The organism is Burkholderia sp. WP42 (assembly GCF_000745665.1).
Classification (GTDB): domain Bacteria; phylum Pseudomonadota; class Gammaproteobacteria; order Burkholderiales; family Burkholderiaceae; genus Burkholderia; species Burkholderia vietnamiensis.
Window position 1 is genome coordinate 109,652 of record NZ_JQJT01000011.1, and the last position, 57,671, is coordinate 167,322.

Annotated in this window: 35 protein-coding genes and 2 riboswitches (2 of these 37 running past the window's edge); of the genes, 25 read left to right on the forward strand and 10 right to left on the reverse strand. The window is 71.8% G+C overall.

What is annotated here, in order from left to right; genetic code table 11:
• Together EX20_RS07320 and EX20_RS07325 are read right to left on the reverse strand one after the other, a co-directional pair.
• A protein-coding gene (locus EX20_RS07320; RefSeq protein WP_011884775.1) for a M23 family metallopeptidase crosses the window boundary here: on the reverse strand, positions 1-1,109 show its 5' portion. The gene continues 160 nt to the left of window position 1, outside the view; the window shows 1,109 of its 1,269 coding nt (coding positions 1-1,109); it begins with the start codon at positions 1,107-1,109; its stop codon lies off the left edge, out of view.
• Positions 1,110-1,417: 308 nt separating this feature from the next.
• A complete protein-coding gene (locus EX20_RS07325; protein WP_011884784.1) occupies positions 1,418-2,083 on the reverse strand; it encodes a TetR family transcriptional regulator in 666 nt (221 codons plus the stop codon).
• 151 nt (positions 2,084-2,234) lie between these two features.
• Between EX20_RS07325 and EX20_RS07330 the strand changes: the two genes are divergently transcribed.
• The 10 genes from EX20_RS07330 to EX20_RS07375 all read left to right on the forward strand — a co-directional run bounded on the left by EX20_RS07330 (position 2,235) and on the right by EX20_RS07375 (position 15,074).
• A complete protein-coding gene (locus tag EX20_RS07330; protein WP_014723004.1) occupies positions 2,235-3,422 on the forward strand; it encodes a MexX/AxyX family multidrug efflux RND transporter periplasmic adaptor subunit in 1,188 nt (395 codons plus the stop codon).
• 14 nt (positions 3,423-3,436) lie between these two features.
• A complete protein-coding gene (locus EX20_RS07335; protein ID WP_034193110.1) occupies positions 3,437-6,574 on the forward strand; it encodes a multidrug efflux RND transporter permease subunit in 3,138 nt (1,045 codons plus the stop codon).
• The gene (locus tag EX20_RS07340) at positions 6,574-8,046 is read left to right on the forward strand and encodes an efflux transporter outer membrane subunit (protein ID WP_034193111.1); all 1,473 of its coding nucleotides are present in this window, start codon (positions 6,574-6,576) and stop codon (positions 8,044-8,046) included. The genes EX20_RS07335 and EX20_RS07340 overlap by 1 nt, the downstream gene beginning before the upstream one ends.
• A gap of 158 nt (positions 8,047-8,204) precedes the next feature.
• Positions 8,205-8,870: an RNA polymerase factor sigma-70 gene (locus EX20_RS07345; RefSeq protein WP_034193112.1), complete on the forward strand. Its 666-nt coding sequence runs from the start codon at positions 8,205-8,207 to the stop codon at positions 8,868-8,870.
• A gap of 94 nt (positions 8,871-8,964) precedes the next feature.
• Complete coding sequence (locus tag EX20_RS07350) at positions 8,965-9,207, forward strand: MbtH family protein (RefSeq protein WP_011884790.1); 243 nt, start codon at positions 8,965-8,967, stop codon at positions 9,205-9,207.
• Between the two features lie 43 nt (positions 9,208-9,250).
• Positions 9,251-10,270, forward strand: coding sequence for a TauD/TfdA family dioxygenase (locus tag EX20_RS07355; RefSeq protein ID WP_034193113.1), 1,020 nt, complete (start codon positions 9,251-9,253; stop codon positions 10,268-10,270).
• Positions 10,260-11,111, forward strand: coding sequence for an ABC transporter ATP-binding protein (locus EX20_RS07360; protein WP_014723008.1), 852 nt, complete (start codon positions 10,260-10,262; stop codon positions 11,109-11,111). Before EX20_RS07355 ends, EX20_RS07360 begins: the two co-directional genes overlap by 11 nt.
• Positions 11,108-13,219, forward strand: a complete 2,112-nt coding sequence (gene fhuB / locus EX20_RS07365; protein ID WP_034193114.1) for a Fe(3+)-hydroxamate ABC transporter permease FhuB — start codon at positions 11,108-11,110, stop codon at positions 13,217-13,219. Before EX20_RS07360 ends, fhuB begins: the two co-directional genes overlap by 4 nt.
• Entirely contained in the window at positions 13,216-14,025 is an 810-nt protein-coding gene (gene fhuF / locus EX20_RS07370; protein ID WP_011884798.1) for a siderophore-iron reductase FhuF, read from the forward strand. The genes fhuB and fhuF overlap by 4 nt, the downstream gene beginning before the upstream one ends.
• Entirely contained in the window at positions 14,025-15,074 is a 1,050-nt protein-coding gene (locus EX20_RS07375; protein ID WP_034193115.1) for an ABC transporter substrate-binding protein, read from the forward strand. Before fhuF ends, EX20_RS07375 begins: the two co-directional genes overlap by 1 nt.
• Positions 15,075-15,592: 518 nt before the next feature.
• Here EX20_RS07375 and EX20_RS07380 read toward each other — a convergent pair.
• Positions 15,593-17,332: a cyclic peptide export ABC transporter gene (locus EX20_RS07380; protein ID WP_034193116.1), complete on the reverse strand. Its 1,740-nt coding sequence runs from the start codon at positions 17,330-17,332 to the stop codon at positions 15,593-15,595.
• 312 nt (positions 17,333-17,644) lie between these two features.
• Between EX20_RS07380 and EX20_RS07385 the strand changes: the two genes are divergently transcribed.
• From EX20_RS07385 to EX20_RS07420, 8 genes are all read left to right on the forward strand, one after another.
• Positions 17,645-27,388 (forward strand): non-ribosomal peptide synthetase, encoded by a 9,744-nt coding sequence (locus EX20_RS07385; protein WP_034193192.1) that lies wholly within the window; start codon positions 17,645-17,647, stop codon positions 27,386-27,388.
• Between the two features lie 9 nt (positions 27,389-27,397).
• Positions 27,398-32,401: a non-ribosomal peptide synthetase gene (locus EX20_RS07390; protein WP_034193117.1), complete on the forward strand. Its 5,004-nt coding sequence runs from the start codon at positions 27,398-27,400 to the stop codon at positions 32,399-32,401.
• A 189-nt stretch (positions 32,402-32,590) separates the two neighbouring features.
• Positions 32,591-33,970, forward strand: a complete 1,380-nt coding sequence (locus EX20_RS07395; protein ID WP_034193118.1) for a lysine N(6)-hydroxylase/L-ornithine N(5)-oxygenase family protein — start codon at positions 32,591-32,593, stop codon at positions 33,968-33,970.
• Positions 33,971-34,016: 46 nt separating this feature from the next.
• On the forward strand, positions 34,017-36,290 hold the full coding sequence (locus EX20_RS07400) for a TonB-dependent siderophore receptor (protein WP_034193119.1): 2,274 nt from the start codon (positions 34,017-34,019) through the stop codon (positions 36,288-36,290).
• An 83-nt stretch (positions 36,291-36,373) separates the two neighbouring features.
• Positions 36,374-37,213, forward strand: coding sequence for a formyltransferase family protein (locus EX20_RS07405; RefSeq protein ID WP_034193193.1), 840 nt, complete (start codon positions 36,374-36,376; stop codon positions 37,211-37,213).
• Positions 37,213-38,223, forward strand: coding sequence for a GNAT family N-acetyltransferase (locus EX20_RS07410; RefSeq protein ID WP_034193120.1), 1,011 nt, complete (start codon positions 37,213-37,215; stop codon positions 38,221-38,223). Before EX20_RS07405 ends, EX20_RS07410 begins: the two co-directional genes overlap by 1 nt.
• 483 nt (positions 38,224-38,706) lie before the next feature.
• A complete protein-coding gene (locus EX20_RS33155) occupies positions 38,707-40,143 on the forward strand; it encodes a trypsin-like serine protease (RefSeq protein ID WP_080484216.1) in 1,437 nt (478 codons plus the stop codon).
• A gap of 505 nt (positions 40,144-40,648) precedes the next feature.
• Positions 40,649-41,812, forward strand: coding sequence for a M20 aminoacylase family protein (locus EX20_RS07420; RefSeq protein ID WP_034193121.1), 1,164 nt, complete (start codon positions 40,649-40,651; stop codon positions 41,810-41,812).
• A 240-nt stretch (positions 41,813-42,052) separates the two neighbouring features.
• Here the strand turns inward: EX20_RS07420 and EX20_RS07425 are convergent, their stop codons facing one another.
• The 4 genes from EX20_RS07425 to cobA are packed head-to-tail and all read right to left on the reverse strand — an operon-like array spanning position 42,053 to position 45,175.
• On the reverse strand, positions 42,053-43,411 hold the full coding sequence (locus EX20_RS07425; RefSeq protein WP_034193122.1) for a cobyrinate a,c-diamide synthase: 1,359 nt from the start codon (positions 43,409-43,411) through the stop codon (positions 42,053-42,055).
• Between the two features lie 3 nt (positions 43,412-43,414).
• Positions 43,415-44,017 (reverse strand): cob(I)yrinic acid a,c-diamide adenosyltransferase, encoded by a 603-nt coding sequence (gene cobO / locus EX20_RS07430; protein WP_011884821.1) that lies wholly within the window; start codon positions 44,015-44,017, stop codon positions 43,415-43,417.
• Between the two features lie 34 nt (positions 44,018-44,051).
• On the reverse strand, positions 44,052-44,429 hold the full coding sequence (locus EX20_RS07435; RefSeq protein WP_011884823.1) for a cobalamin biosynthesis protein: 378 nt from the start codon (positions 44,427-44,429) through the stop codon (positions 44,052-44,054).
• The gene (gene cobA / locus EX20_RS07440; RefSeq protein WP_011884825.1) at positions 44,426-45,175 is read right to left on the reverse strand and encodes a uroporphyrinogen-III C-methyltransferase; all 750 of its coding nucleotides are present in this window, start codon (positions 45,173-45,175) and stop codon (positions 44,426-44,428) included. The genes EX20_RS07435 and cobA overlap by 4 nt, the downstream gene beginning before the upstream one ends.
• A 165-nt stretch (positions 45,176-45,340) precedes the next feature.
• Positions 45,341-45,574, reverse strand: a riboswitch (cobalamin riboswitch).
• A gap of 136 nt (positions 45,575-45,710) precedes the next feature.
• Positions 45,711-45,972, forward strand: a riboswitch (cobalamin riboswitch).
• 188 nt (positions 45,973-46,160) lie between these two features.
• Here cobA and EX20_RS07450 point away from each other — a divergent pair.
• From EX20_RS07450 to EX20_RS07480, 7 genes are all read left to right on the forward strand, one after another.
• Positions 46,161-47,219 carry a HoxN/HupN/NixA family nickel/cobalt transporter gene (locus EX20_RS07450; RefSeq protein ID WP_011884826.1) on the forward strand — a complete coding sequence of 353 codons (1,059 nt, stop codon included), beginning with the start codon at positions 46,161-46,163 and terminating at the stop codon, positions 47,217-47,219.
• 25 nt (positions 47,220-47,244) lie between these two features.
• Positions 47,245-48,333: a cobalamin biosynthesis protein CobW gene (cobW, locus tag EX20_RS07455; RefSeq protein WP_034193124.1), complete on the forward strand. Its 1,089-nt coding sequence runs from the start codon at positions 47,245-47,247 to the stop codon at positions 48,331-48,333.
• A 4-nt stretch (positions 48,334-48,337) separates the two neighbouring features.
• Positions 48,338-52,168: a cobaltochelatase subunit CobN gene (cobN, locus tag EX20_RS07460; protein ID WP_034193125.1), complete on the forward strand. Its 3,831-nt coding sequence runs from the start codon at positions 48,338-48,340 to the stop codon at positions 52,166-52,168.
• Positions 52,165-53,253: an ATP-binding protein gene (locus EX20_RS07465; RefSeq protein ID WP_034193126.1), complete on the forward strand. Its 1,089-nt coding sequence runs from the start codon at positions 52,165-52,167 to the stop codon at positions 53,251-53,253. Before cobN ends, EX20_RS07465 begins: the two co-directional genes overlap by 4 nt.
• A gap of 68 nt (positions 53,254-53,321) precedes the next feature.
• The gene (locus EX20_RS07470) at positions 53,322-53,930 is read left to right on the forward strand and encodes a vWA domain-containing protein (RefSeq protein ID WP_034193127.1); all 609 of its coding nucleotides are present in this window, start codon (positions 53,322-53,324) and stop codon (positions 53,928-53,930) included.
• An 85-nt stretch (positions 53,931-54,015) separates the two neighbouring features.
• Complete coding sequence (locus EX20_RS07475; RefSeq protein ID WP_011884836.1) at positions 54,016-54,468, forward strand: YaiI/YqxD family protein; 453 nt, start codon at positions 54,016-54,018, stop codon at positions 54,466-54,468.
• Positions 54,469-54,558: 90 nt separating this feature from the next.
• Entirely contained in the window at positions 54,559-55,131 is a 573-nt protein-coding gene (locus tag EX20_RS07480) for a DUF1993 domain-containing protein (RefSeq protein ID WP_034193128.1), read from the forward strand.
• Between the two features lie 63 nt (positions 55,132-55,194).
• Here EX20_RS07480 and cobJ read toward each other — a convergent pair whose 3' ends face one another.
• The 3 genes in view from cobJ to EX20_RS07495 are tightly spaced (each overlapping or abutting the next) and all read right to left on the reverse strand, a layout consistent with a single transcriptional unit that may run on beyond the window.
• Positions 55,195-56,928, reverse strand: coding sequence for a precorrin-3B C(17)-methyltransferase (gene cobJ, locus EX20_RS07485; RefSeq protein WP_034193129.1), 1,734 nt, complete (start codon positions 56,926-56,928; stop codon positions 55,195-55,197).
• Positions 56,925-57,659 (reverse strand): precorrin-2 C(20)-methyltransferase, encoded by a 735-nt coding sequence (locus tag EX20_RS07490; protein ID WP_011884842.1) that lies wholly within the window; start codon positions 57,657-57,659, stop codon positions 56,925-56,927. The genes cobJ and EX20_RS07490 overlap by 4 nt, the downstream gene beginning before the upstream one ends.
• Positions 57,656-57,671, reverse strand: the end of a protein-coding gene (locus EX20_RS07495) for a precorrin-8X methylmutase (protein ID WP_014723034.1). The gene runs 611 nt beyond the window's last position; the window shows 16 of its 627 coding nt (coding positions 612-627); the start codon falls outside the window, past its right edge; its stop codon occupies positions 57,656-57,658. The genes EX20_RS07490 and EX20_RS07495 overlap by 4 nt, the downstream gene beginning before the upstream one ends.

Genomic DNA, 57,671 nt, shown 5'->3' on the forward strand with positions numbered 1-57,671 from the left:
GTGCGTTGCATGTCGGACAGCTCGGTTTGCGCGCTGGCGAGCGTGACGAGCGGATCGACCGGGTCGTTCGCGATGCGCACCTCGAAGTGCAGGTGCGGGCCGGTCGCCGCGCCGGTCATCCCGACCGAGCCGATGCGCTGACCCTGCTTCACCGTCTCGCCGACCTTCAGCCCGCGCGCGTACGCAGACAAATGCGCGTAGTAGGTCGAATAGCCGTCGGCGTGATCGACGATCACGTAATGGCCGTAGCCGCCCGGATCGGTGCCCACGAACGACACGACGCCATCGGCCGCCGCATCGACCGGCGTGCCGGTCGGCGCCGCGAGATCGACGCCGGTGTGGAACGCCATCGCCTGCGACAGCGGATGCACGCGTTCGCCGAAGAACGAACTGATGCGCGTCCACTTGACCGGCATCGTGAACGCGGCGGCTTCGAGCGGCGCGCCGTCGAGCGTGTAGTACGCGCCATGCTCGGCGCCCGGCGCGTGGAACCAGATCGCGCCGAACTTGCGGCCCGCGACGCGCAGCTCGACTGCGGTGAGGTGCGGCGTGCCGTTGTTGGTGTCGTACGCGATCCGGTAGTAGTCGCCGCGCTGCGCACTCGCACGCATCGCCACCTTGCCGGTGACGAGATCGCCGAGCTGGATGCGAACCTCGGGCGGCACGTCGAGCCGATCGAGCGTGTCGGACAGCGTGAGCTCGATGTCGCCCGCGCGCATCCCGTGGCTCCGGTCGGGCTCGGCGTACTGGAACAGGTTCGGATAGCCGAGCATGTCGTTGCGGTGCGCGCTGAGCGACGCGAACAGGCCGGGCTGCGCGCTGCGCTCGGCGAACGCGTGGCGCTCGCCGATCGTGTGTGCCAGCTCGCTCGTCACGAAATGCTGGGCGGTGGGAAACGGCGTGTCGGACAGCACGCGCTGCGGCAGCACGGCCGTGCCCGAATCGACGGCGCCGGGCAGTTGCGAAACCGCCGGCAATGCGGCGGCGAGACCGAACGCGGCGAGGGCGCCGAGCACGGCGGCCGGCACCAGCGCGCGCACGAGGCGCTGCGCACGGCCGGGCGCGAAGGCATCAGGGGTTGCAGCAGGCTTGACCAAAGGTGTCCACATCCAGGAAAGCGGTTCAAAGAGGTGTGGGCAGGAGCCGTCGCGCGAAAGGCGCCGCGCAGGCGCGGGGCGGGCGACGGGCGTGCAACAAAACAGGCCCCGCGTGGGGCCCGTGTCGTTGCCGTTCGACCCAACTTGCGGGCGCGCCCGCTTCGAACGGCGGCGTGAACTGCCGGGTCGAACCCGATTATCACGAAGACGCTAAGCAATGATGACCGCGTCAGTCTACCGATGTTCCGCGAAACGTTGAAAATTTTAAAGAGGGTCGGCCCATTCGTTTCGCAGTGCGGAAATTGGGGTTAATTCAGCATTTATTGCGCGGCTTTCCGCGCGGCAGGCAATTTTTGCGTGCGCACGCGCAGCGCCCCGGATGACTCGACGGCGTCGAAACCGGCGTCGAGCATGGCTTCGGCGTCGTTCCAGCGGGTGCCGCGCAGGCGGTCGGTCCAGATCATCGACGCGAACACGCCTTCGAGCAACGACACCAGATAGACGGCCGCCAGATGCACGTCGAGATCGGCGGCCAGCTCGCCGCCGGCGATCGCGCGGCGCAGCAGCGCTTTCGTGATCCGCAGGATCTGCAGCTCGAGCAGCGTGCGCCGGCGCAGCAGTGCGCCGTTTTCTTCGCTCTGTTCGCACTTCGTATAGAGAATCACCAGCACGCGCTGCATCGAGCCCGGCTCGCCGCATTGCCGCAGATAGTGCGACGCGGCGCGCCGCAGCGTCGCGAACGCGGGCAGGCCGTCCGCGGCCTCGAAGCCTTCCGACGTGCGCGCGAACGCGCGGTCGCACAGCGCCAGACAGACTTCCATCTTGTTGCGGTAATGCCCGTATACGGCGCCGCGCGACATCCCGGCCGCTTCGGCGAGGTCGGCCATCGCGGTCTGCGCGACGCCCTGTTCGAGCAGCACGAGCTCGGCGGCGTCGAGAATCCGGTGCTTGATGGCGAGCGATTCTTCCCGGGTCTTGCGGGCCATGGCGTGAATTTCCTTACAGTTCGCTGTCGTTTTATTGAGACAGTAGGCCAATCGTTCGACAACGTGCATATTTAATCAGTCGTGACTGATTATAATCGGCCACCCTGAGCTGCCGCATTTTCTATCGGCGGCGAACGATCCGAGGTCACAGATGAACAACACGGGTTTCGGCACGCGGCGCGGCGCGCTCGCGATGCTCGCGCTTGCGGCCATGCTGGTCGCGGGCGGATGTGGCAAGGGCGGGCCGGATACCGCGCCGCCGGCCGTGCGAAGCGCGACCGTCGTGACGGTGCGCCCGACCGCGGTGCCGATGACGGTCGAATTGCCCGGGCGGCTCGACGCGTATCGGCAGGCGGAAGTGCGCGCGCGGGTCGCGGGGATCGTGACCGCGCGCACGTACGACGAAGGGCAGGAAGTGAAGCAGGGCGCGGTGCTGTTCCGCATCGATTCCGCGCCGCTGATGGCGGCGCGCGATGCCGCGCAGGGCGCGCTCGCGAAGGCGCAGGCCGCCGCGCTCGCCGCCACCGACAAACGCCGCCGCTACGACGACCTGGTGCGCGACCGCGCGGTCAGCGAGCGCGACCTCACCGAGGCCGTCGCCGCCGATACGCAGGCGAGGGCCGAGGTCGTGTCCGCGAAGGCCGAGCTCGCCCGCGCACAGCTTCAGCTCGACTACGCGACGGTCACTGCGCCGATCGCCGGCCGCGCGCGGCGCGCGCTCGTGACCGAAGGCGCGCTCGTCGGCCAGGATCAGGCGACGCCGCTCACGACCGTCGAGCAGCTCGACCCGATCTACGTGAATTTCTCGCAGCCGGCGGCCGACGTCGAGGCGCTGCGCCGCGCGGTGAAGAGCGGGCGGGCGACCGGCATCGCGCAGCACGACGTCACGGTCACGCTGGTGCGCGCCGACGGCAGCGCGTATCCGCTCAAGGGCAGGCTGCTGTTCAGCGATCTCGCGGTCGATCCGACCACCGACACGGTCGCGATGCGCGCGCTGTTTCCGAACCCGGAGCGCGAGCTGCTGCCGGGCGCGTACGTGCGGATCTCGCTCGACGCGGCCGTCGATCAGCGCGCGATCCTGGTGCCGCGCGATGCGTTGCTGCGCACGGCCGAGCGCACGTCGGTGCGCGTGGTCGGGCCGAACGGCAAGGTGCGCGACGTCGAAGTCGTCGCCGACCGGATGAGCGGCCGCGACTGGCGCATCACGCGCGGCCTCGCGGGCGGCGAGCGCGTGATCGTCGACGACGCCGCGCAGTTCGCGCCCGACACCGTCGTGAAGCCCGTCGAGCAGGCACCGCCGGCGAAGGCCGCAGCGGCCGGGCCCGCCCGCCAAACCTGACCGGTTCATACACCATGGCACGTTTCTTCATCGATCGCCCCGTGTTCGCATGGGTGATCGCGCTGTTCATCCTGCTCGGCGGCGGCTTCGCGATTCGTGCGCTGCCGGTCGCGCAGTATCCCGACATCGCGCCGCCCGTCGTCAGCATCTATGCGTCTTACCCGGGCGCGTCCGCGCAGGTCGTCGAGGAATCGGTGACCGCGCTGATCGAGCGCGAGATGAACGGCGCGCCGGGGCTGTTGTACACGTCGGCGAGCAGCAGCGCCGGGAGCGCATCGCTCTATCTGACCTTCAAGCAGGGCGTGAACGCCGATCTCGCGGCCGTCGAAGTGCAGAACCGGCTGAAGACGGTCGACGCGCGGCTGCCCGAACCGGTGCGGCGCGCCGGCATCCAGGTCGAGAAGGCAGCGGACAACATCCAGCTGGTCGTGTCGCTGACGTCGGACGACGGCCGCATGACCGACGTGCAGCTCGGCGAATACGCGTCGGCGAACGTCGTGCAGGCGCTGCGCCGCGTCGACGGCGTCGGCCGCGTGCAGTTCTGGGGCGCCGAATACGCGATGCGGATCTGGCCGGACCCGGACAAGCTGGCCGGACATGGCGTCACCGCGTCGGACATCGCGTCGGCCGTGCGTGCGCACAACGCGCGCGTGACGATCGGCGACATCGGCCGCAGCGCGGTGCCGGACAGCGCGCCGATCGCCGCGACGGTGTTCGCCGACGCGCCGCTGAAGACGCCGGCCGATTTCGGCGCGATCGCGCTGCGCACGCAGCCGGACGGCTCCGCGCTCTATCTGCGCGACGTCGCGCGCGTCGAGTTCGGCGGCAACGACTACAACTATCCGTCGTACGTGAACGGCAAGGTCGCGACCGGCATGGGGATCAAGCTCGCGCCCGGCTCGAACGCGGTCGCGACCGAGCGGCGCGTGCGCGCGGCGATGGACGAGCTGTCCGCGTACTTCCCGCCGGGCGTGAAGTACCAGATCCCGTACGAGACGTCGTCGTTCGTGCGCGTGTCGATGAACAAGGTCGTCACGACGCTGATCGAGGCCGGCGTGCTGGTGTTCCTCGTGATGTTCCTGTTCATGCAGAACCTGCGCGCGACGCTGATCCCGACGCTCGTCGTGCCGGTCGCGCTCGCGGGCACGTTCGGCGTGATGCAGGCGCTCGGCTTCTCGATCAACGTGCTGACGATGTTCGGCATGGTGCTCGCGATCGGCATCCTCGTCGACGATGCGATCGTCGTCGTCGAGAACGTCGAGCGGCTGATGGTCGAGGAGCGGCTCGAGCCGTACGAAGCGACCGTCAAGGCGATGCAGCAGATCAGCGGCGCGATCGTCGGCATCACGGTGGTGCTGACCTCGGTGTTCGTGCCGATGGCGTTCTTCGGCGGCGCGGTGGGCAACATCTACAGGCAGTTCGCGCTCGCGCTCGCGGTGTCGATCGCCTTCTCGGCGTTTCTCGCGCTGTCGCTGACGCCCGCGCTGTGCGCGACGCTGCTCAAGCCGGTGGACGGCGGCCATCACGACAAGCGCGGCTTCTTCGGCGCGTTCAACCGCTTCGTCGCGCGCGCGACGCAGCGCTATGCGACGCGCGTCGGCACGATGCTCGCCAGGCCGCTGCGCTGGCTCGTCGTGTACGGCGCGCTGACCGCGGCCGCGGTGCTGATGCTCACGCAACTGCCGAGCGCGTTCCTGCCCGACGAGGATCAGGGCAACTTCATGGTGATGGTGATCCGGCCGCAGGGCACGCCGCTCGCCGAGACGATGCGCAGCGTGCGCGAGGTCGACGCGTACCTGCGCCGCGAGGAGCCGGCCGCGTACACGTTCGCGCTCGGCGGCTTCAACCTGTACGGCGAAGGGCCGAACGGCGGGATGATCTTCGTCTCGCTGAAGGACTGGCGCGCGCGCAAGGCCGCGCGCGATCACGTGCAGGCGATCGTCGCGCGCATCAACGCGCGCTTCGCGGGCACGCCGAACACGACGGTGTTCGCGATGAACGCGCCGGCCTTGCCCGATCTCGGCTCGACGAGCGGCTTCGACTTCCGCCTGCAGAACCGCGGCGGGCTCGACTACGCGGCGTTCAGCGCCGCGCGCGAGCAGTTGCTCGCGGTGGCCGGCCGCGACCCTGCGCTGACCGACGTGATGTTCGCCGGCATGCAGGACGCGCCGCAACTGAAGCTCGACATCGACCGCGCGAAGGCGTCGGCGCTCGGCGTGTCGATGGACGAGATCAACACGACGCTCGCGGTGATGTTCGGCTCCGACTACATCGGCGACTTCATGCACGGCACGCAGGTGCGCCGCGTGATCGTGCAGGCCGACGGCCGGCATCGCGTCGATCCCGACGACGTGAAGAAGCTGCGCGTGCGCAACGCGCGCGGCGAGATGGTGCCGCTCGCGGCGTTCACGACGCTGCACTGGACGCTCGGGCCGCCCCAGCTCACGCGCTACAACGGCTTCCCGTCGTTCACGATCAACGGCTCGGCCGCGCCGGGACACAGCAGCGGCGAAGCGATGGCCGCGCTCGAGCGGCTTGCCGCGACGCTGCCGGCGGGAATCGGCCACGCGTGGTCGGGACAGTCGTTCGAGGAGCGGCTGTCGGGCGCGCAGGCGCCGATGCTGTTCGCGCTGTCGGTGCTGGTGGTGTTCCTCGCGCTCGCGGCGCTGTACGAGAGCTGGTCGATTCCGTTCGCGGTGATGCTGGTCGTTCCGCTCGGCGTGATCGGCGCGGTGCTCGGCGTCACGTTGCGCGCGATGCCGAACGACATCTACTTCAAGGTCGGGCTGATCGCGACGATCGGCTTGTCGGCGAAGAACGCGATCCTGATCGTCGAAGTCGCGAAGGATCTGGTCGCGCAGCGCATGCCGCTGATCGACGCCGCGCGCGAGGCCGCCCGCCTGCGGCTGCGGCCGATCGTGATGACGTCGCTCGCGTTCGGCGTCGGCGTGCTGCCGCTCGCGTTCGCATCGGGCGCGGCGTCCGGCGCGCAGATGGCGATCGGCACCGGCGTGCTCGGCGGCGTGATCACGGCGACGGTGCTCGCGGTGTTTCTCGTGCCGCTGTTTTTCGTGATGGTCGGCCGCGTGTTCGACGTCGGCCCGCGCCGGCGCGGCGCGTCGCAGCCGACGACGATGGAGGGTTCGCATTGATGGTCGCGCTCAATCGCCGCATGGCGGGCCGCGTTCCGCTCGCGCTGGCCGCGGCGCTCGCGCTCGCGGGCTGCTCGCTCGCGCCGCACTACGAACGGCCGGCCGCGCCCGTGCCGGCCAGCTACGCAGCGCCGGACGGCGGGCAGGGCGGGGAGGGTGGCGCGCCCGCTGCATCGGCATCGGCATCGGTCGATGCCGCGCTGCTCGACGACTGGCGCGCGTACTTCACCGACCCCACGCTGCAGGCGTGGATCGACGCCGCGCTCGCGAACAATCGCGACTTGCGGATCGCGGCCGGCCGGCTCGACGAAGCGCGCGCGCTGTACGGTGTGCAGCGCGCGGACCAGCTGCCGTCGCTCGATGCGAACCTCGCCTACGACCGCACCCGCCAGTACGACCCGGTGGTGCGCCAGAGCGCGGTGAGCGGGCTGTATCGGGCGGGCGTCGGCATCAGCGCCTACGAGCTGGACCTGTTCGGCCGCGTGCGCAGCCTGTCGGATGCCGCACTCGCCGACTATTTCGCGACGGCGTATGCGCAGCGCACGGTGCGCATCGGCGTGATCGCCGAAGTCGCCGGCGCGTATGTCGCGCAACGATCGTTGCAGGAGCAACTGGCGCTGGCGCAGCGCACGCTCGACGCGCGCGAACGCATCGCCGCGCTCACGCGGCGCCGCTACGCGGCCGGCACGAGCGATGCGATCGAGCTGCGCTCGGCCGAGATGCTGGTGGCGTCCGCGCGTGCGTCGCAGGCCGCGCTGCAGCGCGAGCATGCGCAAGCGGTGCGCGCGCTGCAGCTGCTCGCCGGCGATTTCGCGCGCGAGGCGCCGGCCGACGGCGCGACGCTCGACGCGCTCACCATCGCGCCGGTCGCGCCCGGCGCGCCGAGCGCGTTGCTCGAGCGGCGGCCCGACGTCCGTCAGGCCGAGTCGCGTCTGCAGGCCGCGAACGCGCAGATCGGCGCGGCGCGCGCGGCATTCTTCCCGCGCATTGCGCTGACGACCGACTACGGCTCGGTCAGCGACGCGTTCTCGAGCCTGTTCGCGGCGGGCACCAGCGTCTGGTCGTTTGCGCCGCGCATCACGCTGCCGATCTTCGCGGGCGGACGCAATCGCGCCAATCTCGACGTGGCCGACGCGCGCAAGCACATCGCCGTCGCCGAATACGAGAAGACCGTGCAGACGGCGTTCCGCGAAGTGGCCGACGCGTTCGCCGCACGCGGCTGGATCGATCGCCAGCTCGCGGCGCAGCAGGACGTCTACGCGGCCGACGGCGCCCGGCTGAAACTCGCCGAGCGTCGCTATGCGGCCGGCGTCGCGACCTACCTCGAGCTGCTCGACGCGCAGCGCAGCACCTACGAGTCGGGCCAGGCGCTGATCCGGCTCAAGGAGCTGCGCCTCGCGAACGCGATCGCGCTGTATCGCGCGCTCGGCGGCGGCTGGACGCCCGCCGAAGGCGCGGACGCCGCCGCGTGATCCGCCCGCCGGCCGGCGGCACGACGCAGCGCCGGCCGGCCCCGCCGCACTTTGATCAGACAAATCCCGACAAAATCGAAGGGCTTTCCGTTAATCGGATTGAGAATGATTTGCGTTTACGTTAAATTGCCCCATCTCGAAACTGATGGAGCGGATCGATGGCAATGGCGCAAGTGCTCGAACGGTCGGCGGCGGCAACGGCGAATGCGTTCCTCGGCAGTTGTCCCGATCTTGCGCCGCGCGCGGCCGTGCCTGCGGGCCGCGGCGCGCCGCACGCGCACGGCGCGCTGCTCGACGTGCTGGTCGCGCATCGCGCGATGCTGGTGAACGTCGCGCGCGGCTTCGTCGGCTGCGCGAGCCGCGCCGAGGACGTCGTGCACGACGTGTTCGTCAAGCTCGTCGAGTTTCCGAACCAGGACGCGGTGCGCCAGCCGGTCGCGTACGTGACGCGGATGGTGCGCAATGCGTCGATCGACGCGCTGCGCCGGCAGAGTTTCGAGAGCATCCATCACACGGACGAGGACGACGGCTTCGACGTGCCGTCGCCGGAGCCGACGCCCGAGGCCGCGCTGATGACGCGCGACGCGCTGCGCCGCGTGTGCGCCGCGCTCGACGATCTGCCCGCGCGCAGCCGCGCGGCGTTCGAGATGGTGCGGCTGCGCGAGGAGACGCTGCAGACCGCGGCACGTGCGCTGAACGTGTCGCAGACGCTCGTGCACTTCATGGTGCGCGACGCCGAGCGGCACTGCGCCGAATGTCTCGATGCGTGCCATCGCGGCGTCGAATGCCCGGTGTTTCTCGGCGGCCGCGCGCGGCGCCGGTAAAAAATCGCGCCGGCCAAACGTCTTCAATACAGGAGCGGCTGAATCGACATTCCGCCGCTTCGCATCCCTCAACCGTCTCCCGTTTTTCTCGATCATGACGCAAGCCACGACGCCTTCCGCGGACACCGACGACCTCGTCTACACGGTCGTCATCAACGACGAAGAACAGTATTCGATCTGGCCGACGTTCCGGGCGGTGCCGGCCGGCTGGCGCGAGGTCGGCGTGCGCGGCCCGAAGGCCGACTGCCTCGCGCACATCGACGCCGTGTGGACCGACATGCGCCCGGCGAGCCTGCGCCGCGCGATGGACGGCGAGCCCGCTTCCCGCGCGTCGTGACGCGCCGCGCCGCTGGCGGCGCGCTACCTGAAGAGGACGTTGCATGACCCTGCTTTCGTTGCCGACGCTCGACGATCTGCGTATCGAGCCGGGACTGCCCACCGTCGTGTCGCCGCGCAGCGCCGACGGAATGTCGATCGACGCGCTCGCGCCGCTCGCGCATGCGATCGCGGCCGACACGCTCGAACGGGCGGGCGGTGTGCTGTTCACGGGCTTTCGCGTGCCGTCGATCGACGCGTTCCAGCGCTTCGCGGCATCGTTCGGCGATCCGCTGATCGGTTACGAATATGCGTCGACGCCGCGCAGCCAGGTCGAAGGCGCGGTGTACACGTCGACCGAATACCCGCCGCACCGCGCGATCCCGCTGCACAACGAGCAGTCGTACACGCGCGAGTGGCCGTTGCGGATCTGGTTTCACTGTGCGCTCGCGGCGCAGCAGGGCGGTGCGACGCCGATCGCCGACAGCCGCGCCGTGTATCGCGCGCTCGACCCGGCGCTGGTCGCACGCTTCGAGCAGCGCGAGCTGCTGTACGTGCGCAACTTCGGCCAGGGGCTCGACCTGCCGTGGCAGCAGTCGTTCGGCACCGACGATCCGGCCGCGGTCGAGCGCATGTGCGCGGCGCGCGGAATCGAATGCGCCTGGCGCACCGGCGACGACGGCGAACTGCTGCTGCGCACGCGCGAGCGTTGCCAGGCCGTCGCGCGCCATCCGCGCACCGGCGAGCGCGTGTGGTTCAACCAGGCGAACCTGTTTCACCTGTCCGCGCTCGACGACGACATGCAGGACGCGCTCGTCGATGCGGTCGGCCTCGACAACGTGCCGCGCAACGTCTACTACGGCGACGGCGCGCCGCTCGAGGCCGACGCGCTCGCGCAGATCCGCGGCGTGCTCGAGCGCCAGCGCATCGTGTTCCCGTGGCGCACCGGCGACGTGCTGATGCTCGACAACATGCTGAGCGCGCATGCGCGCGACCCGTTCGAGGGGCCGCGCAAGGTGGTGGTCGCGATGGCGCAGAGCTACCGCGCCGCGCCGGCAGCCGCACGGAGGACCGATGACGCGTAGTGCCGCCGCGCTCGCCGCGCGCGGACTGACGGTGGGCTATCGCGACCAGGTCGTGATCGACGGGCTCGACCTGTCGATCGCGGCCGGCCGCGTGACCGCGCTGTGCGGCCCGAACGGCTGCGGCAAGAGCACGCTGCTGCGCACGCTCGCGGGCCTGCAGCCCGCGCGTGCGGGCCACGTCGACGTGAACGGCAGGCCGCTCGCGTCGTTTCGCCGCCGCGCGCTCGCGCGCGAGCTGACGATGCTCGCGCAGTTCAACCAGATCCCGTCGGGGCTGACGGTGCGCGAGCTGGTCGCGTACGGACGCTATGCGTACGGCGGCTTCCTGCGCGGCCTGTCGCGCGCCGATCACGCGGCGATCGACGAGGCGCTCGACACGAGCGGCCTCGCGGGCGACGCCGGGCGCGACGTCGGCGCGTTGTCGGGCGGCGAGCGGCAGCGTGCGTGGATCGCGATGGCGCTCGCGCAACAGGCGCCGATCGTGCTGCTCGACGAGCCGACGACCTATCTCGACATCCATCACCAGCTCGACATCCTCGACGCGCTGCGCGCGCTGAACCGCGCGCGCGGGCTGACGATCGTCTGGGTGCTGCACGACCTGAACCAGGCGGCCGCGTACAGCGACGACATCGTGCTGATGCGCGCCGGCCGCGTCGTCGCGCACGGCTCGCCGGATGCGATGCTGGAGCCCGAGCGGCTGCGCGCGGCATTCGGCGTCGACATGCTGAAGCTCGCGCATCCGCAAACCGGCGCGCCGATGTGCGTGCCGGCGTACGGACCTTCGGTCTCCGGCGCGACGCACGCGTTCGATCGCGCGGCCGATCCGGACCTCGCCGCATGACCACGCTGGCGATACGCAAGCGGCGCGGTGCGTGCGCGCCTGACGCGGCGTCCGGCGGCCGCGCCGCGGCGCTCGCGCTTGCGCTGCTCGCGCTGATCGGCGCGCTCGCGGTGCTGCGCGTCGCGCCCGACCTGCGCGCATGGTGGAGCGCGGCGCCCGGCAGCGACGACGCGTTGCTCGCGCACGTGTTCCTGTTCGAGCTGAACCTGCCGCGCGTCGCGGCGGCCGTCGTCGCGGGCGGCAGCCTCGGCATCGCCGGCGCGCTGTTCCAGTCGCTCACGCGCAATCCGCTCGCGTCGCCCGATCTGCTCGGCGTGACGGGCGGCGCACAGCTCGGCCTGCTCGCCGCGATGCTGGTGCCGGCGCTGGCCGGCGTCGCGTCGGTGCCGCTGCTGTTCGCGTGCGGGCTGCTCGCCGCCGCATGCGCGATCGCCGCGGCCGGCGGCTGGCGCGCGACGCCGCTGCGGCTGGTGCTCGCGGGCAGCGTCTGCATGCTGCTGTTCGCCGCGCTGTCGACGCTCGTGCTCGCATTCTTCGAGCAGAACATCGCCGGCGCCGCGCTGTGGGCGAACGGCAGCCTGTATCAGCCGGGCGCGAGCGGCCTCGCGTTGGCCGTTCGCTGGCTCGTCGCGCCGCTCGTCGCACTGCCGTTCGTGATTCGGCCGCTGAACCCGCTCGCGCTCGGCGACGACGCGGCGGCCGCGGCCGGCGTGCGCGTCGACGCGACGCGGCTCGCCGCGACGGTCGTCGCCGTCGCGTTCACGAGCGTGGCCGTCAGCATCGCCGGCCCGCTGTCGTACGTCGGGCTCGTCGCGCCGAACCTGCTGCGTCAGGTGCGCGGCGCGCGCGCGGCACGGCTCGGCGTGCTCGTGCCGCTGTCGGCGCTCGCCGGCGGCGCGCTGGTGCTCGGCACCGACAGCGCGGTGCTCGCCGCCGGGCTCGACGCGACCCTGTCGACCGGCGTCGCGATCACGCTGGTCGGCACGCCGCTGATGCTCGCGATGATCCGGCGCGGCGCCGCGTGGTCGGGTGTGCTGCATGCGCAGCCCGAGCGCGCGGCCGGCGGCGGCGCGACGCGGCTGGTCGGCCGGCTGGAACGGCTCGAGGGGCTCGGCTGGCCGCTGCGCGGCGCGCTGTTCGCGGCTTCCGCCGCAGTCGTCGTGGCGATCGTGTTCGCCGGCGTGTCGGCCGGCCCCGAATGGGTGACGCCCGCGCGCTGGTGGGCCGCGCTCGCGGGCCACGATCCGGTCGCGCGCATGCTGATCGACCTGCGCATGCCGCGCCTGCTGTGCGCGCTGTTCGCGGGCGCGCTGCTGGCCGCGAGCGGCGTCGCGATGCAGAGCGTCGTGCGCAATCCGCTCGCCGGCCCCGAAGTGCTCGGCGTCACGCAGGGCGCGGGGCTCGTCACGCTGTTCGCGTTGTCGACGTGGCCGCTCGCCGGGCAGCTGACGCTCGCCGCGGCGGCGTTGACGGGCGGGGCGCTGTCGCTCGCGATCACGCTCGCGCTGAATCATCGGCATCGCTATGCACCGCTCGCGGTCGCGCTGACCGGCATCGCGATCGGCGCACTGTGGACCACGCTCGCGCAGTGGCTGATCACGCAGGAAAGCGTGCAGCCCGCGCGCTTCGTCGTGTGGCTGGTCGGCGGCACCTACGGCCGCAGCTGGGGCGAGGTCGCGATGCTGCTGCCGTGGTGTGCGCTCGCGGTGCCGGTGTTCGCGTGGCTCGCGCGGCCGCTCGACATGCTCGCGCTCGGCGACGATCAGGCGGCCGCGCTCGGCCTGCCGGTCGCCGCGCTGCGCCCGCTCGCGCTGACCATCGCGACGCTCGCCGCGTGCGCGGCCGTCGCGGCGGTGGGACCGGTCGGCTTCGTCGGCCTGATGGCGCCGCACGTCGCGACGATGCTCGGCGCGCGCCGGCATCGCACGCGGCTGTACGTCGCGGCCGCCTGCGGCGCCGTGCTGCTCGGCGCGGCCGATCTCGCGGCGCGCACGCTCGTCGCGCCGCGCGAAGTGCCGGCCGGCGTGCTGACCGCCCTGATCGGCGCGCCGTATCTGCTCGGGCTGCTGATCGTCGAGGGGCGCCGCGCGCGGCGCGCGGCGCGATGACGGCGGCGCCCGGCTGCACCGCCGACACCGGCGCCACGCGGTTTTCCGCGTTCGCGCCCGAAGCGCTCGGCGCGCATCTCGACGTCGTGTGGCTCGGCCGCCCGCACGAGACGCACGCACCGGGCCGGATCGTCGTGCCGGTCGAGGCGCTGGCCGATCATCGCGACGCGCTGCTCGACGCGATGGTCCGTCACTACGGCGGCGACCCCGCGCGGCATGCGCGTGCGCTGATCTCGCAATGGAGCAAGTACTACTTCGGGCGCGCGGCGCCCGCGGCCGTGGCCGCCGCGCTGACGCTCGGCCGGCCGCTCGACATGGCGCCGCGCCGCACCTTCGTCGCGCTCGACGACGGGATGCCGGGCGCGCTGTACTTCGCGCCCGATGCGCTCGGCGCGCCGTGCGACGCGCCCGCGCCGCGTTACGCCGGGCTGCGCGCGCATCTGCACGCGGTGATCGAGCTGCTCGCCGAGATCGGGCGCGTCACGCCGCGCGTGCTGTGGAGCAACGCGGGCAACCTGCTCGATCATCTGTTCGGCATGTACCGGACGCTGCCGTGCGTCGCCGATCCCGTGCGCGATGCGTGCTGGCTGTTCGGCGCGTCGTGCGTGGACGGCGAACCGAATCCGCTGCGCATGCCCGTGCGCGACGCCGTGCCGCGCTCGGCGCTGCTGCCGACGCCGTTTCGCGCGCGCCGCGTGTGCTGTCTGCGCTATGAAATTCCTGGAGAGACCCGACTGTGTGCAAGCTGCCCGCTGCTCTTGACGATGGACGATGCGGCGCTGGCCGAGCAGGACTCGAGCCGCTGATGCACGCCGGCCGCCGCCGTTCGCTCGGGATGCTGGCCGCGCTCGCCGCCGCGTGCGCGGCGCCGCGCGATGCGCTCGCGAGCGATGCACGCGCGGCCGGGCGTGGCGCGGGTATGGCTACGGCCACGGCCTTGCAGGCCGGCCGCTCGCTCGCCGGCAACCCGGTCGTGTCGCAGGCGAGCGCGACGATGCCGCTGCGCGCGCAGCGCGTGGTCGCGCTCGACTTCATGTTCGCGGAAAGCGCGATCGCGCTGGACATCGTGCCGGTCGGCATGGCCGATACGGCGTTCTATCCGGGCTGGCTCGGCTACGCCAGCGACCGGCTCGCCCACGTGACCGACGTCGGCTCGCGGCAGGAGCCCGGGCTCGAAGCGATCGCCGCCGTGCAGCCCGATCTGATCCTCGGCGTCGGCTTCCGGCATGCGCCGATCTTCGACGCGCTCGACCGGATCGCGCCGACGATCCTGTTCCAGTTCAGCCCGAACGTGTCGGAGCGTGGCGTGCCACGCAGTTTACCGATCACGCAATTCGACTGGATGCGCGAGATCTTCCGCACGATCGGCGCGGTCACGGGCCGCGGCGCGCGCGCGCAAGCGGTCGCAGCGCAGCTCGACGCGGGCATCGCCCGCAACGCGGCGCGGGTTGCCGCGGCGGGACGCGGTGGCGAACGCATCGCGCTGCTGCAGGATCTCGGGCTGCCGGACCGTTACTGGGCCTATACGGGCAACAGCACGTCGGCGGGCCTCGCGCGTGCGATGGGGCTTGCGCCGTGGCCGAACACGCCGACGCGCGAGGGCACGCTGTACGTGACGTCTGCCGATCTGCTGAATCAACGCGATCTCGCCGTGCTGTTCGTCACCGCGAGCGGGCCGGACGTACCGCTTGCGGCGAAGCTCGATTCGCCGGTGTGGCGGTTCGTGCCCGCGCTGCGCGAGCACCGGATCGCGCTCGTCGAACGCAACATATGGGGCTTCGGCGGCCCGATGTCGGCGCTCAAGCTCGCCGACGTGATGACCGACACGATGCTGAAACTGCCGGCCGTGCGCTGACGCGTGCGGCGGTAATTCACGTCGGACAGCCGGGTAGCGCGGTTCAGAAGGGCATGGTGTGCGAGGGTTCGTTGTGCGTTCGTCCCGGCGCGTTCACGTGAGTGGGTCGGTAAGCGGGCCGCACGTTTCGCGTTTCGGGGACGGGCGGCACCGGGTCGTCCGTGATGCACGCTACCACCTACGCGCGCTCGAAAGACTTTCCGATGGCGGGCGCGCTCGTAACAGCGGGGCGAACCCGCGCTGGTTCGGTTGCCGAGCGACACAGCGCCTTCCGCCATGCACGGCATAGCCTGCGCAACGTCTCCGTGCAACGCATGCGCCCAACAGCGAATCGAACCCAACGCCAGTACACAGCAACCGCGACGCACATCCGGCCACATCTTGCCCGCAGCAGCAGCCGGTCGCCGCGATCGCGCTGCGCCCGCAAGCCCATCGACGCAATCGCTGCCCGCTCGCCGTCGATCATCGAGACCGCCGGCGCGACCAACACGACGATGCAGGCCGGCGTGCCCCGACGATCACGCACTCAGCGCGTTCTCCCCGTCACGCGCCCGCGCGGGCGCCGTATCGCTGACGATCTGTCCGTTGTCGAGCTTCAGCAGCCGGTCGGCGAGATCGAAATAGCGGTCGTCGTGCGTGATGACGATCACGGCCTTGCCGCGCGCGCGCAGCTCGGGCAGCAATTGCTCGTAGAACACGGCCTTGAACGACGGGTCCTGGTCGGCCGCCCATTCGTCGAACAGGTAGAACGGCCGGTCCTCCAGATACGCGACGACGAGCGCGAGCCGCTTGCGCTGCCCGGTCGACAGCGCGCGATTCGAGAACGCGCCGTCGACGACCTTCACCTTGTGATCGAGCGCGAGCTTCGCGATCAGCGCGTTCGCGCGCGCATCGGCCTGCGCGCGCGCCGGGTCGTCCGGATCCACGATGCCGAGCAGCGCGTCGAACAGATGGAAGTCGTTGAACACCGCGCTGAAGCGCTGCCGGTACGCCGCGCGCTCGCGCCAGCCGATCGGCCGGCCGTCGACCTCGATCGAGCCTTCCTCGGGTTCGTAGAGCCCGGTCAGCACCTTCGCGAGCGTGGTCTTGCCGCTGCCGTTGCCGCCGACGATGAACACCAGCTCGCCGGGCCGGATCGTCAGGTCGATCGGGCCGATCCGGAACATCCGCTCGTCGCGTTCGTGGAAATACGCGTGCGTGACGCCGCGCAGCGTGACGGCGCCGGCCGGCGGCACGTCGGGCGCGTCGCTGGCGGGCGGCACCGTGCGCAGCGCGCCGAATTCGGCCATCACGGCTTCGATGCGCGCGAGCGACACGCGCGCGGCATTGACGGTCGGCAGGTTGTTCAACAGCCCGTCGAGCGGCACCAGCATGAACAGGAACACGACGACGTAGCCGGCGGCCGTGGACGCGTCGGCGTGCACGCCGAGTTGCGGCCAGAACGCGGCGGCGCCGAGGAACACGTAGAACAGGAAGATGATCCAGCCGACGCCGACCGCATACGCGCTGAACGCGCGACGGCGATGGTCGCGCACCTCGCCGATCGCCGTGCCGAGCTGGCCGTCGACGAACTGGCGCGCGCGCGCGTCGTGCAGCTTCAGCTCCTTCGCGCCGGAGAACAGCGAGCCGAGATGGCCGAACAGCCGGTCCTGCGCGCGGCCGGCCGCCTCGAGCGACGCGATCGCGCGGCGATCGCCGGTGTGATAGCCGAGCGAGCCGGCGACGATCGCGGCGAGCGCGAGCACGCACACGGGCCACGACAGCCACGCCAGATAGCCGAGGCAGCCGAACACGATCGAGCCGTGCATCACCAGGTTCGGCAACGCGAAGAACAGCATCGACACGTTGGTCGCGTCGTCGGTGAGCACCGACTGCACGGGCGCCGCGCCGATCCGCTCGATGTCGCGCAGCTCGGCCGCGCCGACGCGCCGCGCGAGATGCACGCGCAGCCGCGCCATCGTGTCCTGCGACAGCCGGGCGAACAGCGTGCCCGACACGATCCGCGTGACGAGCGCGATCACCGCGCACAGCGCGAAGCGCCACGCGAGCGCCGCATCGGCCGCGCCCGGCTGCGCGAGCGCGCGGTTCAACGTCGCGACGAGCAGCACGCTCGCGACGCCGTTGAGCACGCAGGCGGCGAGCGCGAGCGCGAGCGAGGCGCGGCTTTCGCGCAGCAGCGCGAGGATCAGGCGCGCGGCGGGGCGGCCGGGGGAGGCGTCGAGGGACGGCGGGGAAGAGGGCTCGTGGGCGGCTGTCATCGGCAACGTCGGTTAATGAAGGGCAGGCGAGAAGAACTGGTGAAACGCGCGCAACCGGCAGAGCCGGCGCGAACGGCAGCGCTGCGGCAACCGCGCGGTCGCGGCGTCTCTCCCTGATAGACGAACGGGCGCCGCAAATATTTAGCAGCGCAGGCATTTAGCAGCGCGTGCGAACTCGCCACGCGCGGCCTGCGCGCGGCCGTCATGCGCAAAACGGTAAAAAATCGGCCGCGCCGTTCGTCACACCAGTGAAGCCGCCCGAAGCGGCCCCGAGACTTGGCCGAAGCGGCCGGACCGAAGGACTTCACGCACATGACGAGTTTCCCGACTGCGCTGCACCACCGAATCCGCGACCTGGCGCGCCTCGCGCCCGACGCACCCGCGCTCGCCGCGCCTTTCCAGAACGAGCTGCGCCTGTCGCGGCGCGCGCTCGACGCTCAGGCCTCGCTGCTTGCGCGCCGGCTGCGCGCGGCCGGGGTCGGCGCGGAGGTGCGCGTCGGCGTCTGCGTCGAGCGCTCGTGCGAGCTGTTCGTCGCGCTGCTGGCCGTGCTGAAGGCGGGCGGCGTGTTCGTGCCGCTCGATCCGCGCCATCCGGCCGCGCGGCTGGACTGGATCGTGCGCGATGCGCAACTGCGTCACGGCGTCGTCGATGCGGCCGGGCGCGCGGCGCTCGGCGCGCCGTTCGAACACACGTTCGACGTCGCATCGGCGGCAGGCTCAGCCGCCGACGCATCCGCGTTCGACGAGGAAGATGCGCCCGTGCATCCGCGCGCGGCCGCTTACATGATCTACACGTCGGGCTCGACCGGCACGCCGAAGGCGGTCGTCGTCGAGCACGGGCCGCTCGCCGCGCATTGCGACGCGCTGGCCGGCGCGCTGCCGATCGAAGCCGACGACCGGCTGCTGCATTTCGCGTCGGTGAATTTCGATGCAGCGCACGAATGCTGGCTCGCGCCGCTCGCGGTCGGCGCCAGCGTGACGATCGCACCGGCGCAGCCGTTCGCGCCGGACGCCGCGCATGCGCTGATGGTGCGCGAATCGGTCAGCGTGGCCGCGTTTCCGCCCGCGTACCTGCGCGAGTTCGCGAGCGTCGCCGCGCGCGACGGCGTGCCGCCGGCGTTGCGCGTGCTCGCGTTCGGCGGCGAAGCGCTGCCGCAGCAGGCGTTCGACACCGTGCGCCGCACGTTCCCGTCCGTGCGCCTCGTCAACGGCTACGGTCCGACCGAGGCCGTGATCTCGCCGATGCTGTGGCCGGTCGAGCCCGGTGAAACGCCCGCGCTGGACGCCGACGATGCCTACGCGGCGCTGCCGATAGGACGTGCGATCGGCCCGCGCATCGCGCGCATCGACGACGTGGATGGCGACGCCGATGCCTACGCTAATGGCGAGCCCGGCCGCGCCGGCGAGCTGCTGCTCGGCGGCGCATGCATCGCGCGCGGCTATCACGGCCGCGCGGCGCTGACGGCCGAGCGCTTCGTGCCCGACGCGCACGGCGCGCCGGGCGCGCGCGTCTATCGCACCGGCGACCTCGCGCGCCGGCGCGCCGACGGCGCGTTCGACTATCTCGGCCGCGTCGACGATCAGGTGCAGGTGCGCGGCGTGCGCGTGGAGCCGGCGGAGATCGCCGCGTGTCTGCGCACGCACGCGGCAGTCGCCGATGCAGCCGTGATCGCCGAAGCCGTCAACGGGTCGACGCGGCTGATCGCATGCGTCGCGTTGCGCGCTGCCGCGGACGATGCGGACGATGCCGCATTGAAAGCGCACGTCGGCGCCCAGCTGCCGGCCGCGTGGCAGCCGCATCGGTTCGTGCGCTGCGACGCGCTGCCGTACACGCTGAACGGCAAGCTCGATCGCGCCGCGCTGCGCGAACGGATCGCCGCCGCGCAGCGCGCGGACCAGCCCGCCGGCGAGCCGGCGCGCACGGCCACCGAGGCGCATCTCGCCGCGTGCTGGCAGACGCTGCTCGGCCTCGATGCGCCGCCGTCGCGCGACGCGCGCTTTTTCGCGCTCGGCGCGGATTCGCTCGCCGCGATGCAGCTGCAGGCCGCGATCCGCACGCAATGGCGCGTGAACCTGCGGCTCGACGCGCTGTTCGCCGATCCGCTGCTGGCCGAGCTTGCCGCACAGGTCGATCGCGCGGAACGCGAAACCGGCGCGCCGCTCGCCGCGATTCCCGTGCGCGGCGCGCGCGCCGATGCCGATGCAGATTCATCGGCTGCGCCGTACGTCGATCGCGCGGCGTCGCTCGCGCAGCAGCGCTTCTGGGTGCTCGCACAGACGCGCGACGCGGGCGCCGCCTATCACATCGCCGCACACTGGACGATCGACGGCGCGCTCGACCGTGAGGCGCTGCAACGCGCGCTCGATCATGTGATCGGCCGGCACGACGCATGGCGCACCACGCTCGTCGACGACGGCGACGGCATCGTGATGCAGCGCATCCACGCCGCGCTGCCGGTGCCGATCGCGACGGTGGACCTGCGCGAGCTGCCGCCCGCCGCCCGCGATGCGCAGGCCGCGCGCGTGGCCGAACGCGATGCGGGCGCGCCGTTCGATCTGTCGCGCGGGCCGCTGCTGCGCGCGACGCTGGTCGTGCTCGACGACGCGCGTCACCGCCTGTTGCTGACCGCGCATCACGCGATCACCGACGGCTGGAGTTCGCGCTGCGCGTTCGACGAGCTGGCGGCCGCGTATTGCGCGTACGCGCAGCGCCGCGAGCCGTCGTTGCCGGCGCTGCCGATCCAGTATGCGGACTACGCGGACTGGCAGCGCGACATGCTGGCCGGCGGCGAAGGCGAGCGCCAGCTCGCGTACTGGCGCGCGGCGCTGCGCGACGTGCCCGGCCCGCTCGCGTTGCCGACCGACCGCCAGCTGCCCGCGACGCGCACGCAGCACGGCGCGCGCGTGTCCGTGCGCCTGCCTGACGCGGTCGCGGCCGACCTGCGCCAGCTCGCGCGCGACGCGCAGGCCACCGTGTTCACCGTGCTGCTGGCCGCGTTCGATGCGTGGCTCGCGCGCCTGACGGGCGAGACCGACGTGGTCGTCGCGGTGCCGGTCGCGCATCGGCAGCGCGAGGAAACGCGCCGTTTGCTCGGCCTGTTCCTGAACACCGTCGCGCTGCGCGTGCGGGTCGCGCCGACGCAGCCGTTCCGCGCGCTCGTCGAGGCGACGCGCGCGGCCGCGCTCGACGCGGTCGCGCACCAGGACGTGCCGTTCGAGCGCGTCGTCGATGCGGTGAAGCCGCCGGTGCGGCGCGGCGACGAATGGCTGCGCGTGAAGTTCGCCCAGCAGTTCGACGCGCGGCACGACAGCGTATTGCCGGGCGCGAGCGCCGTCGCGACGCCGGGGCCGGATCTCGCCGCGCGCTTCGACTTCGCGCTCGACTTCACCGACGACGCGAGCGGCATCGCGCTCGTCGCCGCCTATGCGACCGACTGCATCGACGCCGACACCGCGCGCGCGTGGCTCGACAGCTATGCCGCGCTCGTCGCGTGCGCCGCGCACGACCCGCAGACCGTCACGGCGGAGCTGCCGTGCGATGCGTCGCCCGCGTCGCGCCAGCCGCGCGACGGCCGCGCGCTGCGCGTCGAGCATGCCGACGTGGTCGCCGCGTTCGCGCGGCAGGCGGCCGCATATCCGCATCGCGTCGCGCTCGCCGATGCATCGGCGTCGCTGACGTTCGCCGAACTCGACGACGCGTCGAACCGCATCGCCCATGCGCTCGCGCTGCGCGGCGTGCGCGCCGAAGCGGCGGTGATCGTCTGCATCGAACGCTCGGCTCGCTTCGTCGCAGCGCTGCTCGGCGCGTTGAAGGCCGGCGCGCTGGCCGTGCTGCTCGATCCGGCGCAGCCTGCCGCGCGCATCGTCGCCGCGGCCGCCGACTGCGGCGCGCGCTGGGCGCTCGTCGCCGATGCCGCTACTGCCGCTACTGCCGCTGCTGCCGCCGCATGGCCGCACGACACGGCCGCGCAGCCGCTCGACGTCGATGCGCTCGCCCAGGATGCGCAGCTCGCGCACGCGGGCGGCGTGCGTGTCGCGCCGCACCCGGAACAGGGCGCTTATCTGATCTATACGTCGGGCTCGACCGGCACGCCGAAGGGCGTCGTCGTCACGCACGGCGCGCTCGCCGACTACGTGCAGGGCATGCTCGACGAGTTCGCGTTCGCACCGGACGCGTCGTTCGCGATGGTCTCGACCGTCGCCGCCGACCTCGGCCACACGACGCTGTTCGGCGCGCTGTGCGCGGGCCGCACGCTGCATCTGCTGCCGGCCGCCTGCGCGTTCGATCCGGATCTGTTCGCGCAGGAAATGCGCGGCCGCGACGTCGGCGTGCTGAAGATCGTGCCGAGCCATCTGCAGGCGCTGCTCGACGCGCGCGTGCCGGCCGACGTGCTGCCGCGCCACGCGCTCGTGACCGGCGGCGAAACGCTCACGTGGGCGCTGGTCGCGCGCGTGGCCGCGCTCGCGCCGGCCTGCCGCGTGATCAATCATTACGGGCCGACCGAGGCGACCGTCGGCGCGATCGCGTGCGACACCGTGTCGATCGCCGCCGACGCGCGCGACGCGGCGAGCGGCGTGCCGCTCGGCACACCGCTGCCGAATGCGCGCGCGCTGGTGCTCGATGCGTTCGGCGCATGCGTGCCGCCCGGTGCGACCGGCGAGCTGTATCTGGGTGGCCCCGGCGTCGCGCGCGGCTATCTGAACCGGCCGGCGCAGACGGCCGAGCGCTTCGTGCCCGATCCGTTCACGCCCGGTGCGCGCCTGTATCGCACCGGCGACCGCGTGCGCCTGCGCGCGGACGGTCGGCTCGCGTTCGTCGGCCGGATCGACGATCAGGTGAAGATTCGCGGCTATCGCGTCGAACCGGGCGAGGTGAGCGCCGCGCTGCGCGCGGCCGGCCCGATCGCGCAGGCGGAAACGCTGGCGATCGAGCACGACGGCCGCATGCGGCTCGCGAGCTTCGTCGTGCTGCGCGACGGCGCCGCGTTCGACGAGGCCGCGGTGCGCGCGACGCTCGGCGCGACGCTGCCCGATTACATGGTGCCCGCGCAGATCGTCGCGCTCGCGCGTCTGCCCGTCACCGCGAACGGCAAGATCGATCGCGTGGCGCTGCGCGCGCTCGCCGCGGCGCCGGTGGCCGCGGCCGGCGGCGACGCGCCGCAGGGGCCGGTCGAAACGGCGCTCGCGCAGGTGTGGCAAGCGGTGCTGAAGGCGCCGCAGGTCGCGCGCGACGACAACTTCTTCGAACTCGGCGGCGACTCGATCCTCGTGCTGCAGGTCATCGCCCGCGCGCGCAAGCTCGGCGTGCGCTTCACGCCGAAGCAGCTGTTCGACGCGCCGACCATCGCCGGGCTCGCGCGCGTCGCCAAGACCGAGGCGGTCGGCGTCACGCCGGCTGCAACGCCGGCGCCGGTCCAGGCCGCCGCGTCCGCGTCGGCACCAGCGCTGCTGACGCCCGCGCAGCAACGCTTCTTCGCGCTCGACGTGCCGCATCCGGGCCACTGGAACCAGTCGGTCGCGTTCGACGTGCGCGGCCCGTTCGACGCCGATGCGTTCGCGCGCGCGTTTGCCGCGGTGCTCGCCCATCACGCTGCGTTCCGCCAGCGCTTCACGCGCGGCGCCGACGGCAGCTGGCGCGCGCACGACGCCGCGCAGCCGTACGACGCGTTGCCGTTCGCCGAGGTCGCCGCGCGCGACGAAGCCGATGCGCTCGCGCGCTTCGACGCATTGCAGCGCCGGCTCGACCTCGGCCGCGGCCCGCTCGCCTGCGCGTGCGCGGCGCGGCTGCCGGACGGCGAGACGCGGCTGTATCTGGCGATTCACCACGCGATCGTCGACGGCGTGTCGTGGCGCATCCTGATCGACGATCTGGACGCCGCCTATCGCGCCGCCTGCGAACGCATGCCGGCGCGACTGTCGCCGCCGGGGCTGCGCGCCGATGCATGGGCCGCGCGGCTCGCGCGTGCCGCGCTCGGGCCGGATGCGCCGTTCGCCGCCGAAGTCGCGTACTGGGCCGGCATGGCGCACGGCGACGCGTTCGCGCCCGATCGTCCCGATGCGCCGGCGACCAACGCCGATGCGGCCGTCGTCGTGCAGACGATCGACGCCGCGCTGACGCGCGCCGCGCTCACCGATGCGCACGCGGCCTATCGCACGCAGACGATCGAGCTGCTGGCGGCGGCGCTCGCCAGCGCGCTGACCGGCGCGGGCCGCGCCGCGGCGTGCCGCATCGAGCTCGAAGGGCACGGCCGCGAGGCGCTGTTCGACGACGCCGACGCGAGCCGCACGATCGGCTGGCTGACGAGCCACTATCCGGTCACGCTACCGGTCGAGGCCGACGCGTGCGCGACGCTGTGCGCGGTCAAGGATACGCTGCGCGCGGTGCCGCACAAGGGGCTCGGCTTCGGCGTGCTCGCGCACTACGGCGACGCGGCGACGCGCGCGGCGCTGGCGGCGGTGCCGCGCCCGCGCGTCACGTTCAACTATCTCGGCCAGTTCGACGCGCCGCGCGACGCGCTGCTGGTGCCGCGCTTCGGCGGCGCCGGCATCGAACGCGACCCGCACGGGCCGCTCGGCAATACGCTGGCGATTCACGCGTACCTCGACACCGACCGCGACGGCGCGCGCACGCTGAAGCTGCACTGGGTGTACGGCGCGCCGCAGTTCGAGCGCGCGACCGTCGATGCGCTCGCCGAACGCTTTGCGCGCGCGCTGCGCGAGCTCGTCGACGCGTGCGCGTCGCGGGTCGCGCGGCGCGGCGGCGGTGCGACGCCGGGCGACTTCCCGCTCGCGCAGGCGGCCGGTCTCACGCAGGCCGCGATCGAGCGCGCCGCGCTCGACTGGCGCACGATCGACGACGTGTATCCGCTGTCGCCGATGCAGCAGGGCATGCTGTTCCATGCGCTGTACGCGCCCGGTCATGCGAGCTACGTGAACCAGCTCGTCGCGCGCGCGACCGCGCTCGACGCCGAGCGCTTCGCGGCCGCGTTCGATGCGGCGCTCGCGCGCCACGACATCCTGCGCACCAGCGTGATACCCGACGAGGCCGCGCCGCTGCAATGCGTGCATCGCGATGCGCGGATGCCGGTCGAGCAGCTCGACTGGCGCGCGCGCGGCGCGACGCTCGACGCGGATTTCGACGCATGGCTGGCCGCCGACCGCGCGCGCGGCTTCGACTGGCGCGAGCCGCCGCTGATGCGCGTCACGCTGATCCGCGTGACGGACGACGCGTGGCGCGTGGTGTGGACGCGTCATCACGTGCTGCTCGACGGCTGGAGCACCGCGCGTCTGCTTGCCGAGGTACTGCGCGACTACCGCGATCCCGACGCGGTGTCGCCGTTCGAGGGCCGCCCGGCGCTGCGCTATCGCGACTTCATCGCGTGGCTCGGCACCCGCGAGCGCGGCGCGGACGAGCGCTTCTGGACCGGGCGGCTCGCGCGCCTCGATGCGCCGACGCTGATCGCCGCGCGCACGGCCGACCGCGCGGCGGCACGGATGACGACGCGGCGCGCGACGATCGCCGCCGACGCGACGGCGCGCGTCACGCAAGCGGCGCGTGCGCTGCAGCTGACCGTCAACACGCTGGTGCAGGGCGCGTGGGCGCTCGCGCTGCAGCGCATGACGCATCAACCGGCCGTCGCGTTCGGCGCGACCGTCGCCGGCCGCCCCGATGCGCTGCCGGACGTCGACGCCGTGCTCGGCCTGTTCATCAACACGCTGCCGGTGATCACCGCGCCCGCGCCGCAGCAGCGCGCGGCGGACTGGCTGCGCGGATTGCAGCGCGACAACGCGGCAGCGGCCGAGCATGCGCATACGCCGCTCACGGACATCCAGCGCTGGGCGCGCGGCGCCGGCGGCGCACTGTTCGACACGCTGGTCGTGTTCGAAAACTATCCGGTCGACGCTGCGGCCGACGACGCCGACCCGCGCGCGCTGCGCTTGAGCGACGTGCGCAGCATCGAAGCGACCGATTTCGCGTTGACGCTCGTGATCGAAAGCGACGCCGAGCTGACGATCGACTACGGCTATGATGCCGCACGCCTCGACGCCGCCGACGTCGACACCTGGCACCGCGCGTTCGCGTGCGCGCTCGACGCGCTGGCCCGCACGCCGGATGCGCTGCTCGGCACGCTGTCGATCGCCGACGACGCGGCATCCGCCGCGCTCGCGCGTGCGCAGCAGACCGCGCGCAGCTGGCCCGACGCACAGCGGCAGCCGCTGCATCTGCAGTTCTCGGCGGCCGCGCGCGCGACGCCCGATGCGATCGCGCTCGAATACGCGCATCCGGTCGACGGCGTGCAGCGCATGAGCTACCGCGAGCTGGACCTGCGCACGTCGCGCGTGGCCGCCGCGCTGCGCCGGCGCGGCGTGCGGCGCGATACGGCGGTCGCGCTGTGCGTCGAGCGCTCGTTCGACATGGTCATGGCGCTGGTCGGCGTGCTGAAGGCCGGCGCCGCCTACCTGCCGGTCGACCCCGACTATCCGGCCGAGCGCATCGCATACCTGCTGCGCGACGCGCGGCCCGCGGTCGTCATCACGCAGCCGCGGCTGCGCGCCCAGGTCGAAGCGGCGCTCGGCAACGGTGCGGCGGCCCAACTGCTCACGGTCGCCGAGCTGCTCGCCGACGGAATGGACGATGCGCACGATGCCGACGCGCCCGCCGTCGTCGACGACGCGCAGCTCGCCTACCTGATCTACACGTCCGGCTCGACCGGCAAGCCGAAGGGCGCCGGCAACACGCACGGCGCGCTGGCGAACCGCATCGCGTGGATGCAGGACGCGTACCGGCTCACGCGCGACGACGTCGTGCTGCACAAGACGCCGTTCGGTTTCGACGTCTCGGTGTGGGAGTTCGTGTGGCCGCTCGCGACCGGCGCGACGCTCGCGATCGCGGCGCCGGGCGAGCACCGCGATCCGGCGCGGCTCGCGGCCGCGATCCACGCGCACGGCGTGACGGTGCTGCATTTCGTGCCGTCGATGCTGGCCGCGTTCGCCGCGTATCTCGACGATTTCGGCGCCGCCGCGCAATGCGATAGCGTGCGCCTGATCGTCGCGAGCGGCGAGGCGCTCGCGCCGGAGCTGGTCGCGAAGGTCGCGCGGCTGCTGCCGGACGCGACGCTCGTCAACCTGTACGGGCCGACGGAAGCCGCGATCGACGTGTCGCACTGGACCTGCAGCGCCGACGACGCGCGCGCGCCCGCGGTGCCGATCGGCCATCCGATCGCGAACCTGCAGCTGCACGTGCTCGATGCGGCGTGGCAGCCGCTGCCGGCCGGCGCGACCGGCGAGCTGTATCTGGCCGGCGCGGGCCTCGCGCGCGGCTATCTCGGCCGCCCGGGCCTGACCGCGGAGCGCTTCGTTCCCGATCCGTTCGTGCCGGGCGCGCGCATGTACCGCACCGGCGACCTCGCGCGCCGGCGCCCGGACGGCGCGCTCGATTATCTCGGGCGCGTCGATACGCAGGTGAAGCTGCGCGGCCAGCGCATCGAGCCCGGCGAAATCGAGGTGCTGCTGCGCGCGGCGCCCGGCGTGCACGACGCGGTCGTGATCGTGCGCGACGAGCAGCTGATCGGCTACGTCGCGCGCGGCGACGCGGGGCCGCTCGACCGTGCGGCGCTGCTCGACGCGCTGTGCGCGCAATTGCCGGCGTACATGGTGCCGTCGCAGCTGATCGAGCTCGATGCGCTGCCGGTCACGCCGAACGGCAAGTGCGACCGCCATGCGTTGCCGGCGCCGCAGCGCGAGGCGGCGGTGGCCGTCGCGCTCGCGACCGACACCGAGCGCGCGCTCGCGGCGATCTGGCAGCGCGTGCTGCACGTCGACGCGATCGGCCGCAACGACGATTTCTTCCAGCTCGGCGGCCATTCGCTGCTCGCGACGCAGGCGCACGCGCAGGCCAACTTGCACTGGGGCCTCGCGCTGCCGCTGCGCACGCTGTTCGACGCACGCACGCTGGCCCGCTGCGCGGCGGCGATCGACGCGGCGTGCGCGGCCCATCGCGACACCGACGCCGCGAGCGCGATCGACGCGCTGCTCGGCGAACTGGAAACCCGCTAAGGACGACGGATGACGAACGCTCAACCCGACTGGCTCGCACTCGCTGCGCGCTTCGCGCAATTGCCCGACGCGCAGCGCGCGGTGTTCATCGACAAGCTCGGCGCCGCGGGGATCGATTTCCGCAGGCTGCCGATCCCGCCGCGCACGCCGCGCGACGATCGCGTCCCGGCATCGTTCGCGCAGACGCGGCTGTGGCTGCACGCGCGGCTGATCGATGCGCCGCACGCGTATCACATCACCGAGCGGCTCGCGCTCGACGGGCCGCTGGATGCGCATGCGCTGCGGCTCGCCTGCGATGCGCTGATCGCGCGCCACGAAGCGCTGCGCACCACTTTCGACGAAACGCAAGACGGCGTCGCGCAGACGATCCACGCGCCGCTGCGCTGCCCGTGGCGCGACACCGATCTCGAGGCGCTGCCGGCCGCGCAGCGGCGCGCGCAGGCCGAGCGCATCGCGACGGCCGACGAAGCCGAGCCGTTCGACCTCGGCACCCCGCCGCTCGTGCGCGTGCATCTGATCCGCTTCGATGCGACGCATCACTGGCTCGCGTTGACGGTTCACCACATCGTGTCCGACGGCTGGTCGTCGGACGTGCTGCTGTTCGAGCTGGCGGCGTTCTACCGTGCCTACGCGTCGGGCGAAGCGGTGTCGCTCGCGCCGCTGCCGATCCAGTACGCGGACTATGCGCTGTGGCAGCGCCGCTGGCTCGATGCCGGCGAGCGCGAGCGCCAGCTCGCGTTCTGGCGCGCGCGGCTCGATCCGCAACGCGGCGTGCTCACGCTGCCCGGTGCGGCCGCGCGGCCGGCGCGCCGCAGCGCGCGCGGCGCACGTCACGGGTTCTCGCTCGATGCGCGCCTCGGTGCGCGGCTGCGGGCGTTCGCGGCCGACGCGGGCGCGACGCCGTTCGCGGTGCTGCTCGCGGCGCTCGACGCGCTGCTCGCGCGGGCGACCGGCGACGCGCGGATCTGCATCGGCGTGCCGGCCGCGAACCGCGAACGCGCGGAGACGGCCGGCCTGATCGGCTTCTTCGTCAACACGCTCGCGATCGACGTCGACGTGCCGGCGCACGGCGATTTCGCGTCGCTGGTCGCGCGCACGCAACGCGCGCTCGTCGATGCGCAGATGCATCAGGACGTGCCGTTCGAGCAGGTCGTCGACGCGCTCGGCGTGCCGCGCAGCGCGAGCCATCATCCGCTGTTCCAGGTGATGGCCGCCTACGGCGAGCGCCGCGCGCCGCCCGCGCTCGGCGCGGCGTCGGCCGCATGGCTGCCGTCCGGCACGCCGTCCGCGAAATTCGACCTGACGCTCGCCGTCGAAGCGACGCCCGACGGCGCCTTCGACACCGCGTTCATCTATGCGCTGGACCTGTTCGACGCCGCCGCGATCGCGCGGCTCGCCGCGCGCTTCGTCACGCTGCTCGACGCCGCGCTCGCGCAGCCTGCCGCGCCGATCGGCGAGCTCGACTGGCTGCCGGCCGACGAGCTCGCGCAACTGTTCGCATGGAATGCGCCGGCCGGCGCGGCCGACGCCGAGCCGTTCGTGCCGGTGCACGCGCGCATCGCCGCGCATGCGCGCAAGCGGCCCGACGCACGCGGCGTCGCCGATATCGAGCGCGCGCTGACGCGCGGCGAGGTCGACGCGCGTGCCGCGCGCATCGCACGCAACCTGGTCGCGGCCGGTGTGCGGCCCGAGATGCGCGTAGGCGTCGCGCTACAGCGCTCGGTCGATCTGCTGGTCGCGCTGATCGCGGTGCTGAAGTCGGGCGCGGCGTTCGTGCCGCTCGATCCCGCGCACCCGCGCGAACGGCTCGCGCAGATCGTCGGCGACGCGGGCATCGCGCACGTGCTGACCGACCGCGCGAGCGCCGCGTCGCTGCCCGCGCTGTCCGGGCTGCGCATCTGGCATGCGGATGAAGTCGAGGCGCTCGACGAAGCGCCGCACGTCGGACTGCCCGACGTGCTGCCCGGTCATGCGGCCTACGTGATCTATACGTCGGGCTCGACCGGCACGCCGAAGGGCGTGATCGTCGATCACGCGGCGTTCGCGCGCCATTGCGTCGCGATCGCCGAACGCTACGGCGTGCGCGAAAGCGACGTATTCCTGCTGTTCCAGTCGGTCAACTTCGACGGCGCGCACGAAGGCTGGTTTTCGCAATACCTGTCGGGCGCCGCAGTGTCGATCACCGCCGACGTGCTGTGGCCGCCCGCGCAGACCTGCGCGATGATGGCGCGCGACGGCGTGACGATGACCTACGTGCCGCCGGGCTGCGCCGCGCAGCTCGCCGAATGGGCGCTCGCGCACGGCGCGCCGCCGACGCTGCGCTCGTTGACCGTCGGCGGCGAGGCGACGTCGCGCGAAGCGTTCGCGATGCTGCGCCGCGCGATGCCGAACGTGCGCGTGGTGAACGGCTACGGCCCGACCGAAACCGTGATCACGCCGACGCTGTGGATGTTCGCGCCCGGCGACGATCTCGCGAAGCTTGGCGATGCGGCCTATCTGCCGATCGGCACGCTGGTCGGCGCGCGCACCGCGCACGTGCTCGACGCGCGGTTGCGGCCGCTGCCGGTCGGCGTGATCGGCGAGCTGTATCTGGGCGGCGAGGGGATCGGCGTCGCGCGCGGCTATCTCGATCGTCCGGCGTTGACGGCCGAGCGCTTCGTGCCCGATCCGTACGGCGCGCCCGGCGCGCGGCTGTATCGCACCGGCGATCTGGTGCGGCGTCGCGCGGACGGCGTGTTCGACTTCATCGGCCGTGTCGATCATCAGGTGAAGCTGCGCGGGCTGCGCATCGAGCTCGGCGAAATCGAGGCGCAACTGGCCGCGCACGATGCGGTGCGCGAAGCGTGCGCGGTCGTGCACGGGCAGGGCGCGCATGCGCAGCTCGTCGCCTACGTCGAGCTGAGCGCCGATGCACGGGCGGATACACAGCCCGTCGACGCGGCGACGCTCGATGCGCACCTGCGCCGCATGCTGCCCGACTACATGGTGCCCGCGCAACTGATCGTGCTGGACGCGCTGCCGCGCAACGCGAACAGCAAGGTCGATCGCGCGCGGTTGCCCGCGCCGGTGCGCGTCGAGCGCGCATACGAGGCGCCGCATGATGGCGACGAAGCCGCGCTCGCGGCGATCTGGCGCGACGTGCTGAACGTCGAGCGCGTCGGCCGCGGCGACCACTTCTTCGAGCTTGGCGGCCATTCGCTCGCCGCGGTGCGCGTGGCGACGCGCGTGGCCGAACGGCTCGGCCGCGACGTGCCGGTGCGCGCGCTGTTCGAGGCGCCGGTGCTCGCGCAATATGCGGCGCAGCTCGCCGATGCGCCGCGTGCGGCGCACGCCCGCAGCGCGTCGCACACCGCCGCCGCGGTGAAGCCCGACGCCGACGGCGTGTGGCCGCTGTCGCCCGCGCAGCTCGCGCTGTGGTTCCTGTGGCGCGCGCAGCCGGACAACGCCGCCTACAACATTCCGCTCGCGCTGCGCGTGCGCGGGCCGCTCGACGTCGACGCGTTGCGCGCGGCGTTTGCGGCGGCTGCCGCCGCGCATCCCGCACTGCGCACGCGGCTCGTCGCGCGCGCCGGCATGCTGCCGGGCCAGCGCGTCGCACCGGTTACGCCGGTCACGTTACCGCTCGTCGACGTCGCTACGCAGCCCGACGCGCTCGAGCGCGCGGCGCAGCTGACGGCCGCCGACGCGCTCACGCCGTTCGACCTCGAAGCCGATGCGCCGCTGTGGCGCGCGCGCGTCGTGCGGCTCGGCACGCACGATCATGTGCTGTCGGTGGTGATCCATCACATCGTGTCGGATGGCGAATCGATCGAGTTGTGGCTCGACGCCGTGCGGGCGCGCTATGTCGAACACGTGCGCGGCGCAACCGCATCGGCATCGGCACCCGCCACGACGCCGCTGCCGCGCACGTCGCTCGTGCTCCCGCCGCCGTGCGCGGCAGCGCGCGTCGCGTACTGGCGCGACGCGCTCGCCGATCTGCCGCCGCGCGTGCTGCCGCAGCGTGCGGATGCGCCGGCCGTTCCGCAATGGCGGGCCGCGCGCATCGCGATCGAATTCGACCCGACGACGATCCGGGCGGCGTGCGACGCCGCAACGGCCGCGCGTGCGACGTTGCCGATGCTGCTGCACGCGGCGCTCAACACCGCGCTGTTCCGCGTGACGGGCGCGGCCGACCAGCCGGTCGGCGTGCTCGCGTCGACGCGCGAGCTGGCGGGCGACGCGGCGCACGATGCGCTCGGCCTGTTCATCAACGCGGTGGTCGTGCGCACGCGGCTCGACGCGACGGCGAGCCGCGCCGACGTGCTCGCGCAGCTGCGTGACACCGCGCTCGCCGCGTATGCGCATGCGGACGTGCCGTTCGCTGACGTCGTCGCCGCGCTGCACGCGCCGCGCGCCGCCGAGGCCAATCCGCTGTTCCAGGTGATGTTCAACTACCTGCGGCCGAGCGGCGCCGCGACGCGCGACTGGGCCGGCCTGACGCTCACCGAATTCGACGACGTGCGCCATCGCGTGGTGTTCACGCTCGAGCTGGACGTCGTCGAGCATCCGGACGGCCGCGTGAGCGCCGCGTTCTCGTATGCGGACGAACTGCTCGACGCTGCGTTCGTCGCTGCGCTCGTCGACGTCTATCACGACGAGCTCGCGCGTTTCGCCGTCGCGCCCGAGGCGCGGCTCGGCGTGCCGGATGCGCGGTTCGCGGCGTCGACGGCCGCGCGGGCGCGCGTGGCCGACACGGCGCCGCAACGCGACGCGACGCCGCAAGCGCGCCACGCCGTAGCCGCACTGGCCGCGCTGTGGTCCGACACGTTTGCGTGCGCCGCACCGCCGCCCGATGCCGATCTGTTCGCCGCCGGCGCGACCTCGTTCGACGTCGTGCGTTTCGTCGACGCGGCGTGCCGCGCCGGTCACGCGCTGACGGTCGCCGACGTGTTCGCCGCGCCGACGCTCGCCGCGCTCGGCGCGCGGCTCGACTCGCCGGCCGAAACGGCGCAGGAGGCGCGCGATGCCGGCTGAAGTGCGTGCGAACCGCTTCGCGCGATTCGATACCCGTCGCGTCGCGTTTCCGCCCGGCCGCCGCGCCGTGCGCGAGACGCGCCGACATCCGCGTCGTGCAGCCGCCGTGCCTGCGCGCGCGGCGCAACACGTTGTTCGCCGGCCGTCATCGTCGACGGGCCGGTTCTACCGACAAGGGAGCTGAGAGACATGCAGAGAGAAACCGTATTCGACCTGATCGGCGTCGGCTTCGGGCCGTCTAACCTCGCGCTGGCGGTGCGTATCGCGGAACGCGGCGACGGCGCGCGCCCGCTCGCGCAGTGCTTCGTCGAGCGCCAGCCCGCGTTCGGCTGGCACCGCGGCATGCTGCTCGACGACTGCCGGATGCAGATCTCGTTTCTGAAGGATCTCGTCACGATGCGCGATCCGACGAGCCGCTACACGTTCATCAACTACCTGTTCGAACGCGGCCGGCTCAACGAATTCGTGAACCTGAAGAACTTCTATCCGACCCGCGTCGAATTCCACGACTACCTCAGCTGGGTCGCCGACGCGTTCGGCCGGCACGTGCACTACGGCGAGACCGTCACCGCGATCGAGCCCGTGCACGGCGACGGCGCGCGCGTCGACGCGCTGCGCGTGCTGTCGTGCGACGCGGCCGGCCGCGAGCGCCAGCGCGTCACGCGCGCGCTGTCGGTCGGCGTCGGCGGCACGCCGGCGGTGCCCGAGGCGTTCGCCGCGCTCGGCCGCGATCGCGTAATCCATTCGTCGTCGTATCTCGCCGACATCGAGCGCCTCGTCGCGGCGCCGGACGGCGCACGCCGCCGCGTCGCGGTGATCGGCGCGGGGCAGAGCGCGGCCGAGGTGTTCGTCGATCTCGCGCGCCGTTTCCCGCACGTCAACGCGAGCCTCGTGATGCGCGCGGGCGCATTGAAGCCGGCCGACGACAGCCCGTTCGTCAACGAGATCTTCAGCCCCGAGTTCACCGACGTCGTCTACGCGCAGCCGCACGACGCGCGACGCGCGCTGCTCGAACGCTATCGCGACACCAACTACGCAGTGGTCGACCGGCCGCTGATCGAGCAGATCTACGAAATGCTGTACCTGCAGCGCATCGACGGCGCGCCGCGCCATGCGCTGCTGGCGAACCGCGCGATCGAGGGCGTGCAGCGCGGCGCCGACGGCCGCATCGAGCTGACGCTGCGCGACCGGATGAACGGCAGCACGCGCGTCGAGCGCTTCGACGCGCTCGTGCTCGCGACCGGCTACCGGCGCGATACGCATACGACGTTGCTCGACGGGCTCGCGCCGTATCTCGGCGAGGCGCTCGCGCGCGGCGAGGTCGCGCGCGACTACCGGCTCGCGACGCCCGAGCACTTCACGCCGCGCATCTACCTGCAAGGCTGCTGCGAGGACAGCCACGGGCTGTCGGACACGCTGCTGTCGGTGCTGGCGCGCCGCGCGGACGAGATCTGCAGGTCGCTCGAGGAGGCGGCGTCGCTCGCCCGCGACGACGACGCGGGCCTGCCGCGACACGAACAACGACATCAAGACGGGGCGAGCGCGGGCCGGATGGCTTGCGCTCTTTGACAAAGGTGCGGTCGATGACCGCATGAATAAACGGGAGCAGAGCAACATGGAGTGGGCAACAGGCACGCGTTTGCGTGCGATCGCAGCGGCAGCGAGCGTCGCGTTCGGGATGGCGGCGGGGCACGCGTTCGCGCAGACGCCAGCCGCTGCAGGCGCGCAGAACGGCGTGCAGGACGGTGGATCGGCCGCTACGCCGGTCGCTGCGCCGAAGGGCACGGCGGTAGGCACGGCGGTAGGCACGGCGGCCGGAAGCGCCGCCGGCACGCTGCCGGCGATCACCGTCAAAGCGAGCGCGGCCGGCGACGGCACGGTCGGGCTCGTCGCGAAGCGCAGCCGCACCGGCACCAAGACCGACACGGCGCTCGACGAGATCCCGCAGACGATCAACGTCGTCACCGCGCAGCAGATCGAGATGACCGGCGCGACCGACGTGAACGCCGCGCTGCGCTACGTGCCGGGCTTCTCGTCGTACGGCTCGGACAACCGCTCCGACTGGTACGCGGCGCTGCGCGGCTTCACGCCGACCGCGTTCGTGAACGGGCTGCAGGTGCCGAACACGCTGAACCTGTCGAGCTGGCGCGTCGATCCGTACATGATCGACAGCATCACCGTGCTGCGCGGGCCGACGTCGGTGCTGTACGGCGCGGGCGACCCCGGCGCGATCATCGACGTGCAGACCAAGACGGCCGACGGCGAGCGCGTGCGCGAAGCCGGCGTGCAGTTCGGCAACTATGCGCGCAAGCAGTTCATGATCGACGTCGGCGACAAGCTCGATGCGGACGGCAAGTATGCGTACCGCTTCGTCGGCGTCGCGCGCGACGGCAACGCGTTGACGGGGCCGAACAACGACCAGCGCGTCGCGCTCGCGCCGTCGTTCCGCTGGCGCCCGGACGCCGACACGTCGCTGACGCTGTCGGCCACCTACCTGCAGGACTGGGGCGACATCTCGTCGAACTTCCTGCCCGCGCAGGGCACCGTGTTGCCGAACCCGAACGGGCAGCTCGACAAGGACGTCTACGGCGGCGACCCGAACTTCAACTACTACCGCAAGAAGCAGTGGTCGCTCGGCTATCAGTTCGAGCGCAACCTGAATTCGATGTGGACGTTCCGCCAGAACGTGCGCTGGATGCACCTGTCGCTCGACAACGGCTCGGTGTTCGGCGCGGGCTTCGCGGACGGCAGCCTCACCGACATCAACCGCTGGGCCGGCGTGTTCCAGACCAACTACAGCCGCTTCGACATCGACAACAACCTGCAGGGCCGCTTCGGCACCGGGCCGTTCGAGCACACGCTGCTGCTCGGCTTCCAGTACAACCGGCAGACCGCGACCGACAGCGAATGGCTGGCCGCCGCGCCGACGCTGAACCTCTACAACCCGGTCTACACGCCGGTCACGCTGTCGGTGTTTTCGCCGCCGAACACGACGTACCGCACCAACACGTACACGACGATGAACACGTTCGGTCTGTACGCGCAGGACCAGATCAAGTGGAACCGCTGGACGCTGACGCTCGGCGGCCGCGAGGACTGGGTCAATCAGCGGATGGACGACCGCGCGGGCGGCACGCAGTCGAAGGCCGACGTCACCGCATTCACCGGCCGCGTGGGCCTCACGTACCAGGGCGACTACGGGCTGTCGCCGTACGTCAGCTACGCGACCTCGTTCAACCCGCTGATCGGCGTGAACCTGTACGGCGGCGGCCTGCCGCAGCCGACCCGCGGCAAGCAGATCGAGGCCGGGCTGCGCTGGCAGCCGCCCGGCAAGAACCTGATGCTGAGCGCGGCGATCTACCAGATCAACCAGACCAACGTGTTGACGCCGACGCCGACCAACCTCGACCCGGCCGGCACGACGTCGATCCAGACCGGCGAAGTGCGCTCGCGCGGCATCGAGCTGAACGCGACCGGCAAGCTCACGCGCAACCTGTCGCTGATCGCGTCGTACGTCTATCAGGACGTGAAGAACGTGCAGGCCAACGACGCGTCGCTGAACAACTGGCCGGTCGACATCCCGCGGCCGCGCCAGATGGCGTCGCTGTGGGCCGACTGGACCTGGCACACGGGCCCGCTCGCGGGCTTCGGCCTGGGCGGCGGCGTGCGTTACCAGAGCGCGGTGGCCGGCGCGGCCGACAACTCGCTCACCGTCGCGAGCTACACGCTGTACGACGCTGGCGTGCATTACGACACGCGCAACTGGCGCTTCGCCGTGAACGGCACGAACCTGTTCAACCGCCACTACATCAGCGGTTGCCAGTCGACCAGCGTCTGCATCTTCGGCACCGATCGCACCGTGATCGCCACCGCGAAATACAACTGGTGACGCCGCGCGTCGCGGCGTGCGGGCCGGCCTTCGAGCCGGCGCGTGCGCCGCGGCGCCGTCGTCCGCTTTTTCCCGACGCCTCCATGCGAAAGAAGAATCTCGTCTACATCCAGTCGCTGCGCAACGGCGCGGCCGATCGCGCCGGCCAGCCGGTCGCGTACCGCGGCGGCACGCGCTACATGAAGGCGCCGCTCGAATTCCTCGTCGAGCGGCTCAACGCTTCGCCGCTCGGCGAGCGCTATACGCTGCAGGCCGTGATCGTCGACGACGACGCAGGCTCGCCGGCCGACCAAGCGAAGCTCGCCGACTACGGCTTCGCGCGCACGCCGGGCCGCCCGTGGATCCTGCCGGAGGGGCTCACCGTGCAGGGTCGGCCGGTCGACGAACTGTTCTGCACGATCGCGTCGACGTACCGGCGGCTGCCGCGCGATGCGCGCGAGCGCGCGGCGGGCAAGCAGGCGTTCGAGCGCCGCCTGCTCGAGCGCCTGCTCGAACTCGACGCCGACGTCGTCGTGCTCGACGGGCTGCTCGTGATACTCGACGAACTCGTGCGCCCCGGCGCGCGCTTTCACCGGCGCATCGCGAACATCCATCCGGGCATCACGGCCGACGGGTCGCCGTACCAGCGGCGCGGCGCGTGGGCGACGCTCGACGCGCTGCACGGCGCGCGCGGCGAGCGGGTCGACTGGGCGAGCGGCGCGACCTCGCGCGTCGCGCCCGTGACGATGACGGGCGCGTCGTTCCACTACGTCGACAACGGCATCGATTCCGGCGAGGTGATCTGCGACGTGCTCGACACGCCGATCGCGCCGGACGACACGATCCTCGAACTGCGCTGGAACAACTTCCAGCGCAGCCTGTTTCCGGCACTCGAGCGCGGGCTGCACATCGTCGCCGATCGCCACGACGCGGGAGCACTGTGATGGCACACACGCTGACGAAACCGGCCGACCCGCGCGATAGCGTCGAAGGCGACGTGGCCGCCGCGCTCGACGGCGCGCCGCACGCGACGCCGATCGCCGAACGCATGCTGCACGCGTGGCGCCCCGACGATGCGCCGGCCGCGCTGCTCGCGGAATTCGTCGCGCTGTTCAACACCGACACGCAGCACGACGCGGCCACCGTCTCGGTGCCGCTCGGCGCGGCTGACCCGGCCGCCGTCGCCGCGTACGTCGCGCGCGCGGTGCGCGAAGGCGTGATCGACGACGCGCAGCGCGCGGGCGAGCGGCTGCGGCTCACCGCGTCGCGCGCGACGTTCTGGCAGAACCCCCAGCCGTGGCTGAAGGCGCCGGCGTCGGGCGGGATGCCGCTGCGCTACGCGATCACCAACGGCCATCGGCATCCGGTGCGGCCGCCGTCGCCGGCCGGCGAGATCTACGCGCGCTACATGCCGCAGGTCGGCATGACGTTCAGCCTGCGCACCGTCGACGTCGCGACGCACGCGCGCCTGTTCAGCGACTGGATGAACCTTGATCGCGTCGCGCATTTCTGGGACCAGCGCGGCACGCTCGACGAGCACGCGGCCTATCTCGCGGAACGGCTCGCCGATCCGCACATGCACCCGATGATCGGCTATTTCGACGACACGCCGTTCGGCTATTTCGAGTTCTACTGGGCGAAGGAGGACCGCCTTGCGCCGTTCTACGACGCGCACGACTACGATCGCGGGCTGCATCTGCTGATCGGCGACTCGCGCTTCCAGAGCGCGGGCAAGCTGCATGCGTGGTGGAGCGGCGTGCTGCACTACATGTTCGTCGACGAGCCGCGCACGCAACGGCTCGTCGGCGAGCCGCGCGTCGATCACGTGCGGCATATCGCATACATGCACCGGCTCGGGTTCCGGACGCTGAAGGAGTTCGACTTTCCGCACAAGCGCGCGGCGTTGACCGTGATGGAGCGCGATACGTTCTTCGATACGTTCCGGTTGCCGTGATCGGGGCGGCGCGAGCGCACGGGTGTCGCGAGGTTGCCGGCGAATGCGGAGGCTCGCGCGGACATCGCCGGAATAGGGCGTCTGTGCGCACGCGCGTCGGCATGCCGGCAATTCGTTCGATGCCGGAGGCGAAGCCGACTGCGGTGATTCCCGTGTTTCGCCGGAATGCGAAAGTTCTATCTGGAAAATCGCTGATTCAGCCAGCTATGGTTTTGCGAACAAACAATATGAGAAACGAGAAATAATTAATCGCATCTCCATTTTAGATGCCGCGATTTGTATAAATTCGGTCAATGGGACGAGTTCGAATTTACGAATTCGTCGCCTCGATCCAACGGCCTGCCTAGTTATAACCGAACCTTTTCTCTCATCGCGATACGCTCTGGTCGGCGATATGGCTGGCGCCCGGCCGCAACCTGTCGCGATCGAAGCAATATGGATAAATCTGCATTTTCCGGGCAATAAATCCATCGGAGAGAAAACGTGAAAAAGATAATCGTGAGCGCAGGCCTGGCGGCATTGGTGGCGTCTTCGGCGGCGCACGCTTTGCGGATCGACGAAGCGACCTTCAAGTATTACGGCGGCGATAGCGCAGACCTGGCGAACAGCATCAAGACGCACAACGACCAACTGCGCGCGTTCAGTTATGAGACGCCGTGGCTCGCGGTCGGAGAGGTCGGTGGCTGCACCGCGACATGGCTTGGCGACAACGGGGGATGGACCTACGTGCTGACTGCCGCGCATTGCGCCGGCTATCAAGGCACCGAGACAGCCGTAACCAAGCGCTTCACGACGCTCGATCGCCGCGTAGTCGCATCGGGCCGGGGCACGGCGTACGTGCCGCCGCAGCGGATCAACAAGCCGGCGGGAATGGGCGGCGCATCGACCGATATCGCGATCCTGAAGCTGCCCACGCTCCACCCGATAGCCGACGTGCTCGGCAAGCCGGTCGAGCGGCCGATCCTGAACGACGATCCTCACGAGAAAGACCGCGACGTCATTTTCGTCGGCTATGGAAGCTGGGGGGTCGGCGCGAAGGGCAGCGGTTCGTACTGGCCGGCGAACGGCGAGCGACGGCTGTACGGGCGCAGCCGGATCGACAGCATCTTCGAGCTCGGCTACGGAATCGGCGCGAGCTATCGCTCTGCCGGGCCGTCCCCGTTCTGGACGCGCACTGCGTCGGGCGATAGCGGGTCGGCCTGGTGGCAGATTCGCGATGGCAAGCCGGTCATCATCGCGACGACCAATGGCGGCGGCGACAACTATTCGACCGGCGCGCGCGTATCGAAGTACGTGGACTGGATCAAGTCGGTCTATCCGGAAGCGCGCTTCCTGTCGGCCGAGCAGCCGGCGGGCTGCATCGTCAGCCTGCAGACGGCCGCGAGATATTGCCTGCCGGTGGGGCAGCGCTCCGGTTATGCATTGCCGTCGTGGATCTATGCGCACGACGTGTTCGTCGATGCGGCACCGGGCACCGCGGTGATGCTGTCCGATTGGGACAATCTCTCCTACAACCGGATCGCGACGTTCGTCGGCACGGTCGAGAACGGCGGTCTCAAGCAGGTGAAGGCCGTCAACGGACAGGTGCTCGATTTTTCAAGGCCGCATTCGATGCGCGTCGTGCGCGATACGACGCCGCTCGGCTGTATCGTCAGCCTGACGTCGGGCGCGAAGTATTGCCTGCCGGCGGGGCAGCGGTCGGGGCGTGCGCTGCCGTCCTGGATTTATGCAAACGAAGTCCAGGTTGAAGCGGCCGCGGGGATCGCGGTGATGCTGTCGGATACGGACGACCTCGCGTTCAACCGGGTCGCGACCTTCACGGGCTTGACGCAGAACTGGGAGTTGAAGAAGGCGAAAGCCTGGAACGGCGAAGACCTCGATTTTTCGCGACCGAAGTCGATGCGCGTCGTTCAGCAATGATGGCGGGGCGTTGAGGTGCTGCGCGGCATGGGCGCGGAGCCCGTGCCGCGTGTCATGCCGGCGGCGTCGCCGGTTCCGCGAGAAACGCGCCGCGGAAGGCGTCGAGATGTCCGTCGGCGTCGCCGCCGAATTCGCCGGGTAGCAGCGTAACCACGCCGGGTCGTGCGTTCACTTGAACCCTGGCGTACACAAAAGATGTACGGCGGTTGAAAAGTGAACAAATGCCCCGGAAGTCCTTGATATCGATAGATATCGAAGCGACGCCCAACCGTGTTCGCCGAGCCGGCACATGCCGGAGACCGACACACAGCCGCGGGCACCACGCCTCCCGCTCCCCGCGCCGGTACGGCCTCGCAAACGCGCTGCCGCCATGCTGTCCGCCCTCGGCATCCCCACTCAGGCGGCAACTCCAGGTTGCCGCCACGACCACTTGCTCGCTATTCGGTTGCCGTGAGGCGGACTATCCTTGACCGACCCTTCCGAACCCGACCCAGGAGCCGCCCCCATGACCCACAGCGTGATCCCCGCAGGCCTCGCCGACGAAATGATCGACATTCGACACCGCATCCATGCGCATCCTGAACTCGGCTTCGAGGAATTCGCGACCAGCGATCTCGTCGCCGAGCAGCTGCAAGGGTGGGGCTATACGGTCCGGCGCGGGCTCGGCGGCACGGGCGTCGTCGCGCAGCTGAAGGTGGGCGACGGCACGCAGCGCCTCGGCCTGCGCGCCGACATGGACGCGCTGCCGATCCACGAGTCGACCGGCCTGCCGTATCGGAGCACGATCCCCGGCAAGATGCACGCGTGCGGCCACGACGGTCACACGGCGATGCTGCTCGCCGCCGCGAAGCATCTGGCGCGCGAGCGGCGGTTTTCCGGCACGCTGAACCTGATCTTCCAGCCGGCCGAGGAAGGGCTCGGCGGCGCGAAGAAAATGCTCGACGACGGGCTGTTCGAGCAATTCCCGTGCGATGCGATCTTCGCGATGCACAACATGCCGGGCTTCCCGACTGGCAAGCTCGGCTTCCTGGCCGGGCCGTTCATGGCGTCGTCGGACACCGTGATCGTCGACGTCCACGGCCGCGGCGGCCACGGCGCGGTGCCGCACAAGGCGATCGACCCGGTCGTCGTGTGCGCGCAGATCGTGATCGCGCTGCAGACCATCGTGTCACGCAACGTGTCGCCGCTCGACATGGCGATCGTCACGGTCGGCGCGATCCACGCGGGCGACGCGCCGAACGTGATTCCCGAGCATGCGCAGATGCGCCTGTCGGTGCGCGCGTTGAAGCCCGACGTGCGCGATCTGCTGGAGACGCGCATCAAGGAAGTCGTTCATGCGCAGGCGGCCGTGTTCGGCGCGACCGCGACGATCGATTACCAGCGCCGCTACCCGGTGCTCGTCAACGATGCGCGGATGACGGCGTTCGCACGCGACGTCGCGCATGCATGGGCCGGCGCAGCGAACCTGATCGACGGGATGGTGCCGCTCACCGGCAGCGAGGATTTCGCATTCCTGCTCGAGCAGCGGCCGGGCTGCTACCTGATCATCGGCAACGGCGACGGGGAAGGCGGCTGCATGGTGCACAACCCCGGATACGACTTCAACGACGCGGCGCTGCCGATCGGCGCGTCGTACTGGGTCAAGCTGGCCGAGTCGTTTCTGGTGTGACGGGACGCTGGCGGGGAAGGCGAGGGCTCGCGCCGCGCAGTTCGATGCGTCCGGTCTCGCCGGGCGGCGCGATCGCATCGTGAAGCTCCACCGGCAACGCGTGGCAACGTGCCGCGTCCGATTCGGCAGCGCGCGCGGTGGGGGCGTTCGCTGTCGTACCGCGTGGTCCACGTTCGGGCGCGCAGGTCGCATCCACCGTCGGCCGCGAACGGCACGGCATGATCGTCGCGACGCAGCCCGCTATTCCGGCACGACTTCCGGCGTCTCTCCGCTCGCTCGATCGGCCTGCTCAACCTGATCGAACGCCTCGCCGCGAAACAACGCCGCGGCCGCATCCGGGTTCGACGGCCAGTACATGTGCATGTAGGTCGCGACGACCGGCCCCGCGCGATACACGGCTTCGCCGCTGCCGCTCGCGCCGTCGCAGCGTGCCGCCGTCGCTGCCGCCGCGAGCGGCGTATCGAGCCGCGAGTAATGGAACGTATGGCCGCGCATCGGGCCCCAGCGCGTCGCGAGCGTCTGCATGCCGAGCGCGGCGAAGCGGCGCTGCATCGTCGCATGGCCCGGCAGCAGCCCGACCATCGGCGTCGTCGCGCCCTGCGCGTCGGTCAGCGATTCGCACAAGTACAGCATCCCGCCGCATTCCGCGACGATCGGCCGCCCGGCCGCCGCATGCGCGCGGATCGTGCGCGCGCTCACCGCATTCGCGGCGAGCGTCGCCGCGTGCAGCTCCGGATAGCCGCCCGGCAGGAACAGCGCGTCGCACGCGTCGGGCACCGGTTCGTCGGCCAGCGGCGAAAAGAACCGCACCTGCGCGCCGAGCGCGTCGAGCAGCGCGAGATTGGCCGGGTAGATGAACGAGAACGCCGCGTCGCGCGCGACCGCGATCCGCGTGCCGGCCAGCGAGCGCGGCAGCGCGGCCGCTTCGGGTGCCGCGAACGCGACGGCCGGCGGCAATTCGGCGAGCGCGGTCTGCGCGAGCGCGTCGGCGGCGCGCTCGAGCCGCGCGTCGAGATCGTCGATGTCGGCCGGCTGGTGCAGGCCGAGATGCCGTTCGGGCAACGCGATCGCCGCGTCGGCCGGCACGTGCCCGAGCCAGCGCAGGTCGTCCGGTAGCGCCTGCCGCAGCAGTTGCGCATGCCGCGGCGAGCCGACGCGATTCGCCAGCACGCCGTAAAACGGCACGCCCGGCCGGAACCGCGCGAGCCCGAACGCGATCGCGGCGAACGTCTGCGCCATCGCCTTCGCCGAAATCACCGCGACGACCGGCACGCCGAACGCAGCGGCCAGGTCCGCGCTGCTCGGCGTGCCGTCGAACAGGCCCATCACGCCTTCGATCAGGATCAGGTCCGCGTCGCGCGCCGCGTCGGCGAGCAGCGCGCGACAGCCGGCCTCGCCGACCATCCCGAGATCGAGTGCGTACACGGGCGCGCCGCTCGCGCGTTCGAGCAGCATCGGATCGAGGAAATCCGGCCCGGTCTTGAACACGCGCACGCGCCGGCCGAGCCGCCGGTGCAGCCGCGCGAGGCCGGCCGTCACCGACGTCTTGCCCTGGCCGGACGCCGGTGCGCTGACGAACAGCGCGGGACACGCACGCATCGGTCAGAACTCCACGCCGGGCTGCGCCTTCACGCCTTGCTCCTTGTACGGATGCTTGACGAGCCGCATTTCGGTGACGAGGTCGGCCGCATCGATCAGCGCGTCGGGCGCGTGCCGCCCGGTCACGACGACGTGCACGGCTTCCGGCCGGCCGGTGAGCGTCGCGAGCACTTCGTCGAGCGGCAGGTACTCGTACTTGAGCACGGTGTTCAGCTCGTCGAGGATCACCATCCGGTACTCGCCGCTTTCGATCATCCGGCGCGCCGCGTCCCAGCCCTTGCGTGCGGTCGCGATGTCGGCGTCGCGGTTCTGCGTGTTCCACGTATAGCCGTCGCCCATCGTCACGAAGTCGCACTGCGCGACCGCGCCGAGGAAATCGCGCTCGGACGTATGCAGCGCGCCCTTGATGAACTGCACGACGCCGAGCCGCATGCCATGGCCGAGCACGCGCACGGCCATGCCGAACGCGGCCGTGCTCTTGCCCTTGCCGTTGCCGGTGTTGACGATCAGCAGACCCTTTTCGCGGGTGGCCGCGGCCTGCTTCTTCTCGTGGCCGGCGCGGCGGCGCTCGGTCATCCGCTGATGGGATTCGGCATCGGTCTTCATCGGGAGTCGTCCTGTGGAAAGCGAAACAAACGGTTCAGAGCGGGCCGGCGAGCGCGACCGTCACGCCGTCCCGGATCAATTTGGGGCCGAGCAGCCGGCCGTCGGGCGCGGCGAGGCGCGCGCACGGCTCGGCGACGCCCGCCACGCCGAAGCGCGCGAGCGCGGCGGGCGACGGGGCGCTCAACGGCGGCGCCGTGCAACTCTTGAGCGCGGCCGCGTCGAACCCGACGAGCGGCCAGCCGCGTCGCGCGCACAGCGTGCGCAGCGGCCGCGCGCGCGCCTTGTCGGCGAGCGTCGCGACGACGGCCGGCTCCGCGCCCGGATGGCGCGCGAGCGCCGCGCGGATCGCCGCGTCGAGCTGCGCGGCCGTCACGTGCGCGCGAAAGCCGACGCCGAGCGCGACGCGCATCATGCGCCGCTGCCGAGTGCGGCGCGCACCGCCGGATCGGCGGCGAGCGCGGCCACGCGCCCGATCACGACGATCGCCGGCGAGCCGATGCCGGCCGCGTTCACGCGTTCGACGACCGTCTCGAGCGTCGCGAGCACGTGCCGCTGCGCGTCGCGCGTCGCGTTCTCGATGGCCGCGCACGGCGTGTCGCCGGGCAGCCCGCCCGCGCCAAGCGCGGCGACGATCGCGGCGAGCCGGCGAATCCCCATGTAGATGACGAGCGTCATCCGCGTCGCGGCCAGCGCGCGCCAGTCGGGTTCGTCGGCGCCCGCGCCGTGACCGGTGACGAAGATCACGCCCTGCGCGTCGCCGCGATGCGTGACCGGAATCCCGAGCGCGGCCGGCGCCGCGATGCCGGCCGTGATGCCGTTCACGACCTCGACCGGGAAGCCGGCCGCGCCGAGCGCGAGCAGCTCCTCGCCGCCGCGGCCGAACACGAACGGATCGCCGCCCTTGAGGCGCGCGACGCTGCGGCCCGCGCGCAGATGCGCGAGCATCGCCGCGACGATCTCGTGCTGCGGCGTCGACGCATGGCCGCCGCGCTTGCCGACGTGTTCGATGCGGGCATCCGCGCGCGCATGGCGCAGGACGTCCGGGTTCACGAGATCGTCGACGAGCAGCACGTCGGCCGCGGCGATCGCGCGCACGGCCTTCAGCGTCAGCAGATCGGCGTCACCGGGGCCCGCGCCGACGAGCCACGCGCGGCTCATCGGGCGCGCCGCGGCGCGCACCGCGGCATGGCAGGGGAGACGAAACGGCGAGCGGCACGGGGGCCGGCAGACAGGCAAGGCATGGGCGGATCGGGCGAAGCGCGTGAGCGCGGGCAGACGGCGCTCCGGTCCGTCCCTCGCGGACCGGGCGTTCGGCGAGCAGCGCGCTCGCCCCTTGCGTCGGCCGGTATCCGGGCTGGCCGCTTGCCGGGCCGCAGCCTTCCCGCCCGCTGGGGCAGTGGCATCGAGGGCGGCCTGGGCGCGCGCGGAGCAACCGCGGCGCGCGGGCGGCGTACCGTTGCGGGGACAGCACAGGCCAGGCGAAGCTCCGCCTCCTGTTTCCCGTTTAACTGCATGCGCGCAATGCGCACGCGAGCACCGAACGCGGCGCATACGATAGCACAGCGCCCGGCCCGCGCGAACCGGCCATGCCTGCCCCCGCGGCCGCGCGCGGCGGGCCGCCGTGTGCGGTCGCGGCGCCCGGCGGCGGCCCCGCGATGGCCGGTTTTGCCTTGACGCTGCCGGCACCGCCCCCTACACTCGCACGCGTTTTGGTGCTCGCGCGCGCTGCTCCGGCGCGCGCAGTTAAACGGGAAACAGGGAGCCTGCCTGCACCGCAGACGAGCCAACCTGTGCTGCCCCCGCAACGGTAAGCGAACGCACGCGCCCAGCGCGTTGCAGCGCCGCTTCGCCGCATGCCCAGCGCATGCGGACGACCGCCACTGGATGCCGCGCATCCGGGAAGGCGAAGCGGCGTGTTCGTCAGCCCGGATACCGGCCAGAACGTGGGGTTCAGCGCCGCGGGGAGGCGGCGCATCGTCCACGGCCGCAGCACGCCCGACGCCCGAGCGTTTTCCACTTCCGTCATCGATCGGAGCGTCGCACGCGTGCGCGCGGCCGGGCGCGGCGAGCGGCGGGCCGCACGGGCAGGGCAGGCGGCAGCCGTGTTGGCATTCATCATGTCGACCGTTCGCAAGGGAGCATCATGCTCGACTCGTTCTTCCGCCTGTTCAACGACAGCCCGTCCGGGTTGCGCGGCAAAATCGCCGCGATCTATTCGCTTCTCGTCGCGTTCAACGTCGGCGCGTGGATCTGGGCGTTCGTCGCGTTTCGCGACCAGCCCGTGCTGCTCGGCACCGCGCTGCTCGCGTACGTGTTCGGGCTGCGCCACGCAGTCGACGCCGACCATATCGCCGCGATCGACAACGTCACGCGCAAGCTGATGCAGGAAGGCCGCAGCCCGCTCGGCGCGGGCCTGTTCTTCTCGCTCGGCCATTCGACGGTGGTGATCGTGATGTCGGTGGCCGTCGCGCTCACGGCCGCGTCGCTCGCGCGCTTCGAGAGCATGAAGACCTGGGGCGGCGTGATCAGCACCAGCGTGTCGGCCTTCTTCCTGCTGGTGCTCGCGGCCGCGAACCTGCTGATCCTGATTTCGGTGTACCGGACCTTTCGCGCGGCGCGCCGCGGCGACGCGATCGTCGATGCCGATCTCGACCTGCTGATGAACCAGCGCGGCGTGCTGGCCCGGCTGTTCCGGCCGTTGTTCCGGCTCGTGTCGCGCAGCTGGCATCTGTATCCGGTCGGCTTCCTGTTCGGCTTCGGCTTCGATACGGCGACCGAGATCGCGCTGTTCGGCATTTCGGCCACGCAGGTGCAGGGCGGCCTGTCGTTCTGGTCGGTGATGGCGCTGCCGGTGCTGTTCACCGCCGGCATGACGCTCGTCGACACCACCGACGGCATCCTGATGATGGGCGCGTACCGCTGGGCCTACGTGCGGCCGATCCGCAAGATCTACTACAACATGACGATCACGTTCGTGTCGGTGCTGGTCGCCGCGCTGATCGGCGGCATCGAGGTGCTCGCGCTGCTCGCCGACAAGCTCGCGCTGCAAGGCCCGGTGTGGGACTTCGCGACGCTCGTCGCCTCGCACTTCGGGATGCTCGGCTACGTCGTGATCGGCCTGTTCGTCGCGTGCTGGGTCGTGTCGGCCGCGATCTACCGCCTCAAACGCTACGACGAAATCGACGTGACGCTGTCCGCCTGACTCTCTTTCCGATACAGGACTCACCATGACCCTACGCAAGCTGCCCGTCACGATCGTCACGGGCTTTCTCGGCAGCGGCAAGACCACGCTGATGCGCCACATCCTGCAGCACGCCGCGGGCCGCCGCATCGCGGTGATCGTCAACGAGTTCGGCGAGCTCGGCATCGACGGCGAAATCCTCAAGGGCTGCGGCATCGGCTGCGACGACGCAGCCGGCGCGCCCGGCGAAGCGGCCGGCCAGCTGTACGAGCTCGCGAACGGCTGCCTGTGCTGCACCGTGCAGGAGGAGTTCTATCCGGTGATGGAGGCGCTCGTCGAGCGCCGCGCCGACATCGACCACGTGCTGATCGAGACGTCCGGGCTCGCGCTGCCGAAGCCGCTCGTGCAGGCGTTCAACTGGCCGACCATCCGCAACAGCTTCACGGTCGACGCGGTGGTGACCGTCGTCGACGGGCCGGCCGCAGCCAGCGGCCAGTTCGCCGAGAATCCGCAGGCCGTCGACGCGCAGCGCCGCGCCGATCCGAACCTCGACCACGAATCGCCGCTGCACGAGCTGTTCGCCGACCAGCTGTCGTCGGCCGATCTGGTGATCGTGAACAAGGCCGACCTCGTCGCCGACGCGCAGTTCGCCGACATCGAGGCCGCGATCCGCGACGAGATCCCGCCGCAGGTGAAGATCGTGCGCGCGACGCGCGGCGAGCTCGATCTGTCGCTGCTGGTCGGGCTCGAAGCGGCGTCGGAGGACACCATCCATCTGCGCCACGACCATCACGGCTCGGCCGACGACGGCGATCACGATCACCATCACGACGATTTCGATTCGGTGGTGGTGGCGGGCGACGCCGGCACGCGCGAAGCGACGATCGCCGCGCTCCAGCGCGTGGTCGAGGCCCACACGATCTACCGCGCGAAAGGCTTCGCGGCGCTGCCGGACGCGCCGATGCGGCTCGTGATCCAGGGCGTCGGGCGCCGCTTCGACAGCTATTTCGACCGGCGCTGGCAGGACGGCGAGCCGCGCGCGAGCCGCTTCGTGCTGATCGGCGAGTCGCTCGACGCGGCCGCGCTGCAGCGCGCGTTCGATGCCGCGTGCGCGGCCGAACTGCAGCAGGCGTAACGCGATGCATCTGCTGCGCACCACGCCGGGCGGCTTCGTCGACGATACGCAGGGCGTCGTCCGGATCGACCAGCAGCCGGCCGACATCGTGATCCTCAGTTCGGCCGACACGACGCTGTCGCTGCTGGCCGGCGTCGTGCCGACGCTGCCGGCCGGTTTCCCAAGCGTGCGGCTCGCGAACGTCACGTTCCTGCGCCAGCCGGCGTCGGTCGATTTCTACGTCGACGACGTGCTGCGTCATGCGAAAACGGTCGTGATCGATCATCTGGGCGGCGAGGCATACTGGCCGTACGGGATCGAACAGGCCGTGTCCCTCGCGTCGAAGCGCGGGCAGCAGCTCGCGATGTTCTCGGGCGACCTGCAGGAAGATCCGAACCTCGTCGCGAAGAGCACGGTCGCGCCGGCGCTGTGCCGGCTGTGGTGGCGCTATCTGCGCGAAGGCGGCTTGCACAACGCCGACGCGCTGCTGCGCAGCATCGCGTTCCATACGCTCGGCTTCGGTGCGGAGCCGGCGCCGCCGCGTCCGCTGCCGGCCGCCGCGCTGTACCACCCGGCGCGCGACCCAGCGAGCGTCGACGACTGGCGCGCGCGCTGGACGCCCGGCGCGCCGGTGGTCGCGATCCTGTTCTATCGCGCGCACTGGCAGGCCGCGAACACGGCGGTGTTCGACGCGCTGGCCGACGCACTGGTGCGCGAAGGCCTCAACCCGCTGCCGATCGCCGTGACGTCGCTGAAGGACGCGCTGAGCCGCGAGGTCATCACGCGCCTGTGCGACGCGCATCGCGTCGCGCTCGTGCTGAACACCACCGCGTTCGCGGCCGGCGCGATCGACGCGCCCGAGCCCGACGTGCTGGCCGGCGACGCGCCGGTGCTGCAGGTGATCCTGTCGGGCGGCAACCGCGATGCGTGGCTCGCCGACAACCAGGGGCTGCATGCGCGCGACATCGCGATGCACATCGCGCTGCCGGAAGTGGACGGGCGCATCGTCACGCGCGCGGTCAGCTTCAAGGGGCTCGCGTATCGCTGCCCGCACACCCAGGTCGACGTCGTGCGCTACCAGCCGGACGCGGAGCGGATCGCGTTCGTCGCGGCGCTCGCGCGCGGCTGGTGCCGGCTGCGCACGCTCGACAACGCCGACAAGCGCATTGCGCTGATCCTCGCGAACTATCCGCAAAGCGAAGGACGGATCGGCAACGGCGTCGGGCTCGATACGCCGGCCTCCGCGCTGCGCGTGCTCGCGGCGCTGCGCGACGCCGGCTACACGGTGGCCGACCTGCCGGCCGACGGCGATGCGCTGATCGCGCGGCTCACCGCGGGCGTGACCAACGAGCCGGCCGTGCACGCGCTGCGCCCGGCGTTCCAGAGCTTCGCGCTGGCCGACTACCGCGCGCATTTCGCGCGGCTGCCGGCGGCGGTGCGCGACGCGCTGAACGCGCGCTGGGGCGAGCCGGAAGCGGACCCGACGCTGCGCCACGGGCGCTTCACGATCGCCGGCTGGCGCGCGGGCAACGTGTTCGTCGGCATCCAGCCGTCGCGCTCGCGCGACGACGACGACTATGCGAGCTACCACGATGCGGAGCTCGTGCCGCCGCATGCGTACCTCGCGTTCTACTTCTGGCTGCGCGATGCGTTCCGCATCGACGCGGTCATCCATCTCGGCAAGCACGGCAACCTCGAATGGCTGCCGGGCAAGAGCGTCGCGCTGTCCGACGCATGCTGGCCCGACCTGACGCTCGGGCCGCTGCCGCATCTGTATCCGTTCATCGTCAACGATCCGGGCGAGGGCAGCCAGGCGAAGCGCCGCGCGCAGGCCGTGATCGTCGATCACCTGATGCCGCCGCTCACGCGCGCGGAAAACTACGGGCCGCTGCAGGACCTCGAACGGCAGGTCGACGAATACTACGAAGCGCTGATGGTCGACGCGCGGCGCGCGAAGCTGCTGCGCAAGACGATCCTCGCGACGATCGCCGAGCATCGGCTGCACGACGAGTTGAGCGTGTCGCCGCCGCGCGATGCGGGCGACGAGGATGCGCTGCTCACGCGCGTCGACGCGTGGCTGTGCGAATTGAAGGAAGCGCAGATCCGCGACGGGCTGCACGTGTTCGGCGTGTCGCCGGCCGCTCGCCAGCGGCGCGACACCTTGCTCGCGCTCGCGCGCTTTCCGGTCGGCGACGGGCGCGGCGAACGCGCCGGGCTGATCGGCGCGCTCGCGCGCGATCTGTCGCTCGGCGACGCTTTCGATCCGCTCGCGGCCGACTGGGCCGCGCCGTGGACCGGCCCGCGCCCGGCCGTGCTGCAGGCGCTCGACGCGGCGCCGTGGCGCCATGCGGGCGATACGCGCGAGCGGCTGGAACGGCTCGCGCAGCAGTGGCTCGACGACGTGTGCGCGGGCGAAGGCGCTGCGCCGGCCGACGGCGACGCCGGCGCCGGCACCGCCACCGCGCCGCCCGGCGACTGGCCGCACGCGCGCGCGGTGCTCGAACGCGTGCGCGCGACGCTGCTGCCCGCGCTCGACGCGTGCGGCGGCGAGGAGCTGCGCCAGCTGCTGCGCGGGCTCGACGGCCGCTTCGTGCCGCCGGGGCCGAGCGGTTCGCCGTCGCGCGGCCGTCCCGACGTGCTGCCCACCGGCCGCAACTTCTATTCGGTCGACACGCGCGCGGTGCCGACGCAGGCCGCCTGGTCGCTCGGCCTGAAATCCGCGCAGCAGCTGATCGAGCGTCATCTGCAGGATCACGGCGACTATCCGCGCGCGGTCGGGCTGTCGGTATGGGGCACCGCGACGATGCGCACCGGCGGCGACGACATCGCGCAGGCGTTCGCGCTGCTCGGCGTGCGGCCGAAGTGGGCGCACGGCAGCCATCGCGTGACCGATTTCGAGATCCTGCCGATCGAGATCTTCGACCGGCCGCGCATCGACGTGACGCTGCGCGTGTCGGGCTTCTTCCGCGACGCGTTCCCGAACCTGATGCATCTGTTCGATGCGGCCGTGCAGGCGGTGGCCGCGCTCGACGAGCCGGAAGCGCTGAACCCCGTACGTGCGCGCATCGAACGCGAGCGGGCGAGCTGGATCGCGCGCGGCGTCGCGCCGGACGAAGCGCGGCGCCGCGCCGGCTGGCGCGTGTTCGGCGCGCGGCCGGGCAGCTACGGCGCCGGGCTGCAGGACCTGATCGACCGGCGCGGCTGGCAGAGCGACGCCGATCTCGCCGACGCGTATCGCCGCTGGGGCGGCCATGCGTACGCGCAGAACAGCGCGGGGGACGCCGCGTCCGACGTGTTCGGCGAGCGTCTCGCGACGATCGACGCGGTCGTGCAGAACCAGGACAGCCGCGAGCACGACATCCTCGATTCGAATGACTACTACCAGTTCCAGGGCGGGATGACGGCGGCCGTGCGGCACCTGTCCGGGCAGCAGCCGAGCGTCTACCACGGCGACCACGCGAACCCGGCCGCGCCGAAGATGCGCACGTTGCGCGAGGAAATCGCGCGCGTGATCCGCTCGCGCGTGGTCAATCCGAAGTGGCTCGACGGCGTGAAGCGCCACGGCTACAAGGGCGCGGCCGAGATGGCCGCGACCGTCGACTATCTGTACGGCTATGACGCGACCGCGCGCGTGCTGTCGGACCACCAGTACGCGCTCGTCGCCGACGCGTACCTGTTCGACGACGACACCCGCGCGTTCCTCCAGCGGCACAACCCGCACGCGCTGCACGGGATCTGCGAACGCTTCGTCGAAGCGATGCAGCGCGGGCTGTGGCAGCAGCCGGGCGATTATCGCGAGCGGATCGAAGCGGTCTGGCTCGACAGCGAACAACTTCAGGAAGGCAGGCAACCATGACCGATCCGACCATGCAGCGCACGCGCGCGGCGTTCCCGTTCGCGGCGCTGGTCGCGCAGCAGCCGCTGCAGCAGGCGCTGCTGCTCGCGGCGATCGACCCGGCGCTCGGCGGCGTGCTCGTCAGCGGGCCGCGCGGCACCGCGAAGTCGACCGCCGCACGCGCGCTCGCGGAATTGCTGCCGGAAGGCGAATTCGTCACGCTGCCGCTGTCGGCCAGCGACGAGCAGGTGACCGGCACGCTCGATCTCGCGCACGCGCTCGCCGAGAACGGCGTGCGCTTTCGGCCCGGCCTGCTCGCGCGCGCGCATCGCGGCGTGCTGTACGTCGACGAGGTCAACCTGCTGGCCGACGGCCTCGTCGATACGCTGCTCGACGTCGCCGCGAGCGGCGTGAACGTGGTCGAGCGCGATGGCGTGTCGCACGCGCACGATGCGCGCTTCGTGCTGGTCGGCACGATGAATCCCGAGGAAGGCGAGCTGCGCCCGCAGCTGCTCGATCGCTTCGGGCTGATGGTCGAGCTCGAGAACTGTTTCGACGCCGCGCAGCGCGCGCAGATCGTGAAGGCGCGGCTCGCGTTCGACGGCGACCCCGACGCGTTCCGGGCGCACCACGCGGATGCGCAGCGCGCGCTCGGCGAGCGCATTCGCGCGGCGCGGCAACGGCTCGCCGCGCTGGATTTCGACGACGCGGTGCACGCGCGCGTGAGCGCGCTGTGCATCGACGCGGCCGTCGACGGGCTGCGCGCGGACCTCGTGATGCTGCGCGCCGCGCGCGCACTCGCGGCGCTCGAACAGGCCGCCGCGGTGACGGTGTCGCACGTCGAACGCGTGGCCGACGCGGTGCTGCGCCACCGGCGTCATGCGGATGCGCCGCGCGCGCCGGATGCATCGCCGTCGCGCGACGACGGCGCACGCGACGGCCGTGCGCCGCCGGACCCGCATTCGCGGCGCGACGAGCGCGCGGGCGCGCACGCGGCGGGCGGCGCTGCGCCGTCGCCCGATGGCGACTGGGGCTATCTGCCGCCCGAGCCGGCCGGATTGCACGACGTGAAGGGCGTGGTGCCGCTGCCGCTAAAAAAGCGCTGAGCCATCGAGACGCCGCCGCCGCGAACGTCGTTCGCGGTCCTCGATGGCAGCCGGGCGCCGCCGCGCGCGTGCCCGGCGCGGCACTTGCCGGCACGGCGCTCGCGTGGCCGGCGACGCTCGCCGCGAAGCGCGGCGAGCCGCTGCATGCCGCGCATCTGCGGTTCCGCAAACGGGCGGGCACACCGCTTGCGCTGCATTGCTTCGTGCTCGACTGCTCGGCGTCGATGCTGTCGCACGAGCGCCTCGCGCTCGCGAAAGGGCTGATCGTCGCGTACTTCGACGACGCGGCGCGCCGCCGCATGGAAACCGCGCTGATCTGCTTCGGCGGCAACGGCGTCGCGCGGCGCTTCGGGCCGGCCGTGCCGCGGTGGTGGAATGCGCGCTGGCTCGACCCAGTGCACGGCGGCGGCGGCACGCCGCTCGCGGACGGCATCGCGGCCGCGTCGCAACTGCTGGCCCGCGACGCGCGCCGCGCCCCCGGCAAGCAACGCTGGCTGTGGGTGCTGTCCGACGGGCGCACGCGCGAAACGCCGCCGCGACCGGCTGCCGCCGATCATGTCGTGTTCGTCGACTTCGATCGCGCGGCGGTCGCGATCGGGCAGGGCAGACGGCTCGCCGACGCGTGGGGCGCGCAGTGGCTGGCCGCGGCGACGCTGCATGGACAGGCGACCGGCTGAGCGCGCCTGCGGTGAGTGCTGCCGAGCGGTGCCGAGCGGCGGCGCTGCGCTATGATCGCCGTTTCAGCTCACCGGAACGCCAGCCATGCAAATCTTCGTCGACGCCGACGCGTGTCCCGCCGTCATCAAGGACATGCTGTTTCGCGTCGCGCGCCGCACCGGGATCTGCGTGACGCTGGTCGCGAACCAGTTCCTGCGCACGCCGCCGTCGCCGCATATCAAGGCGCTGCAGGTGCCGGCCGGTTTCGACGAGGCCGACGCGCGCATCGTCGAGCTCGCGCAGCCGGGCGATCTGGTCGTGACGGCCGACATTCCGCTCGCCGCCGCCTTGCTCGACAAGGGCGCGCATCCGCTCGACCCGCGCGGCAACTGGTTCAGCCGCGAGAACATCGACGAGCGCCTGTCGACGCGCGCGATGATGGAACAGCTGCGCAGCGCGGGCATCGATACGGGCGGCCCCGCGCCGTTCAGCGCGCGCGATGCGAACGCCTTCGCGTCGCAGCTCGACCGCTTCGTCGCGCGCCACGGCAAGCCGTGACGTCGCGCGTGCCGAAGCGGCGGCCGCAGCAGGCGACCGATTCGCCGCGACGCCGAGGTCGCGGCATGAACGACCGATAGGAGGACCTGGATGTCACTGACCCAACTGCTCGTTCCCACCTTCACCCAGATGCTGCGCGCGCAATCCGCGTGGCTCGACAAGGCGCTCGCGCAGCGGCGGGCCGCGGGCGACGCGGGCGATGCGCTGCTGACGCTGAAGCTCGCGCCCGACATGTATCCGCTCGCCGCGCAGGTGCGCTTCTCGTGCTTTCAGGCGATGGAGCCGGTGTACCGGCTGCGCGGCGAAGCGCTGCCCGACGCGCTGCTCGCGTTGCGCGAAGCCGGCTGGCAGGCGGACGCGCAACCGGGCACGCTGAGCGATGCGCAGGGCATCGTCGCCGGCACGATCGCGTTTCTCGGCGAGCTCGCGCCCGACGCGCTCGATGGCGGCGCGACACGGCCGATCTCGCTGCAACTGCCGAACGGCACCGCGTTCGACATGACGGGCGAGCAGTACGCGCGCGACTGGGCGCTGCCGCAGTTCTACTTTCATGCAGTTGCGGCGTACGCGATCCTGCGCCATCACGGCGTCGATCTCGGCAAGGCCGACTACGTGCCGCACATGCTCGCGTACGTGCGCCCGGACACGATCCCGCAGGGCTGAGCGCGCGGGCCGGGGGCCCGCGATGCGCGGCGATCGCCGCGATCGCCGCAACCGACGCAGCGCTCAGCGATACCAGCGCGGCGTATACACCCACTCGCGTCCGTCGCCGATCGCGAAGCGCCGGGTCGTCGACGAGCCGACGATCACCATCGTGCGCATGTCCACCTGATCGCTGCGCAGCGCGCCGAGCGTCGTCGTCACGAGCGTCGCGCCGGGCCGGCCGATGTCGCGCCCGAGCACGACGACCGTATCGGCGGCGCGATGCGCGCGCACCGCGTCGAGCGCGCGATCGAGCTGCCACGGCCGCGCACGCGAGATCGGGTTGTAGAACGCCATCACCAGATCGGCTTGCGCCGCGTGCCGCAGGCGCGTCTCGATCACCTCCCACGGCTTCAGGTTGTCCGAGAGCGAGATCGCGCAGAAGTCGTGGCCGAGCGGCGCGCCGGCCTGCGCGGCGGTCGCGAGCGACGCCGACACGCCGGGTTCGATGCGCAGCTCGACGGCCGCCCATTGCGGGTCGCGCGCTTCGTCGAGCGCTTCGAGCACGGCCGCGGCCATCGCGAACACGCCGGGGTCGCCCGACGACACGACCGCGACGCGCCGGCCCTCGGCCGCCAGTTCGAACGCATGGCGCGCGCGCTGCATTTCCTCGCGATTGTCGGTGCCGTGCACGCGCTGATCCGCCCGGAACGGCCCGGCCATCGTCACGTAGGTCGTGTAGCCGAGGATGTCGGTGGCGTCCGCGAGCGCCGCGCGCGCGGCCGGCGTGAGCCAGGCGGCGTCGCCCGGCCCGAGCCCGAGCACCGTCAGCCGGCCGCGCGCGCGACCGAGCGTGGCGGAATCGACCGGCTGCGCCGCCACGGCGCACGCGAGGCCGCCGGACGCGCCGCGCAGCGTGTGAGCGACGCGCAAGGTGCGGCCGAGCAGCGCGGCGGCATCGGAGCCGGCATCCACATCGGCGAAACGCAGCGGCACGCCGAGCGTGTGCGCTGCCGCGTCGAGCCGTGTATCGCCGAGCAACGTCGCGGGCGCGACGAGTGCCGCCAGCGCCTGCCGCGCGAGACCGTGCGTATCGAGCAAGGCGCCGATGCGCTGCGCGAGCAACGGATCGGCTTGCTCGCCGCACGACACCGCAGCGTCGGCCCGCACGCCCTGTGCATCGACGCCGACCACCACGCTGCGCGGATGAATCACCAGTTCGTCGCGTGCGCCGCGCCACGCATCCGCCGTCACGCGGATCGCATGCGCGGCGGCGGCGTCGCGCGGCAGCGCGACGTCGTCGAGCCACGGCGCCGCGCCGTCGATGCGCGTGGCGGCCCCGGCGAGCAGGTCGGACACGAAGCGCTTGCCTTGCTGCAGATCGGCGAGCGCGTAGCCGTCGGGCGGATTGAGCACGCACGCGCCGAAGCGCAACTCGCCGCTCGTCGTGATCGCCGGCGCGACGCCGAGCGCGTCCGCGATTTCGCGCGCGATCGCGTTGACGCCGGTCAGCCCGCCGAGCAACGGCACGACGGCCGAGCCGTCTTCCGCGACCGCGAGCACCGGCGGCTCGACGCCCTTGTCGGCGAGCGCGGGCGCGATGCAGCGGATCACGATGCCCGCCGCGCACAGCGCGACGATCGGCGCGCCGCGCGCATAGAGTTCGCGCAGCTGCGCGCCGAGCTCGTCGAACGGCACGTCCGCGTCGACGCGCGACGCGAGCCCGTGCACGCGCGCGCCCGGATAACGCGCCTGGATGCGCCGCGCGGTGTCGAGCGCGCCCGCGCCGAGGATCACGATCGCGGGCGGAGTCGTCATCCTTGCCATTTTTCCCCCGGCACGACGAGCAGCGAGAAATACGGCGACGCCATCGGATCGACGTCGTCGAGCGGCACGATCCGCTGCGTGGCCATCGTCGCGCGCTCGACGTACAGCGCACGCTTCGCGAGGCCGAGTTCGTCGAGCACGCGCCGCACCTTGTCGAAGTTGCGGCCGAGCTTCATCACGACGGCCGCGTCGGCCTGCGCGAGCCGCGTGCGCAGTTCGTGCTCGGGCAGCACGCCGGACAGCACCGACAGGCTCTGGTTGCGATACACGAGCGGCTGGCCGAGCACGGCCGTGCCGCCGAGCATCGCGCACACGCCGGGAATCACTTCGGTGTCGTAGCGCGGCGCGAGGCGATCGTGCAGGTACATGTACGACCCGTAGAAGAACGGATCGCCTTCGCAGATCACCGCGACGTCGCGCCCCGCGTCGAGATGCGACGCGACGATCGCGGCGGCCGTGTCGTAGAAGTCGGCGATCACGGTCTCGTAGCAGAGCGGCGGCGGCAACGCCTCGGTCGTCACCGGATAGACGAGCGGCAGCTGCGTCTGCGTGTCGAGCAGGTGGGCTTCGACGATCCCGTACGCGTTGCCTTTCTTGCCCTTCGCGACGAAATACGCGACCACCGGCGCGGCCTGCAGCACCCGCAACGCCTTGATGGTCATCAGTTCCGGGTCGCCGGGGCCGACGCCGACGCCGAACAGCCGTCCGCGCGCGGCCGTCATTCGGCCTCCGTG

Excerpts from the sequence above, each read along its gene's own strand:
- EX20_RS07325 (WP_011884784.1), bottom strand. The coding sequence starts at position 2,083 with ATGGCCCGCAAGACCCGGGAAGAATCGCTCGCCATCAAGCACCGGATT.
- EX20_RS07330 (WP_014723004.1), top strand. The coding sequence starts at position 2,235 with ATGAACAACACGGGTTTCGGCACGCGGCGCGGCGCGCTCGCGATGCTC.
- EX20_RS07335 (WP_034193110.1), top strand. The coding sequence starts at position 3,437 with ATGGCACGTTTCTTCATCGATCGCCCCGTGTTCGCATGGGTGATCGCG.
- EX20_RS07340 (WP_034193111.1), top strand. The coding sequence starts at position 6,574 with ATGGTCGCGCTCAATCGCCGCATGGCGGGCCGCGTTCCGCTCGCGCTG.
- EX20_RS07345 (WP_034193112.1), top strand. The coding sequence starts at position 8,205 with ATGGCAATGGCGCAAGTGCTCGAACGGTCGGCGGCGGCAACGGCGAAT.
- EX20_RS07350 (WP_011884790.1), top strand. The coding sequence starts at position 8,965 with ATGACGCAAGCCACGACGCCTTCCGCGGACACCGACGACCTCGTCTAC.
- EX20_RS07355 (WP_034193113.1), top strand. The coding sequence starts at position 9,251 with ATGACCCTGCTTTCGTTGCCGACGCTCGACGATCTGCGTATCGAGCCG.
- EX20_RS07360 (WP_014723008.1), top strand. The coding sequence starts at position 10,260 with ATGACGCGTAGTGCCGCCGCGCTCGCCGCGCGCGGACTGACGGTGGGC.
- fhuB (WP_034193114.1), top strand. The coding sequence starts at position 11,108 with ATGACCACGCTGGCGATACGCAAGCGGCGCGGTGCGTGCGCGCCTGAC.
- fhuF (WP_011884798.1), top strand. The coding sequence starts at position 13,216 with ATGACGGCGGCGCCCGGCTGCACCGCCGACACCGGCGCCACGCGGTTT.
- EX20_RS07375 (WP_034193115.1), top strand. The coding sequence starts at position 14,025 with ATGCACGCCGGCCGCCGCCGTTCGCTCGGGATGCTGGCCGCGCTCGCC.
- EX20_RS07380 (WP_034193116.1), bottom strand. The coding sequence starts at position 17,332 with ATGACAGCCGCCCACGAGCCCTCTTCCCCGCCGTCCCTCGACGCCTCC.
- EX20_RS07385 (WP_034193192.1), top strand. The coding sequence starts at position 17,645 with ATGACGAGTTTCCCGACTGCGCTGCACCACCGAATCCGCGACCTGGCG.
- EX20_RS07390 (WP_034193117.1), top strand. The coding sequence starts at position 27,398 with ATGACGAACGCTCAACCCGACTGGCTCGCACTCGCTGCGCGCTTCGCG.
- EX20_RS07395 (WP_034193118.1), top strand. The coding sequence starts at position 32,591 with ATGCAGAGAGAAACCGTATTCGACCTGATCGGCGTCGGCTTCGGGCCG.
- EX20_RS07400 (WP_034193119.1), top strand. The coding sequence starts at position 34,017 with ATGGAGTGGGCAACAGGCACGCGTTTGCGTGCGATCGCAGCGGCAGCG.
- EX20_RS07405 (WP_034193193.1), top strand. The coding sequence starts at position 36,374 with ATGCGAAAGAAGAATCTCGTCTACATCCAGTCGCTGCGCAACGGCGCG.
- EX20_RS07410 (WP_034193120.1), top strand. The coding sequence starts at position 37,213 with ATGGCACACACGCTGACGAAACCGGCCGACCCGCGCGATAGCGTCGAA.
- EX20_RS07420 (WP_034193121.1), top strand. The coding sequence starts at position 40,649 with ATGACCCACAGCGTGATCCCCGCAGGCCTCGCCGACGAAATGATCGAC.
- EX20_RS07425 (WP_034193122.1), bottom strand. The coding sequence starts at position 43,411 with ATGCGTGCGTGTCCCGCGCTGTTCGTCAGCGCACCGGCGTCCGGCCAG.
- cobO (WP_011884821.1), bottom strand. The coding sequence starts at position 44,017 with ATGAAGACCGATGCCGAATCCCATCAGCGGATGACCGAGCGCCGCCGC.
- EX20_RS07435 (WP_011884823.1), bottom strand. The coding sequence starts at position 44,429 with ATGATGCGCGTCGCGCTCGGCGTCGGCTTTCGCGCGCACGTGACGGCC.
- cobA (WP_011884825.1), bottom strand. The coding sequence starts at position 45,175 with ATGAGCCGCGCGTGGCTCGTCGGCGCGGGCCCCGGTGACGCCGATCTG.
- EX20_RS07450 (WP_011884826.1), top strand. The coding sequence starts at position 46,161 with ATGCTCGACTCGTTCTTCCGCCTGTTCAACGACAGCCCGTCCGGGTTG.
- cobW (WP_034193124.1), top strand. The coding sequence starts at position 47,245 with ATGACCCTACGCAAGCTGCCCGTCACGATCGTCACGGGCTTTCTCGGC.
- cobN (WP_034193125.1), top strand. The coding sequence starts at position 48,338 with ATGCATCTGCTGCGCACCACGCCGGGCGGCTTCGTCGACGATACGCAG.
- EX20_RS07465 (WP_034193126.1), top strand. The coding sequence starts at position 52,165 with ATGACCGATCCGACCATGCAGCGCACGCGCGCGGCGTTCCCGTTCGCG.
- EX20_RS07475 (WP_011884836.1), top strand. The coding sequence starts at position 54,016 with ATGCAAATCTTCGTCGACGCCGACGCGTGTCCCGCCGTCATCAAGGAC.
- EX20_RS07480 (WP_034193128.1), top strand. The coding sequence starts at position 54,559 with ATGTCACTGACCCAACTGCTCGTTCCCACCTTCACCCAGATGCTGCGC.
- cobJ (WP_034193129.1), bottom strand. The coding sequence starts at position 56,928 with ATGACGACTCCGCCCGCGATCGTGATCCTCGGCGCGGGCGCGCTCGAC.
- EX20_RS07490 (WP_011884842.1), bottom strand. The coding sequence starts at position 57,659 with ATGACGGCCGCGCGCGGACGGCTGTTCGGCGTCGGCGTCGGCCCCGGC.